The organism is Mesorhizobium sp. M0590 (assembly GCF_040320905.1).
In the GTDB taxonomy this organism is placed as follows: Bacteria; Pseudomonadota; Alphaproteobacteria; order Rhizobiales; family Rhizobiaceae; genus Mesorhizobium.
The window spans coordinates 1-56,906 of the sequence record NZ_JAMYQN010000007.1; the positions used below are offsets into that span (position 1 = coordinate 1).

The 56,906-nt window shown below is 62.7% G+C and carries 56 protein-coding genes (1 of these 56 running past the window's edge); 38 read left to right on the plus strand and 18 right to left on the minus strand.

Features of this window, described 5'->3' with window-relative positions:
* Positions 1-88: 88 nt before the first annotated feature.
* A complete protein-coding gene (locus NKI52_RS13505) occupies positions 89-1,312 on the minus strand; it encodes an MFS transporter (RefSeq protein WP_352698264.1) in 1,224 nt (407 codons plus the stop codon).
* 118 nt (positions 1,313-1,430) lie between these two features.
* On the opposite strand from NKI52_RS13505, the gene NKI52_RS13510 reads away from it, so the two are divergent.
* From NKI52_RS13510 to NKI52_RS13540, 7 genes are all read left to right on the plus strand, one after another.
* Positions 1,431-2,084, plus strand: a complete 654-nt coding sequence (locus tag NKI52_RS13510) for a TetR/AcrR family transcriptional regulator (RefSeq protein WP_352698266.1) — start codon at positions 1,431-1,433, stop codon at positions 2,082-2,084.
* Positions 2,085-2,217: 133 nt separating this feature from the next.
* Positions 2,218-3,144 carry a histone deacetylase family protein gene (locus NKI52_RS13515; protein ID WP_352456880.1) on the plus strand — a complete coding sequence of 309 codons (927 nt, stop codon included), beginning with the start codon at positions 2,218-2,220 and terminating at the stop codon, positions 3,142-3,144.
* 3 nt (positions 3,145-3,147) lie between these two features.
* A complete protein-coding gene (locus NKI52_RS13520) occupies positions 3,148-3,399 on the plus strand; it encodes an exodeoxyribonuclease VII small subunit (RefSeq protein WP_031211056.1) in 252 nt (83 codons plus the stop codon).
* A gap of 109 nt (positions 3,400-3,508) precedes the next feature.
* On the plus strand, positions 3,509-3,775 hold the full coding sequence (locus tag NKI52_RS13525) for a DUF2277 domain-containing protein (protein ID WP_023716908.1): 267 nt from the start codon (positions 3,509-3,511) through the stop codon (positions 3,773-3,775).
* 9 nt (positions 3,776-3,784) lie between these two features.
* Positions 3,785-4,705: a pirin family protein gene (locus NKI52_RS13530; RefSeq protein ID WP_023674119.1), complete on the plus strand. Its 921-nt coding sequence runs from the start codon at positions 3,785-3,787 to the stop codon at positions 4,703-4,705.
* 81 nt (positions 4,706-4,786) lie between these two features.
* Complete coding sequence (gene dxs / locus NKI52_RS13535) at positions 4,787-6,700, plus strand: 1-deoxy-D-xylulose-5-phosphate synthase (RefSeq protein WP_023674120.1); 1,914 nt, start codon at positions 4,787-4,789, stop codon at positions 6,698-6,700.
* A 210-nt stretch (positions 6,701-6,910) separates the two neighbouring features.
* The gene (locus NKI52_RS13540) at positions 6,911-7,204 is read left to right on the plus strand and encodes a hypothetical protein (protein WP_352692188.1); all 294 of its coding nucleotides are present in this window, start codon (positions 6,911-6,913) and stop codon (positions 7,202-7,204) included.
* Between the two features lie 27 nt (positions 7,205-7,231).
* Here the strand turns inward: NKI52_RS13540 and NKI52_RS13545 are convergent, their stop codons facing one another.
* Positions 7,232-7,633: a GFA family protein gene (locus tag NKI52_RS13545; RefSeq protein WP_352593350.1), complete on the minus strand. Its 402-nt coding sequence runs from the start codon at positions 7,631-7,633 to the stop codon at positions 7,232-7,234.
* A gap of 175 nt (positions 7,634-7,808) precedes the next feature.
* Between NKI52_RS13545 and NKI52_RS13550 the strand changes: the two genes are divergently transcribed.
* From NKI52_RS13550 to NKI52_RS13560, 3 genes are all read left to right on the plus strand, one after another.
* Positions 7,809-8,588: a TlyA family RNA methyltransferase gene (locus NKI52_RS13550; RefSeq protein WP_352593353.1), complete on the plus strand. Its 780-nt coding sequence runs from the start codon at positions 7,809-7,811 to the stop codon at positions 8,586-8,588.
* Complete coding sequence (locus tag NKI52_RS13555; protein WP_352578614.1) at positions 8,585-9,826, plus strand: class I SAM-dependent RNA methyltransferase; 1,242 nt, start codon at positions 8,585-8,587, stop codon at positions 9,824-9,826. Before NKI52_RS13550 ends, NKI52_RS13555 begins: the two co-directional genes overlap by 4 nt.
* Before the next feature lie 75 nt (positions 9,827-9,901).
* On the plus strand, positions 9,902-10,273 hold the full coding sequence (locus NKI52_RS13560) for an antitoxin Xre/MbcA/ParS toxin-binding domain-containing protein (protein ID WP_352578613.1): 372 nt from the start codon (positions 9,902-9,904) through the stop codon (positions 10,271-10,273).
* Between the two features lie 54 nt (positions 10,274-10,327).
* On the opposite strand, the gene NKI52_RS13565 is transcribed toward NKI52_RS13560, so the two are convergent.
* The 4 genes from NKI52_RS13565 to NKI52_RS13580 form a co-directional block, all read right to left on the minus strand.
* Entirely contained in the window at positions 10,328-10,717 is a 390-nt protein-coding gene (locus NKI52_RS13565) for a type II toxin-antitoxin system VapC family toxin (RefSeq protein WP_352578612.1), read from the minus strand.
* Positions 10,704-10,979 carry an AbrB/MazE/SpoVT family DNA-binding domain-containing protein gene (locus tag NKI52_RS13570; RefSeq protein ID WP_023674129.1) on the minus strand — a complete coding sequence of 92 codons (276 nt, stop codon included), beginning with the start codon at positions 10,977-10,979 and terminating at the stop codon, positions 10,704-10,706. The genes NKI52_RS13565 and NKI52_RS13570 overlap by 14 nt, the downstream gene beginning before the upstream one ends.
* A gap of 151 nt (positions 10,980-11,130) precedes the next feature.
* Positions 11,131-12,543: a metalloprotease TldD gene (gene tldD, locus NKI52_RS13575; RefSeq protein WP_352593356.1), complete on the minus strand. Its 1,413-nt coding sequence runs from the start codon at positions 12,541-12,543 to the stop codon at positions 11,131-11,133.
* 127 nt (positions 12,544-12,670) lie between these two features.
* Entirely contained in the window at positions 12,671-13,195 is a 525-nt protein-coding gene (locus NKI52_RS13580) for an invasion associated locus B family protein (RefSeq protein ID WP_023674131.1), read from the minus strand.
* 371 nt (positions 13,196-13,566) lie between these two features.
* On the opposite strand from NKI52_RS13580, the gene coxB reads away from it, so the two are divergent.
* The 12 genes from coxB (at position 13,567) to NKI52_RS13640 (ending at position 23,305) form a co-directional block, all read left to right on the plus strand.
* The gene (coxB, locus tag NKI52_RS13585; protein WP_031211057.1) at positions 13,567-14,445 is read left to right on the plus strand and encodes a cytochrome c oxidase subunit II; all 879 of its coding nucleotides are present in this window, start codon (positions 13,567-13,569) and stop codon (positions 14,443-14,445) included.
* Between the two features lie 38 nt (positions 14,446-14,483).
* Positions 14,484-16,136, plus strand: coding sequence for a cytochrome c oxidase subunit I (gene ctaD / locus NKI52_RS13590; protein ID WP_031211058.1), 1,653 nt, complete (start codon positions 14,484-14,486; stop codon positions 16,134-16,136).
* Positions 16,137-16,212: 76 nt separating this feature from the next.
* Positions 16,213-17,157, plus strand: a complete 945-nt coding sequence (locus NKI52_RS13595) for a heme o synthase (RefSeq protein WP_352483710.1) — start codon at positions 16,213-16,215, stop codon at positions 17,155-17,157.
* Complete coding sequence (locus tag NKI52_RS13600; protein WP_502894396.1) at positions 17,154-17,321, plus strand: cytochrome c oxidase system small membrane protein; 168 nt, start codon at positions 17,154-17,156, stop codon at positions 17,319-17,321. Before NKI52_RS13595 ends, NKI52_RS13600 begins: the two co-directional genes overlap by 4 nt.
* Before the next feature lie 7 nt (positions 17,322-17,328).
* The gene (locus NKI52_RS13605) at positions 17,329-17,961 is read left to right on the plus strand and encodes a cytochrome c oxidase assembly protein (protein WP_352593359.1); all 633 of its coding nucleotides are present in this window, start codon (positions 17,329-17,331) and stop codon (positions 17,959-17,961) included.
* Between the two features lies 1 nt (position 17,962).
* The gene (locus NKI52_RS13610) at positions 17,963-18,844 is read left to right on the plus strand and encodes a cytochrome c oxidase subunit 3 (RefSeq protein ID WP_023674137.1); all 882 of its coding nucleotides are present in this window, start codon (positions 17,963-17,965) and stop codon (positions 18,842-18,844) included.
* Positions 18,845-18,926: 82 nt separating this feature from the next.
* A complete protein-coding gene (locus NKI52_RS13615; RefSeq protein WP_352698269.1) occupies positions 18,927-19,313 on the plus strand; it encodes a DUF983 domain-containing protein in 387 nt (128 codons plus the stop codon).
* Entirely contained in the window at positions 19,310-20,065 is a 756-nt protein-coding gene (locus NKI52_RS13620) for an SURF1 family protein (RefSeq protein WP_023674139.1), read from the plus strand. The genes NKI52_RS13615 and NKI52_RS13620 overlap by 4 nt, the downstream gene beginning before the upstream one ends.
* Positions 20,066-20,172: 107 nt before the next feature.
* Positions 20,173-21,177 carry a 4-hydroxy-3-methylbut-2-enyl diphosphate reductase gene (ispH, locus tag NKI52_RS13625; RefSeq protein WP_352698271.1) on the plus strand — a complete coding sequence of 335 codons (1,005 nt, stop codon included), beginning with the start codon at positions 20,173-20,175 and terminating at the stop codon, positions 21,175-21,177.
* A gap of 5 nt (positions 21,178-21,182) precedes the next feature.
* Positions 21,183-22,145, plus strand: a complete 963-nt coding sequence (locus NKI52_RS13630; protein WP_023674141.1) for a homoserine kinase — start codon at positions 21,183-21,185, stop codon at positions 22,143-22,145.
* Positions 22,142-22,669 (plus strand): ribonuclease HI, encoded by a 528-nt coding sequence (gene rnhA / locus NKI52_RS13635; RefSeq protein ID WP_023674142.1) that lies wholly within the window; start codon positions 22,142-22,144, stop codon positions 22,667-22,669. The genes NKI52_RS13630 and rnhA overlap by 4 nt, the downstream gene beginning before the upstream one ends.
* 42 nt (positions 22,670-22,711) lie before the next feature.
* Complete coding sequence (locus tag NKI52_RS13640) at positions 22,712-23,305, plus strand: histidine phosphatase family protein (protein WP_031211060.1); 594 nt, start codon at positions 22,712-22,714, stop codon at positions 23,303-23,305.
* A 4-nt stretch (positions 23,306-23,309) separates the two neighbouring features.
* Here NKI52_RS13640 and NKI52_RS13645 read toward each other — a convergent pair whose 3' ends face one another.
* The 3 genes from NKI52_RS13645 to NKI52_RS13655 all read right to left on the minus strand — a co-directional run bounded on the left by NKI52_RS13645 (position 23,310) and on the right by NKI52_RS13655 (position 25,326).
* On the minus strand, positions 23,310-23,789 hold the full coding sequence (locus NKI52_RS13645) for a DUF2938 domain-containing protein (RefSeq protein ID WP_352678169.1): 480 nt from the start codon (positions 23,787-23,789) through the stop codon (positions 23,310-23,312).
* A gap of 148 nt (positions 23,790-23,937) precedes the next feature.
* Complete coding sequence (locus tag NKI52_RS13650; protein WP_352622961.1) at positions 23,938-24,438, minus strand: peroxiredoxin; 501 nt, start codon at positions 24,436-24,438, stop codon at positions 23,938-23,940.
* A gap of 81 nt (positions 24,439-24,519) precedes the next feature.
* Positions 24,520-25,326, minus strand: a complete 807-nt coding sequence (locus NKI52_RS13655; protein ID WP_023674146.1) for a protein-disulfide reductase DsbD domain-containing protein — start codon at positions 25,324-25,326, stop codon at positions 24,520-24,522.
* A 147-nt stretch (positions 25,327-25,473) separates the two neighbouring features.
* Between NKI52_RS13655 and NKI52_RS13660 the strand changes: the two genes are divergently transcribed.
* Positions 25,474-26,082 carry a YqgE/AlgH family protein gene (locus NKI52_RS13660; RefSeq protein ID WP_031211061.1) on the plus strand — a complete coding sequence of 203 codons (609 nt, stop codon included), beginning with the start codon at positions 25,474-25,476 and terminating at the stop codon, positions 26,080-26,082.
* 24 nt (positions 26,083-26,106) lie between these two features.
* Here NKI52_RS13660 and NKI52_RS13665 read toward each other — a convergent pair whose 3' ends face one another.
* From NKI52_RS13665 to thrC, 4 genes are read right to left on the minus strand one after another with little or no spacing between them, the layout of a single operon-like run.
* On the minus strand, positions 26,107-28,995 hold the full coding sequence (locus tag NKI52_RS13665) for an EAL domain-containing protein (protein WP_023674148.1): 2,889 nt from the start codon (positions 28,993-28,995) through the stop codon (positions 26,107-26,109).
* Between the two features lie 2 nt (positions 28,996-28,997).
* Entirely contained in the window at positions 28,998-29,594 is a 597-nt protein-coding gene (locus NKI52_RS13670; RefSeq protein ID WP_023674149.1) for a GNAT family N-acetyltransferase, read from the minus strand.
* A gap of 15 nt (positions 29,595-29,609) precedes the next feature.
* Entirely contained in the window at positions 29,610-30,902 is a 1,293-nt protein-coding gene (locus tag NKI52_RS13675; protein WP_023674150.1) for a M16 family metallopeptidase, read from the minus strand.
* Between the two features lie 14 nt (positions 30,903-30,916).
* Entirely contained in the window at positions 30,917-32,314 is a 1,398-nt protein-coding gene (gene thrC, locus NKI52_RS13680) for a threonine synthase (protein ID WP_352698273.1), read from the minus strand.
* Positions 32,315-32,442: 128 nt separating this feature from the next.
* On the opposite strand from thrC, the gene NKI52_RS13685 reads away from it, so the two are divergent.
* Positions 32,443-33,141, plus strand: a complete 699-nt coding sequence (locus NKI52_RS13685) for a hypothetical protein (protein ID WP_023674152.1) — start codon at positions 32,443-32,445, stop codon at positions 33,139-33,141.
* A 38-nt stretch (positions 33,142-33,179) separates the two neighbouring features.
* Here NKI52_RS13685 and NKI52_RS13690 read toward each other — a convergent pair whose 3' ends face one another.
* The gene (locus tag NKI52_RS13690) at positions 33,180-33,869 is read right to left on the minus strand and encodes an HAD family hydrolase (RefSeq protein WP_023674153.1); all 690 of its coding nucleotides are present in this window, start codon (positions 33,867-33,869) and stop codon (positions 33,180-33,182) included.
* Between the two features lie 179 nt (positions 33,870-34,048).
* Between NKI52_RS13690 and NKI52_RS13695 the strand changes: the two genes are divergently transcribed.
* Positions 34,049-35,182: a site-specific DNA-methyltransferase gene (locus NKI52_RS13695; RefSeq protein WP_352698275.1), complete on the plus strand. Its 1,134-nt coding sequence runs from the start codon at positions 34,049-34,051 to the stop codon at positions 35,180-35,182.
* Positions 35,183-35,247: 65 nt separating this feature from the next.
* Here NKI52_RS13695 and NKI52_RS13700 read toward each other — a convergent pair whose 3' ends face one another.
* Both NKI52_RS13700 and mutY read right to left on the minus strand, forming a co-directional pair.
* The gene (locus NKI52_RS13700; RefSeq protein ID WP_023674155.1) at positions 35,248-35,859 is read right to left on the minus strand and encodes an HAD family hydrolase; all 612 of its coding nucleotides are present in this window, start codon (positions 35,857-35,859) and stop codon (positions 35,248-35,250) included.
* A gap of 11 nt (positions 35,860-35,870) precedes the next feature.
* On the minus strand, positions 35,871-36,983 hold the full coding sequence (mutY, locus tag NKI52_RS13705; protein ID WP_352698277.1) for an A/G-specific adenine glycosylase: 1,113 nt from the start codon (positions 36,981-36,983) through the stop codon (positions 35,871-35,873).
* Positions 36,984-37,032: 49 nt separating this feature from the next.
* Between mutY and NKI52_RS13710 the strand changes: the two genes are divergently transcribed.
* From NKI52_RS13710 to nadE, 8 genes are all read left to right on the plus strand, one after another.
* Positions 37,033-37,533: a DUF721 domain-containing protein gene (locus NKI52_RS13710; protein ID WP_352593401.1), complete on the plus strand. Its 501-nt coding sequence runs from the start codon at positions 37,033-37,035 to the stop codon at positions 37,531-37,533.
* A 129-nt stretch (positions 37,534-37,662) separates the two neighbouring features.
* Positions 37,663-38,409: a DsbA family protein gene (locus NKI52_RS13715; protein WP_352593404.1), complete on the plus strand. Its 747-nt coding sequence runs from the start codon at positions 37,663-37,665 to the stop codon at positions 38,407-38,409.
* 117 nt (positions 38,410-38,526) lie between these two features.
* Entirely contained in the window at positions 38,527-41,985 is a 3,459-nt protein-coding gene (smc, locus tag NKI52_RS13720) for a chromosome segregation protein SMC (RefSeq protein WP_352698279.1), read from the plus strand.
* A gap of 109 nt (positions 41,986-42,094) precedes the next feature.
* Positions 42,095-43,066, plus strand: coding sequence for an NAD-dependent epimerase/dehydratase family protein (locus NKI52_RS13725; RefSeq protein ID WP_352455763.1), 972 nt, complete (start codon positions 42,095-42,097; stop codon positions 43,064-43,066).
* A 185-nt stretch (positions 43,067-43,251) separates the two neighbouring features.
* A complete protein-coding gene (gene asnB, locus NKI52_RS13730) occupies positions 43,252-45,189 on the plus strand; it encodes an asparagine synthase (glutamine-hydrolyzing) (RefSeq protein ID WP_352698282.1) in 1,938 nt (645 codons plus the stop codon).
* 19 nt (positions 45,190-45,208) lie between these two features.
* Complete coding sequence (locus tag NKI52_RS13735; protein WP_352692202.1) at positions 45,209-45,472, plus strand: acyl carrier protein; 264 nt, start codon at positions 45,209-45,211, stop codon at positions 45,470-45,472.
* 22 nt (positions 45,473-45,494) lie between these two features.
* On the plus strand, positions 45,495-47,042 hold the full coding sequence (locus tag NKI52_RS13740) for a class I adenylate-forming enzyme family protein (protein ID WP_352698284.1): 1,548 nt from the start codon (positions 45,495-45,497) through the stop codon (positions 47,040-47,042).
* Positions 47,039-48,046, plus strand: coding sequence for an NAD(+) synthase (gene nadE / locus NKI52_RS13745; protein ID WP_352571381.1), 1,008 nt, complete (start codon positions 47,039-47,041; stop codon positions 48,044-48,046). Before NKI52_RS13740 ends, nadE begins: the two co-directional genes overlap by 4 nt.
* A gap of 276 nt (positions 48,047-48,322) precedes the next feature.
* Here the strand turns inward: nadE and NKI52_RS13750 are convergent, their stop codons facing one another.
* The gene (locus NKI52_RS13750) at positions 48,323-50,080 is read right to left on the minus strand and encodes an adenylate/guanylate cyclase domain-containing protein (RefSeq protein ID WP_352571380.1); all 1,758 of its coding nucleotides are present in this window, start codon (positions 50,078-50,080) and stop codon (positions 48,323-48,325) included.
* Between the two features lie 293 nt (positions 50,081-50,373).
* Positions 50,374-51,489 (minus strand): hypothetical protein, encoded by a 1,116-nt coding sequence (locus tag NKI52_RS13755; RefSeq protein ID WP_352592441.1) that lies wholly within the window; start codon positions 51,487-51,489, stop codon positions 50,374-50,376.
* Positions 51,490-52,011: 522 nt separating this feature from the next.
* On the opposite strand from NKI52_RS13755, the gene NKI52_RS13760 reads away from it, so the two are divergent.
* The 5 genes in view from NKI52_RS13760 to NKI52_RS13780 are tightly spaced (at most 32 nt apart) and all read left to right on the plus strand, a layout consistent with a single transcriptional unit that may run on beyond the window.
* Positions 52,012-53,139: a transporter substrate-binding protein gene (locus NKI52_RS13760; RefSeq protein ID WP_352692175.1), complete on the plus strand. Its 1,128-nt coding sequence runs from the start codon at positions 52,012-52,014 to the stop codon at positions 53,137-53,139.
* On the plus strand, positions 53,136-53,738 hold the full coding sequence (locus tag NKI52_RS13765; protein ID WP_352455770.1) for an ANTAR domain-containing response regulator: 603 nt from the start codon (positions 53,136-53,138) through the stop codon (positions 53,736-53,738). Before NKI52_RS13760 ends, NKI52_RS13765 begins: the two co-directional genes overlap by 4 nt.
* Positions 53,739-53,757: 19 nt before the next feature.
* Positions 53,758-54,624, plus strand: a complete 867-nt coding sequence (locus NKI52_RS13770) for an ABC transporter permease (protein WP_198023515.1) — start codon at positions 53,758-53,760, stop codon at positions 54,622-54,624.
* On the plus strand, positions 54,621-55,541 hold the full coding sequence (locus tag NKI52_RS13775; protein WP_352592449.1) for an ABC transporter permease: 921 nt from the start codon (positions 54,621-54,623) through the stop codon (positions 55,539-55,541). The genes NKI52_RS13770 and NKI52_RS13775 overlap by 4 nt, the downstream gene beginning before the upstream one ends.
* 32 nt (positions 55,542-55,573) lie before the next feature.
* Positions 55,574-56,906, plus strand: the 5' portion of a protein-coding gene (locus NKI52_RS13780) for an ABC transporter substrate-binding protein (protein WP_352698285.1). 311 nt of this gene lie beyond the right edge of the window; 1,333 of the gene's 1,644 nt are visible here — the first part of the coding sequence; the start codon lies at positions 55,574-55,576; its stop codon lies beyond the right edge, outside the window.

Below are 56,906 nucleotides of genomic sequence, written 5' to 3' on the forward strand. Positions count from 1 at the left end.
TGGGCGTGTGGGGGGGGCCCGTTTTTTTTTAAACCAATCTTTGGGTTTTTGGGCGCCCCCCCCCCGGGGGGGCCGCACGCACCGGAAACTATTCCGCAGCGACCGCCGCTGCGTCGCATGCAGCCATCTCGCAGTTCGGCGCGGCAAGGCTGCGCTGGCCGGCGAGCACGATGACCAGCGCGATTGTGCCCGATGCCACCGATACCCAGAACCCGTTCTGCGCGCCGAAAGCGTCCACCACCCAGCCGGCGGCGAAGGAGCCGAGCGCCATGCCGATGCCGATGCCGGTCATCACCCAGGTCACGCCTTCGGTCAGCACCGCCTCGGGCACGCGCCGTTCGATCAGGCCAAATGCCGTGATGAAGGTCGGCGAAATCGCCACGCCGCTGACGAAGACGGCCAGTGCCAGCAGCGGTACTGTGTCGGCGACGAGCAGCGGCAGCGTGGTAAGCGCAATGATGGCGATTGCGATGGCAAGCTGAATTTGCAGCGGCAGTTTCAGGTTCAGGGCGCCGATGATGATGCCGACGACGAACGATCCGAGCGCGTAGACGCCGATGACGAAGCTGGCGGCCCCTGGCTGGCCAAGCTCCTTGGTGATCGCCACTGTGCTCACCTCCGTGGTGGCGAAGGTCGCGCCGATGAAGATCAGGGCCAAGGTGATGATCTGGACCGGCCGCAGGCGGATTGCCGAGCCGCCTGAATCATGTTCCACCGGTCGGGCTCGCGGTTCGGTCGAGCGCTGCAGGATGAAGGCCGTCGAACCGAAGGCGAGGAACAATGTGCTCGCGAGCACTCCCGCTTCCGGGAAAAGCGCGACGCTCAGCCCTACCGACAGCGATGCGCCGGCTATGTACACCAGTTCGTCCGCCGCCGACTCGAAGGCGAACGCCGTGTTCAGCTCGGGGCGGTTGCGAAAAATCTCGGTCCAGCGTGCGCGCACCATTGCCGGGATGCTGGGCATGACGGCGGCGAGCAGCGCCGAGACGAATAGCGTCCATATCGGCCAATGCTGATTGGCCGCCGCAATCAGGATCGCGAAAGCGAGCGTGGAAATCACAGTGGTCGGCACCACAATCCGCGTCTGGCCGAGGCGGTCCACCAGCCGTGATACCTGCGGGGCGACGAAAGCGTTGGCCAGCGCATATGTCGCTGAGACGGCGCCGGCCAGCCAGTATTCGCCATCGGTCTGCGACAGCATCGCGACGATCCCGATCGGAGCCATGGCCATCGGCAGCCGGGCAGCGAAGCCGGCGGCGGCAAAGCCCTTGGCGCCGGGCGCGCGAAAGATCTGGGAATAGGGATTTTGCATGGTCTGGCTCCTCGACAACGGCCGGTTCGGCGATTACATACGTGGCGTATGAGTTTAAATAGATCATACGCGGCGTATGTCAATTGGCATACGAGACGTATGTTAATAGGGCCGGGGCATGCACAGACCACGCAAGGAGATGATTGCCGAAACCCGCGCCAAACTGATAGCCGCGGCGCGCCAGGCCTTCGGCACGCTCGGCTATGCCGAAGCCTCGATGGACGATTTCACGGCATCGGCCGGGCTGACGCGCGGTGCGCTCTATCATCACTTCGGCGACAAGAAGGGCCTACTCCAGGCGGTTATCGCCGAGATCGACGCCGAAATGGCAGCCCGGCTGAAGGTCGTTTCGGCCAAGCCGGACAATCTCTGGCAGGGCTTTGTCGACGAATGCACCGCCTATATCGAGATGGCGCTGGAACCGGAGATCCAGCGTATCGTGCTTCGTGACGGACCGGCGGTGCTCGGCGATCCATCGCAATGGCCAAGCCAGAGCACATGCATCCGCTCGATGACAGAGAGCCTGCAAAAACTGAGCGACGAAGGGACAATTCTCGCCGTCGATCCCGAAGCCGCGGCAAGGCTGGTCAGCGGCGCCTCGTTGCATGGGGCGCAGTGGATCGCAAATTCGAACGATCCCGAAGCGACGTCGAAGAAGGCAGTGAAGGCGTTCAAGGTTCTTCTGGAAGGGCTGCTCAATCGCACCGGCAAGCTGCCTAAGCCTGATCGATCGTCAGCAAAGCAGCCCCAGATTGACCGATCACCGGCCTGAGGTCATTCTTTTCGCCGATCCCAGGCGGCTCGCGGTGGGCTCAGCCGACGCCGGTTGCCTAAACCCTGTTGAACATCGCCTCACCAGCGCGCGAAAACATGGCCAAAGCGGCGAGGCGCGCCTATATCGGGGCATGGTCACGAGACTTTACACCCACCCGATTTTCCTCGAGCACATAACACCGCCCGGTCATCCGGAGCGGCCGGACCGTTTGCGCGCCATAGAGCGTGTGCTTGACGACGAGGCGTTCGCGGCGCTCGATCGCGTCCAGGCGCCCGAAGGCGACGAGGCAACCATCCTCTACGCGCATCCGCCCGAATTCGTCGAACGTGTCCGCGCAGCGATACCGGACACCGGCATCGCCCGTATCGACGCCGATACCACCGCCAGCCCAAAGAGCTGGCAGGCGGCCGTGACCGCGATCGGCGCAGCCAACGCCGCGGTCGACGACGTCTTCACCGACCGTGCCGAAAACGTCTTCGTCGCCGCACGGCCGCCCGGCCATCATGCCGAAAAGACCACCTCCATGGGTTTTTGCCTGTTCAACACCGCCGCGATCGCGGCACGCTACGCGCAGAAGAACCATGGCGCCGACCGCGTCGCCGTCGTCGACTGGGATGTGCATCACGGCAACGGCACGCAGGACATTTTCTGGGACGATCCATCGGTGCTCTATTGCTCGACACACCAGATGCCGCTTTACCCGGGAACCGGGGCCGTGAGCGAAACCGGCGCCGGCAACATCGTCAACGCGCCGCTGGCGCCGCAGAGCGGCAGCGATAGTTTCCGCGACGCCTTTCTGTCACGCATCCTGCCGGCGCTCGACAATTTTGCGCCCGACCTCATCATCATCTCCGCCGGTTTCGATGCCCACCACCGCGATCCGCTGGCCGAGATCAACCTGACCGAGGATGATTTCGACTGGGCGACCGGCCAGTTGCTCGAACGAGCCGGGCGCCATAGCCGCAACCGGCTCGTCAGCGTGCTCGAGGGCGGCTACGATCTGCAGGGATTGGCATTTTCAGTCGCCGCCCATGTCGGGCGGCTGATGAAGGGATAGACGATGGCTGGTGAGACCAACGAGGATGTCAAGGCGATGAGCTTCGAGCAGGCGCTCGAGGCGCTGGAGAGGATCGTCGACGATCTGGAGCGCGGCGACGTTCCGCTCGACCAGTCGATCCGCATCTACGAGCGCGGCGAGGCGCTGAAGGCGCATTGCGACCGGCTGCTGAAGGCGGCCGAGGACAAGGTCGAGAAAATCAGGCTGTCGCGTGACGGCAAGCCGGTGGGGACAGAGCCGTTGGACGCGGATTGAGGCGCGGCCTCGAACGACAATTTTGCTTACCGGCTTTGGACATCATCACGATTGAGGATAAAACTCATCCCGTTTGAAACGGCTCCAGGACGAGAGGAGATTGCGAACGATGTGCAGAAACATCAAAACCCTGTTCAATTTCGATCCGCCGGCAACCAATGACGAGGTCCGCGATGCCGCGCTTCAGTTTGTCCGCAAGCTGAGCGGAACGACGCGACCGTCGAAACAGAACCAGCATGCGTTCGACCATGCCGTCGAGGCCATTGCCGCCTCGGCGCGCGAATTGCTCGACAGCCTCGAGACGACGCAGCATCCGCGCAATCGCGAAGAGGTGGCGGCCAAGGCGAAGGCCAAATCTGCACTTCGCTTCGCCTGAGGGGACCGCGTGAGCTTCTTTCCCGGAAACGATCCGCAGATGGGCGATGCCTTCGCCAGCGATCAGATCGAGCTGATGGTCATTCCGAACGCCAAGGATATTGGCGGATTTCAGGTTCGCCGCGCCTTGCCGACGGCCAGGCGCCGGCTGGTCGGACCCTTCATCTTCTTCGACCGCATGGGTCCAGCCGTTCTGCGAGCGGGCCAGGCGCTCGACGTGCGTCCGCACCCACATATCGGCCTGTCTACGGTGACTTACCTGTTCGACGGCAAGATCAGGCATCGCGATTCGCTCGGCACCGAGATGGTAATCCAGCCCGGCGACGTGAATTTGATGACCGCCGGCCGTGGCATCGTCCATTCGGAGCGCACGCCGGAAGAACTGCGCGGCGCGCCGATGTCGGTTTCCGGCCTGCAGACATGGCTGGCGCTGCCGGACGGCAAGGAAGAAGTCGCGCCGGTCTTCGAGAACACCGCGGCCCTGCGCCTGCCCGAAATCGATGCGGAGGGCGTTAGCGGCCGTGTGATCATCGGTGCGTTTTCCGGACTGCGCTCCCCGGTCGCCACCGCTTCGGACACGCTTTATGCCGATCTCAGGCTGGCGCCGGGTGCCAGCGTGAAAATCCCGGCCGATGCCGAGGAGCGCGCCATCTATACGCTGGAAGGCGAGGTTTCGATATCCGGTGACCGCTTCCCGGCCGAGCGGCTGCTGGTCTTCCGGCCCGGCGACGAAATCGTTGTCTCATCGGAACGCGGCGCCCATTTCATGCTGTTTGGCGGCGCCTCGCTCGGTTCGAAACGCTATATCTGGTGGAATTTCGTATCGTCCTCAAAGGAACGCATCGAGCAGGCGAAAGAAGAATGGAAGACAGGCCGCTTCGATATCGTTCCTGGAGACGAGCAAGAGTTCATCCCGCTGCCCGAAAGCTGATGCGCGTTACCGCCACATTTACATTCGCCGGCCAGCGGCATATTTCACGATGAACAGAAAATCTGACCAGGCTCGCAAACAGTGAACGCAAAGCCCGATACGCCGCTTCTCGACAAGGTCCGCGTCCCAGCCGATTTGCGCACGCTTGCCGAAGGCGACCTGCCGCAGCTGGCGTCAGAGCTTCGCGCCGAACTGATCGACGTCGTTTCCCACACCGGCGGCCACCTCGGCGCCGGCCTTGGCGTCGTCGAACTGACCGTCGCGCTGCACTACGTCTTCAACACGCCGGACGACCGGCTGATCTGGGACGTCGGCCACCAGGCTTATCCGCACAAGATCCTGACCGGCCGCCGCGACCGCATCCGCACGCTGCGGCAGGAGGGCGGCCTGTCCGGCTTCACGCGTCGCGTCGAGAGCGAATACGATCCGTTCGGCGCAGCCCACTCCTCAACCTCGATTTCAGCCGGCCTCGGCATGGCGATGGCGCGCGATCTGTCCGATGGCCGCAACAATGTCATTGCCGTCATCGGCGACGGCGCCATGTCGGCCGGCATGGCCTATGAGGCGATGAACAATGCCGGCGCACTCGATGCCCGGCTGATCGTCATCTTGAACGACAACGATATGTCGATCGCTCCGCCGACCGGCGCAATGAGCGCCTATCTGGCCCGTCTGGCGTCGGGCAAGACCTATCTGGGCTTGCGCGATTTCGGCAAGAAGCTGACGTCGTATCTCGGCGAGCGCGCCGATCGCGCCATCAAGCGAGCGGTCGAGCATGCGCGCGGTTACGTCACCGGCGGCACGTTGTTCGAGGAAATGGGGTTCTACCACATCGGCCCGATCGACGGTCACAACCTCGAGCACCTGATCCCGGTGCTGAAGAACGTCCGCGACAATGCCGACGGCCCGGTGCTGATCCATGTCGTGACCCAGAAGGGCAAGGGCTACGCCCCGGCCGAGGCGGCGGCCGACAAATATCATGGCGTCAACAAATTCGACGTCATCACTGGCGCCCAGGCCAAGGCGCCCGCCAATGCGCCGAGCTACACCAAGGTGTTTGCCGAAAGCCTGATCCAGGAGGCCCGAGAGGACGACCGCATCGTCGCCATCACCGCCGCCATGCCGAACGGCACCGGGCTTGATCTGTTCGGCGAAGCGTTTCCGGCGAGGACCTTCGATGTCGGCATCGCCGAGCAACATGCGGTGACCTTCGCCGCCGGCCTTGCCACGGAAGGCTTCAAGCCTTTCGCGGCGATCTACTCGACCTTCCTGCAGCGCGCCTACGATCAGGTCGTCCACGACGTGGCGATCCAGAAATTGCCGGTGCGCTTTCCGATCGATCGCGCCGGCTTCGTCGGCGCCGATGGTGCCACCCATTGCGGCGCCTTCGACACGACCTTCCTGGCGACGCTGCCCGGTTTCGTCGTCATGGCCGCGGCCGATGAGGCCGAGCTGCGCCACATGGTACGCACCGCTGCAAGCTACGATGACGGCCCGATCGCCTTCCGCTACCCGCGCGGTAACGGCGTTGGTGTCGAGATGCCGCAACGCGGCTCGGTATTGGAGATCGGCAAGGGCCGGATCGTCAGGGAAGGCACCAAGGTTGCGCTGCTTTCCTTCGGCACCAGGCTGCAGGATTGCCTGGCCGCGGCCGAGGAGCTTGGCGCGGCCGGGCTTTCGACCACGGTCGCCGATGCCCGTTTTGCCAAGCCGCTCGACGAGGACCTGATCCGGCGGCTGGCCCGTTCGCACGAGATATTGGTGACGGTGGAAGAGGGCGCGGTCGGCGGCTTCGCCAGCCATGTGCTGCAGTTCCTGGCCCATGAAGGGCTGCTGGAGAGCGGCCTGAAGGTGCGCCCGCTGGTGCTGCCCGATACATTTGTCGACCATGCCAAGCCGGAAAAGATGTATGCCGATGCCGGGCTGGACAGCGCCGGCATCGTGCGCACCGTGTTCGTGGCGCTGGGGCATACCGCGCAGGCCCAGCGCGCCTAGCTTTTAGACGCATTCCCGCGACGCCGACGCGATTCAACTTGGCTGCAAGATGCCAGTCTGAATCAAATTCTCAACTGCTTGAATCAAATTGCCGGCGAACAGTCGTAACATGCTGTTTACGCTGCCGTTTGGCGATTTGCTTACCGTGTCCTTTGGCCGTTTTTCAACGCCGCCCTGCTAGAAGGCAACCAGGCAGGGGAAAGCAGACCAATGAGATCGCTTTTGGGCGGCATCGCGCTTGCGGCCATCTTCGCCGTGTCGGCCGGGGCCGAAACGCGCTACGACCGCAAACTCGAAGAGGCGGTGATGGGCATCGTCGCCGGCAAGATCGGCGAGATCCGTGGCGGCTTTTCCTACAAGCAGGCGCCGCAATTTGTCGTCATGCCAGATACCTCGCCGAAGGCGTCAATTTCCGTTGACCGGCCGCGCCCGCAGGTGTCCGGCGACAGCAGCGACGATCTGACGCCGGCCGTCGAACGGCGGGTTTCGCGGACCATATTCTAAAGCATGATCCCGAAGAGACTCTAGAAACTAGAACCACATATCCCGCACACAGCGACCATCTCTCGGCAAATCCTCGAATGTATCGAGACCATCGAAATGGTCGATCGGGAGATCGGCGACGGCCTCGGGCGGCGCAAGCCTCACATTGACGGCGATGCGGTAGCGCCCAGCCGCATCGGGATGCAAACCGCGCCAGGCCAGGACGCAAGCGCAGGTTGGGCAGAAGAGAATCTCAAGCGAAGGATGAGCCTTTCCGACGCGCCGATAGGCGCTTACGGGCCCCGCAAGGCGGATGCGTTCGTCGACATAGTCGTAAGCCCAGAGTGTGCCGTAGCGACGGCAAAGTGTGCAATTGCAGGCAGTGATCGAACCGGGATCGCCCTCCAGGGTCCAGTGGGCTGCGCCGCAGTGGCAGGTTCCCGTCAGCATGTACCTCCTCCACGTTTCGACGGCTAAACGGCATCTCTTTCTTAGCATTGCGTCGGGTCTCGTGCGAGGTTCGACAAACAGCGCAGCGGCTGATGAGTTCACTCGATTTTCCAACTATGCCTTCTCTCATCGCCAATAACCTTGCCATCATCGTTGGCTTTCGCCATGAAGGCCGATGACTTCCATTCCGCCAGCCAGCATACGCCAGCGGCTCGACGAATTGCTCGTCCAGCGCGGTCTGTTTGCCAGCCGCTCGCGTGCCCGCGACGCGGTCGAGCGCGGCACCGTGACGGTCGATGGCATCGTCGCCCTCAAGCCGGGCCAGGCCGTTCTGCCTGAGTGCAACATTGTCGTTGACGATCCGGCGCAAGGTTACGTGTCGCGCGCCGCACTGAAGCTGAAGGCTGGTCTCGACCATTTCGCCCTCGACCCCACCGGCAACGAAGCGCTCGATGTCGGCGCCTCGACCGGCGGCTTTACGCAGGTGCTGCTCGAACGCGGCGCGGCGCATGTCACGGCGATCGATGTCGGGCACGGCCAGATGCACTCCGACATTGCCGGCGATCCGCGCGTGACGGTAATTGAAGGCCTGAATGCGCGCGAACTGTCGGCCGCCGATCTCGGCGGCCGTGTGCCGGATTTCATCGTCTCGGATGTCAGCTTCATATCGCTGAAACTGGCGCTGCCGCCGGCGCTTGCCTTGGCCAGGAATGGCGCAAAAGCTGTGTTTCTGGTCAAGCCGCAATTCGAGGCCGGCCGTGAGGCGATCGGCAAGGGCGGCCTGCTTAAGGACCCCTATGATGCGGCGCGCATTGCCGGCCTGATGCAGGACTGGCTCGATGCCATTCCCGGCTGGCGCTCGCTGGGGCTTCATCTGTCACCGATAGAGGGCGGCGACGGCAACCGCGAGTTCCTGCTCGGCGGCATCAAGGACGTCGAGACCCAGAAGCGATGAGCACTCGTTTCACGATCGCAAGGTTGGGGTCGCAGGGCGATGGCATCGCCGAGACGGAAACCGGAGAGGTTTTCATTCCGTTCGCGCTGCCGGGAGAGGTCGTCACCGCCGCGCGGGAGAAAGATCGCGCCACCTTGATGTCGGTCCTTGAGGCTTCGCCGTTGCGGGTCGATCCGCCGTGCCGGCATTTCGGCGCGTGCGGCGGCTGCGCCGTCCAGCATCTCGAGACTGAAGCCTATCACCGGTGGAAGCGCGAAAAGGTCGTGCATGCGCTGAAGAGCAAGGGCATCGCTTGCGATGTCGGGGCGCTGGTGCCGTGCGCGCCGCACACGCGCCGCCGCGTCGTCTTCACCGCCCGGCGGAGCGAGGCGGGAATGCAGTTCGGCTTTGTTCGCGCGCTGTCATCCGAGATCATCTCGATCGAGGAATGCCCGATCTCGCTGCCGCAGATCGTCGCTGCGCTCGACCGTTTGAGGATGCTTGCCGGACTGATCTGCACCACGACCAAATCGTTCCACATGGCGGTGACGGTGACCGGTTCCGGCCTCGATGTCGCGGTTCACGATTCCGGCAAGCTCGGCGAGAACCAGCGCCGCGTCGCTTCCAACTTCGTCATCGCCGAGCGGCTAGCCAGGCTGTCGGTCGACGGCGAGGTCATTATCGAACCAAACAAACCGGTCGTCCTGTTTGGTGGCGTCGCCGTCGCAGTGCCTCCGGGCGCTTTCCTGCAGGCGACCGAGGCTGCCGAACAGGCGATGGCCAACATTGTCGTCCAGCATTTCGCGCGCGCCAAAAAGGTCGCCGATCTCTTCGCCGGCTGCGGCAGCTTCGCGCTGCGCCTAGCCGCAAGATCGGAGGTTCATGCGGTGGAAGGCGATGCGGCAGCACTCGCGGCGCTCGACCGGGCATTCCGTTTCGCCAGCGGCCTGAAGCGGGTGACCGGCGAACGTCGCGACCTGTTCCGGAGGCCGCTGACATTCAAGGAGTTGAATGCCTTTGACGGCGTTGTCTTCGACCCGCCTCGCGCCGGCGCCGAGGACCAGTCGAAGCAGATCGCGCGCTCCGACGTGCCGCTCGTCGCCGCGGTGTCTTGCAATCCGGTAACGCTCGCGCGGGACCTACGCATCCTCATGGACGGCGGCTACGCCCTGAAGAGCGTGACGCCGATCGACCAGTTCCTGTGGTCGCCGCATGTCGAGGTCGTGGCGCTGTTGGAGAAGCCGAGACGAAGGCGCTAGCAGCCAGGGCCTGAAACGCGCACCAAAAAAGCACATTTTGAACGCACGTCGTTCAGACTGTGCTAGGGAATTGCCATGAGCACCGCAGCCTTCGAAATTTCGGCATGGCGCTTCGGCGAGGAGCGGGCGCCGTTTCTCTCGCCAAGGCGGGTCGCTGAACTGCTAGGGGTTAATATGACAGAACTGGCGGGGCTGACCGGTCTCGCGCGCAACACGCTTGCCGCCAAGTCCGGTGCGCGCAAGGTCGACGCCGCATTGAGTCCCATCGTCCGTATCCTGGCGATGGCCGGCGAGATGGCCGGTGATGAACATCGTGCGGCGATCTGGTTCAAGCATCAGCCGATCCCCGGTTGGGCCGGAAAGACCGCCTACGATCTGGTTCGCGAAGGCAAGACGGACAAGGTGCTTGCCTATCTGGAGGCAGTCCGCTCCGGCATCTATGCCTGAAACCAGGCTGACCCTGTGGCGCGCTTTTGTGCCGCGCTGGGCCGCTGTGAGCTGCTATGCTTCTTGCACGCGTTCGTATCCGGCCGCCTTCGCGGCCCTGACGAACTTGCGGTCAAAAGTCGCGAGGCCAGCGCAGTGAGCGGACTTGCCCAGATGCAGCGCGTCAGCGAAATCCAACCCCTGTTCCGAGAGGTCGAGCGCGGACGACACGACCGCCCCGTCTTCCACCTCTACCGTGGGAAGCCCGCTAAACACCCGTAGCGTACGGGCGATTTCAAGCGGCGCAAAACCGTAGGCGCTGCGCAACACCCATTCGACTTCCAGCATCACCGTGACGGCGACAAAGACCGGCTGGCTATCGATCAGCGCCCGGGCGCGGGAAGACTGCGACGGGTGATCGCCCGTCAGGTAGCGGACGATCAGGTTGGTATCAATTGCGAGCATGGCGCCGCCGCGCTTCGGCGAGCACGCCCGCGTCCATTTCTTCCAACGTCTTCGGCCTGCCGCTATAGCGCAGCGATCCAAACACGTCCTCTGGCCGCGTCTCGGCGAAGACTGGCGCAGGCTTCAGTAGCACGCCCTCCGGGGTATCCTCGACCAGAAGGCGTGTGCCGGCATGCCATTCCCTCCGTTTCCGGATCGCGCTGGGCAGGATGACCTGTCCCTTGGTCGAGACCGTAGTTACGAGCTTCTCTGCGGCAGCCATCTCGGCACGTCCTTAGGTGTAAGACGAATGTAAGATAGTCGAAGCTCTCGGCAAATTCAAGGCGCAAGCTACTCCTACTTAAAGCGATGACAAGGCAGTGGGCGGCGGGGATTGGTTGTTCCGGAGCGGCGATAATTCGGCGTCAACTCCATCAAACCCTGGTGCCGCCGACTGTCATCTGGTTCATCCTGAGATGCGGCTGGCCGACGCCGACCGGCACGCCCTGTCCGGCCTTGCCGCACATGCCGATGCCGGTGTCGAGCTTCATATCGTTGCCGACCATCGAAACCCGATGCATGGCATCCGGCCCGTTGCCGATCAGCATGGCGCCCTTGATCGGTTGCGTCACCTTGCCGTTCTCGATCATGTAGGCTTCGGTGCAGCCGAACACGAACTTGCCCGAAGTGATGTCGACCTGGCCGCCACCGAACGACACGGCATAGATGCCGTTCTTGACTGAGGCGATGATCTCGTCCGGCTCCATGTCGCCTCCTGTCATGTAGGTGTTTGTCATGCGCGGCATAGGCTCGTGCGCGTAACCTTGGCGTCGCCCGTTGCCGGTGGCTTTCATGCCCATCAGCCGGGCGTTCTGGCGGTCCTGCATGTAGCCGACCAGCTTGCCATCGTCGATCAGCACGTTATGGGCCGATGGCGTGCCCTCATCGTCGACGGTAAGCGAACCACGCCGCTCGGGCAGGGTGCCGTCGTCAACGACGGTGACGCCTTTCGCCGCCACCTGCTGGCCAAGCAGGCCGGCGAAGGCCGACGTCTTCTTGCGGTTGAAATCGCCTTCCAGCCCGTGGCCGACGGCCTCGTGCAACATGACGCCCGGCCAGCCGCTCGACAGCACGATGTCGAAAGTGCCGGCAGGTGCTGGAACCGCTTCGAGATTGACCAGCGCTTGCCGCAATGCCTCCTTGGCCGCGTGCCGCCAGCTGTCCTCGATCAGGAATTCACCAAAATCCTTGCGGCCTCCCATGCCGTAGGAGCCGCTCTCCTGGCGGTCGCCGTCGCCGACCACCACCGACACGTTGATCCTGACCAGCGGACGGATGTCGCGCACCATCTGGCCGTCGGCGCGCACGATCTCGACATGCTGCCAGGAGGCGGCGAGCGACGCCGTCACCTGCCTGACGCGCGGATCCTCGGCCCGCAGCCATGCATCGATTTCCTGAAGCAGCTTGGCCTTGGCCTCGAAGGAAGGCGAGGGGATAGGGTTTCCGTCGCTGTAGAGATGGCGGTTGGTGCGGGCAGGCGCTGCGGCAAGCGTGCCGGAATAGCCGCTCTTCACCGTCGAAACGGCATCGGCGGCGCGCAGCAGCGAGGCTTCGGAGAGATCGCTGGAATGGGCGTAGCCGCTGGCTTCGCCGGCGACGGCGCGCAGGCCGAAACCCTGGTCGGTGTTGAAATTCGCGGTCTTCAGCTTGCCATTGTCGAACATCAGCGATTCGCTTTCGCTATATTCGAGAAACAGTTCGCCGTCGTCGGCGCCGTTAATAGTCTCGGCAACGATTTGCTTGATGCGATCGTCGGAAATGTCAAATTGGCCGATCAGGCTGTTCATGGCAGGTCCATTCGCAGGAGGATTGTTTCCCACGATGTAGGCGCGAAGGCCAGCACAGACAATCTGAAATGAGATTTGCCGTGACCCGGCCGGTCAACATCACTGGATCGTGCTACAAGACCCGGTCTCAAGGCAGGGCGGCGAAGCCGTCGGCGAAACCCTTGAGGTCGACGGGAATGCCGATCCCCTCTTCCGGCGTCTGGAAGACGATGAAGGTGGCGGACGTACCGGTCTTCAGCGTGTCGAGCAGCGGCTTTTCCAGGATGACCTCGGCATAGCAGCCGTCCTGGAAACAGCGCACGAAATACGCGCGGCCGATATCCTTGCCGTCGACATTGAGGCCGAGGCCGTTGGGCAACAGCACGCCGAGCGGCGCCAGCACACGCAGGATTTCGGCCTTGTTGTCGGCTGTGCGCAGCACGACAACGGAAAGACCCATTTCCGGACGGTCCTCGGCGACGACGTTCTGCATCATCACGCATTGTTCGGATGTAGCACCGGCGGGCGTATCGCAGATGATCGACCACGCCCCATGCGTTGACTTCACCGTGCCGCTTGGCTGCGCGGCATTGGCCAGGCCGGCGCCGGACAAGGCTATTGCGGCGGCAACAAAGATGACCTTCGCCAAGGTTCTCGAAAGCCAAGGGTTCATGACGGCTCCATTGCGAATCACGGCACTTTAAGCCGCACTAAACCCAAGTAAAGGACGAGACCCCGGCGATCCGCCCCGACACAGGCAACAATGCGCTTTTCCGTGCCAATTTCGCCCTAATTGCGACGGTTCCGCGCGCCGCGCAGCTCATTCTACCCGGATGCCGCTCTGGTGATTCGCGGCGAGCCGTCACCGCACGAAGCCAGCGCCGCGCTTGCGCGCAAAAATGCCGCACGGGTTCCGGCGCTCCTTTCTTGCGGAGGCAAATAGAGTATGGTTTGAACCAGCCTTGAATTGTCCGGGATTCCCGTCCCGGCATTGTTCGACATTCTTGCGGTCCGATCGCGAGGAACTGGGAGATGACGAGGGCGATGAGAAAATTCCTGGCAACCGCCAAAATCGTAGCTAGTGCCGCCGCCACGTTGTTTGCCGCTGCATCCGCTCATGCAGCCCAGCCCCAACCTTGGGAAACCAGTTTTCAGCCTCCGGCGACCGACATTATGAGGCAGATCGAGTGGTTCGGGAACTACTCGTTCGCGTTCATCATTGTGATCACCGCCTTGGTGCTTTTCCTGATTGCCTATTGCATTTTGCGGTTCCGGGCGAGCGTCAACCCGACGCCGTCGCGCACCAGCCACAACACGCTGATCGAGGTCATCTGGACTGTCGGTCCCGTGGTCATCCTGCTCTGTCTCGCCATTCCCTCGTTCCAGCTGCTGACCGCGCAATACACGCCGCCGGAAGAAGCCAAGCTGACCGTCAAGGCGACCGGCAATCAGTGGAACTGGGACTACGAATACCAGGTCGACAACACGCTTTCCTTTAATTCCGCGATCCTTCAGGATGCCGACAGGGCTGCTGCCGGCAAGGAAGATCGCGCCGCGTATCCGCGCCTGCTCGCCGTCGACAATGAGATGGTGGTGCCGGTCAGCACCATGACCCGGGTGCTGGTGACGGCGACCGACGTCATTCACGCCTTTGCCATGCCGTCCTTCGGCATCAAGACCGATGCGGTGCCGGGCCGCATCAACGAGGTCTGGTTCAAGGCGGACAAGGAAGGCCTCTATTACGGCCAGTGCTCGGAACTCTGCGGCAAGGACCACGCCTTCATGCCGATCGCCATTCGCGTCGTCTCCGATGCACAATACAAGACCTGGCTGGCGGCAGCCAAGACCGACCTTCCCGGCGCCAACAAGGCGCTGATGGCCGAGGTCGATGGCACGAACAAGGTAGCGGCCGCCGGCAATTGATGCCGCGACCAGAAAAGATTCAGGGAACGGAGCCGACCATGGCGCACGCTGCAGCTCACGACGACCACGACCACAAGCCGTATCATGGCTGGGTCCGGTGGGTGTATTCGACCAACCACAAGGACATTGGCACGCTTTATCTGATCTTCGCGATCATGGCGGGCTGCATCGGTGGCGCCTTGTCGGTCGTCATGCGCATGGAATTGCAGGAGCCGGGCATCCAGATCTTCACTGGCCTGGCGCAGATGGTCTACGGCATGAACGGCGACGCCGCCATCGACGGGGGCAAGAGCATGTACAATGCTTTCACCACCGCGCATGCGCTGATCATGATCTTCTTCATGGTGATGCCGGCGCTGATCGGCGGCTTTGCCAACTGGATGGTGCCGATCATGATCGGCGCGCCGGATATGGCCTTCCCGCGCATGAACAACGTCTCGTTCTGGCTGCTGCCGCCGGCTTTCATCCTGCTGATTTTCTCGGCCTTCGTTCCGAGTGCGCCCGGCGCTTACGGCGTCGGCGGCGGCTGGACGCTTTATCCGCCGCTGTCGACATCCGGCCAGCCCGGACCAGCCATGGATCTGGCGATCCTGTCAATCCACATCGCCGGCGCCTCCTCGATTCTTGGCGCCATCAACTTCATCACCACCATCTTCAACATGCGCGCGCCCGGCATGACAATGCACAAGATGCCGCTGTTCGCCTGGTCGGTGCTGATTACCGCCTTCCTGCTGCTGCTGTCGTTGCCGGTGCTGGCCGGCGGCATCACGATGCTGTTGACCGACCGCAATTTCGGCACCACCTTCTTCGCCCCGGACGGCGGCGGCGATCCGATCCTGTTCCAGCACCTGTTCTGGTTCTTCGGCCATCCGGAGGTCTACATTCTGATCCTGCCGGGTTTCGGTATCATCAGCCATATCATCTCGACCTTTTCGAGGAAGCCGGTGTTTGGCTATCTCGGCATGGCCTATGCGATGGTTGCCATCGGCGCGGTGGGCTTCATCGTCTGGGCCCACCACATGTACACGACGGGCCTGTCGCTCGACACCCAGCGCTATTTCGTCTTTGCCACCATGGTCATCGCGGTGCCGACGGGTGTGAAGATCTTCTCGTGGATCGCCACTATGTGGGGCGGGTCGATTTCGCTCAAGACCCCAATGCTGTGGGCGATCGGCTTCATCTTCCTGTTCACTGTTGGCGGCGTCACCGGCGTGCAGCTGGCCAATGCCGGCCTCGACCGCCCGCTGCACGACACCTATTTCGTGGTCGCGCACTTCCACTACGTGCTGTCGCTGGGCGCGGTCTTCGCGATCTTCGCCGGCTGGTACTACTGGTTCCCGAAAATGACCGGCTACATGTACTCGCCCGTGATCGCGAACACTCACTTCTGGGTCACTTTCGTCGGCGTCAACCTGGTCTTTTTCCCGCAGCACTTCCTCGGGCTTTCCGGTATGCCGCGTCGTTATATCGACTATCCCGATGCCTTCGCCGGCTGGAATATGGTGTCGTCCTACGGCTCGTACATCTCGGCTGTCGGCGTCGTCATCTTCCTGTTCGGCGTCTTCGAGGCGTTCCAGAAGAAGCGGGTCGCCGGCGCCAATCCTTGGGGCGAGGGTGCGACCACGCTGGAATGGCAGCTGCCTTCGCCGCCGCCGTTCCATCAGTGGGAACAGTTGCCGAAGATCAAGTAGGCGGTTGCCTCCTTTAATACGGAACCGCCGGCCGGCCGGCGGTTTTGGCCAACGGAATGATGGACTTTAAGTACGCATGGCCCTTGCCGAAGACAGACTGATTGACGAGCCAGGCTTCCGCATGTCGGAAGCGACGGCGGGCGATTTCTTCGCCCTGCTGAAGCCGCGCGTCATGTCGCTGGTGGTGTTCACTGCGTTTGTCGGCATGGTCGCCGCCCCGGTGACCATCAATCCGCTGCTGGCGGTGATCGCGATCCTGGCTATTGCCATCGGCGCCGGCGCCTCCGGTGCGCTCAACATGTGGTATGACGCAGACATCGATGCGGTGATGACGCGCACCGCCGGCCGTCCCGTGCCGGCCGGCCGCATCCGGCCAGGCGAGGCATTGAGTTTCGGGCTGGTGCTGTCGGTTCTGTCGGTGATGACGCTCGGCGTGCTGGTCAACTGGTTGGCAGCATCGCTTCTGGCCTTCACGATCTTTTTCTATGCCGTCATCTATACGATGTGGCTGAAGCGCTGGACGCCGCAGAACATCGTCATCGGCGGGGCTGCCGGTGCCATTCCGCCGGTCATAGGCTGGGCGGCGGTAACCGGATCGGTGAGCCTCGAAAGCTTGGTGCTGTTCCTGATCATTTTCCTGTGGACGCCACCGCATTTCTGGGCGCTCGCGCTCTTCAAGTCGGAGGACTACGCCAAGGCAGGCATTCCGATGATGCCGAATGTCGCCGGCCAGGCCTCGACCAGACGCCAGATCTTTGCCTATGCGCTGGTCCTCGCGCCGGTTGGCGTGCTGCCCTGGGTTCTCGGCTTCACCACGCCAGCCTATGGCGTCGTTGCATTGCTGCTCGGCGCCGGCTTCGTCTGGTATGCGTGGAAGGTGCTGCAAATGGCCGATGACGATCGGGCGATGAAGCCGGCCAAGGCCTTGTTCGGCTATTCGCTGCTCTATCTCTTCGCCATCTTCGCCGCCTACCTTGGCGATTGCGTCGTCGCGCGCGCGCTGACCATTGGTGGAGCATGAGCATGGCCGAAAAGAAGCTTGAACTGGTCACGCTGACCGAACGTCAGCAGAAGGCCCGCCGCAATCGCTCGGCCGCAATCGGTTTCGCGCTGGCGGCGCTGGTCGTCATATTCTACGTCGCGACCATCGTGAAATTTGGTCACAGCCTCACCGGCTCGATGTGAGCTGAACATGACCAGGCAAACAGTCACCGATCCTAAGAAGAAGAATACGAACCGCGTCGTCGCCGGCGTCTGCATCGCGTTCTTCGGCGGCATGATCGGCATGGCCTACGCCGCGGTGCCGCTCTACGCGATGTTCTGCCAGGCGACAGGCTACGGCGGCACCGTCAAACGGGCGACCCAGCAATATGCCGATCGGGTGCTCGATCGCGACATCACCATCCGCTTCGACGCCAACACCGCCGGCGTTCCCTGGCAATTCCAGCCGGTCGCCCGCTCGATCACCATCAAGATCGGCGAGACCGCCGAGGCGCATTTCAGCGCGACGAACAAATTCAGCCGGCCTATCACCGGACGCGCCACCTTCAACGTGCAGCCTGAACTGGCCGGACCTTACTTCAACAAGGTCGAGTGTTTCTGCTTCACCGACACGACACTGAAGCCGGGGGAGACACTGGACATGCCGGTCGTCTTCTATGTCGATCCCGACATCGTCAACGCGCCGGAATTGAAGGATCTGACGACGATTACCCTGTCCTACACGATGTTCCCGGTCGACAAGACCAAGCCGGTCGCATCATCGGTGCCGGCCGACGGCCGCCGCAACAAGATTTCAGATACCGAAGCAAGCCTCGGGGGTTGATATGGCAGACGCACACGCAAAACCACAACATGACTACCACCTTGTCGACCCGAGCCCGTGGCCTTTCCTGGGCTCCGTCGGGGCGCTGGTGACCGCGTTCGGCGGCGTCTGTTACATGCAATACCTCAAGGGCGGCGATTTCCCGATCTTCGGTTTCAATGTCGCCAATCCATGGCTGTTCTTCATCGGCCTGCTGATCGTCATCTACACGATGTTCGCCTGGTGGTCGGATACGATCAAGGAGGCGCATGAGGGACACCACACCCGTGTCGTGTCGCTGCATCTGCGCTACGGCATGATCATGTTCATCGCCTCCGAGGTGATGTTCTTCGTCGCCTGGTTCTGGGCCTTCTTCGACGCCAGCCTGTTTCCGGGCGAGGTCCATCAATACGCCCGTACCGCCTTCACCGGCGGCGTCTGGCCGCCCAAGGGCCTCGAGGTTCTCGACCCCTTCCATCTGCCGCTCTACAACACTGTCATCCTGCTTCTGTCGGGGACCACGGTGACCTGGGCGCACCACTCGCTCATCCACGGCGACCGCAAGGGCCTGATCAATGGCTTGGTGCTGACCGTCGGCCTCGGCATGCTGTTCACCATGGTGCAGGCCTACGAGTACATGCACGCGCCGTTCGGCTTCAGGGATTCGATCTACGGCGCCACCTTCTTCATGGCGACCGGCTTCCATGGTTTCCACGTCATCATCGGCACGATCTTCCTGTTGGTCTGCCTGATCCGCGCCATGAAGGGCGACTTCACGCCCAAGCAGCATTTCGGCTTCGAGGCCGCCGCCTGGTATTGGCACTTCGTCGACGTGGTGTGGCTGTTCCTGTTTGCCTCGATCTACGTCTGGGCATCGAACGGCGCGATGATCGAACCGCACTGAGATCGAGCTGAGGAAATCGACAAGGCGGCTGCGGCGACGTGGCCGCCTTATCTTTTGCGGCAAATGCTCCTAGGATGACCTCATGAGCGACGACAAGGCGATCTGGCCACCAATCGATCCGATCTCGGCCGGCTTGCATGGCCGCTGCCCCCGCTGTGGCGAGGGCAAGCTGTTCTCCGGGTTCCTCACGGTCGCTGATCGCTGCTCCAATTGCGGCCTCGATTATTCCTTCGCCGATGCCGGCGACGGGCCGGCGGTGTTCGTTATCCTGATCATCGGCTTTATCGTCGTCGGCCTGGCGTTGTGGATGGAGGTGACGCTCAATCCGCCGCTCTGGCTGCATCTGCTGCTGTGGATTCCGCTGACGCTGGTGCTTTGCCTGGCGGCGCTCCGGCTGATCAAGGGCGTGCTGCTGACGCTGCAATACCGCAACAAGGCGGCCGAGGGCCGGCTGGACCGCGGCGAATGAGCGAGGCATCCGGTTCGGTGGCCGGCCGGTCGCGGCCGAAGCGCGCATTGGCACTCGGCCTGGGTATCGTCGTGTTTTTGATCCTGCTGGCGCTCGGCACCTGGCAGGTTCAGCGCCTGCACTGGAAAGAGGGCCTTCTCCAGACGATAGACCAGCGCACGCATTCGGCGCCTGTGCCATTGGCCGAGCTCGAAAAGCGGTTTGCTGCCGCCGGCGACGTGGACTACACGCCGGTGACAGTGACCGGCACTTTCCTGCATCAAGACGAGCGGCATTTCCTCGCCACCTGGGAAGGCCAGTCCGGTTTCAACGTCTTCACGCCGCTACAGCTCGACGATGGCCGTTTCGTGCTGATCAACCGCGGCTTCGTGCCTTACGATTTCAAGGATCCAGCCAAGCGGCCGCAGGGGCAGGTAACGGGCAAAGTGACGGTGACGGGGCTCGCCCGCAACCCGCTGCCGGCCAAGCCCTCGATGATGCTTCCCGACAATGATCCGCAGAAGAATATCTTCTACTGGAAAGATCGTGACGCGATGGCCTCGAGCGCCGGCCTGCCGACAGGTGCGGCGCTGGTGCCGATCTTCATCGATGCGAACGCCACGCCCAACCCCGGCGGGCTGCCAGTTGGAGGTGTCACCGTCATCGACCTGCCGAACAGCCATCTGCAATATGCGATAACCTGGTACGGCCTTGCCGCCGCCCTTGCCGGCGTCCTGATCTCCTGGCTCCGCCGCCCGGCGAAAGACCAATGATCGCCGCCACTACCCTTGACAGGGCAGGGCCGCGCACCTCATTTCGCGCCTTGAGCTCAGAAGTCATAGTCCGATCAACCGGCCTACAATCAGCGTAAGATGCAATCATGCTTTATACAAAGCCGCCGCTGACCATCCGGCTCTGCCAGCCCCGCGGTTTCTGTGCGGGCGTTGACCGTGCCATCCAGATCGTCGTGCTGGCGCTGAAGAAATACGGCGCGCCGGTCTATGTCCGCCACGAGATCGTGCACAACCGCTACGTCGTCGAAGGGCTGCAAAGCCTTGGCGCGGTGTTCATCGAGGAGCTCTCCGAGATCCCGCCCGAGCATCGCCAGAGCCCGGTCGTCTTTTCGGCGCATGGCGTGCCGAAATCTGTGCCGGCCGACGCCCAGTCCCGCAACCTGTTCTATCTCGACGCGACTTGCCCGCTGGTCTCGAAAGTCCATAAGCAGGCGATGCGCCATCAGCGGCTTGGCCGCCACGTGCTCTTGATCGGCCATGCCGGGCACCCGGAGGTGATCGGCACAATGGGCCAGTTGCCGGACGGCGCGGTCACTCTGATCGAGACCGAGGCCGACGCCGCAAGCTTCGTGCCCGCAGACCCGCAAGCGCTCGGCTTCGTCACCCAGACGACGCTGTCGGTCGAGGACACCGCCGGTATTATCCGCGCCCTGCGGCAGCGTTTTCCCGAGCTGCACGCGCCGGCGGCGGAATCGATCTGTTATGCCACCACCAATCGCCAGGAAGCGGTCAAGGAAACAGCGGCCGGCGCCGATCTCTTCCTGGTTGTCGGCGCACCTAACTCCTCCAACTCGCGGCGCCTGGTCGAAGTGGCCGAGCGCGCCGGCGCCTCGATGTCGCTTCTTGTGCAGCGCGCCTCCGAAATTCCGTGGAATGAGATTGCCGGCATTTCGACGCTCGGCCTGTCGGCGGGCGCCTCGGCGCCGGAGATCATCGTCGACGAGATCGTCGATGCGTTCAGGCAGCGCTTCGACGTGACCATCGAGCTGGCCGTGACGGCGACGGAGACGGAGGACTTTCCGGTGATGCGGGTGTTGCGCGATGTCGAACTGACGGCTGCCGACATGGCCTTCGTCAACGGGGCCGCGTAGCAACGATGGCGGTTTACACCGACGTCAACGAGGGCGAGCTCGGCGCATTCCTCAGGAACTATCCGGTCGGCGACCTCTTGTCCTACAAGGGCATCGCCGAAGGTACCGAAAACTCGAATTTTCTGCTGCACACCAGCAGCGGCTCCTACATCCTGACGCTTTACGAGAAGCGCGTCGACAAGGCTGACCTGCCGTTCTTTCTCGGCCTCATGGCCCACCTCGCCAGAAAGGGCATTTCGTGCCCGCTCCCGGTCACCGCACATGATGGCGGTGTGATCGGAACACTTGCCGGCCGGCCGGCGGTCATCATCACCTTTCTCGAAGGCCTGTCGCTGCGGCGGCCGACGGCTGCGCATTGCGGCGAGGTCGGCAAGGCGCTGGCGGCACTGCATCTCGCCGGCGCGGATTTTCCGATGACCCGCCCCAACGCCCTTGCCATCGATGGCTGGCGCAAGCTGTGGAATGCCGCCCGCGCCCGCGCCGACGAGGTCGAGCCGGGACTGGCTGCCGAGGTCGATGCCGATTTCGCCGATTTCGAGCGGAACTGGCCGAACGGTCTGCCGCGAGGCATCATCCATGCCGATCTTTTCCCGGACAATGTGTTCTTCCTCGGCGAGAAACTGTCCGGGCTGATCGACTTCTATTTCGCCTGCAACGACCTCTACGCCTATGACGTTGCCACGTGCCTGAACGCCTGGTGCTTCGAGAAGGATTTTTCCTTCAATCTGACCAAGGGCACGGCGCTGCTTGCCGGCTACCAAAGCGTGCGGCCGTTGAGCAGTGACGAGAAAGCTGCGCTGCCGATGCTGGCGCGCGGCTCGGCGCTGCGCTTCATGCTGACCCGGCTCTACGACTGGCTGACGGTCCCGGACGGCGGGCTGGTGATGAAACGCGACCCGACCGAGTATATCCGCCGGATGCGCTTCCACCGGGCGATCAACTCTCCTTCCGAATATGGACTGACATGACCAAGCGCGTTGAAATCTTCACCGATGGTGCCTGTTCGGGCAATCCCGGGCCTGGCGGCTGGGGCGCAATCCTGCGCTTCAACGGCGCAATTAAGGAGCTCCATGGCGGCGAGGCTGCCACCACCAACAACCGTATGGAACTGTTGGCGGCCATCTCGGCGCTTAATGCGCTCAAGGAGCCCTGCGCCGTCGATCTTTATACCGACAGCAACTATGTCAAGGACGGTATTTTCAGCTGGATCGACGGCTGGAAGCGCAACGGCTGGAAGACGGCCGCCAGGCAGCCGGTGAAGAATGCCGAGCTGTGGCAGCAGCTCGACGCGGCGCGTAACCGCCATCAGGTCACCTGGCATTGGGTCAAGGGCCATGCCGGCCATCCCGAGAACGAGCGCGCCGACGAATTGGCGCGGCTCGGCATGGCGCCATTCAAGAAAGGCCTCGTCAAGACTGCGGCGCCAGAACCAGGTTCGCAGTCAAAGCAGCCGGCCGCCACAAAGGCGCGGCGCTCGACGCAAAGCTATTGAATTCCGGCTGCGGGTCCGCTCTCTGGCAGGAAAGCTCTTATCATGCCGATTGCATACTACATCACGCATCCCCAGGTTCAGGTCGATGCCAACGTTCCAGTGCCGGAGTGGGGACTGTCCGACATCGGGCGAGCGAGAACATCTGCAATGCTCGATCAGCCGTGGGTTGGGTCGATCCGGCGGATCGTGTCGTCGGGTGAACGCAAGGCGATAGAAACCGCCGAGATACTCGGAAGGCATCTCCGCCTTGCAGTCGAGGTGAGGGAACGGATGCATGAGAATGACCGATCGGCAACCGGTTTCCTGCCGCCATCGGAGTTCGAAGCGGTCGCCGACCAATTCTTCGCCAATCCAAACAGCAGCATTCGTGGATGGGAGCCAGCTATCGAAGCCCAGCGTCGTATTCTAAGCGAGGTAGACACTGTGCTACGCACCGACGCCGCCGTCGACGTTGCTTTCATAGGTCACGGAGGTGTCGGAACGCTCCTGCTGCTCTCTTTGAGCGGTCGGGAAATCAGCCGCGAGGCGGATCAGCCAGCGGGCGGTGGGAACTACTTCGCATACGATATCAGCGCGCGTCGCGTTATCCATGGATGGCAGCCGATCGACAGGCCGACGCAGCGCCGCGACAGTTAATTACCTATCGGATCAGCAGGGCGGTGCCGAACAGTCCGATTGCGAACACCGTGTGCGACACAAGATTGAGGGCGCGGACCTGCATCGGATTGGGCCGCTTCGAAGCGGCCCAGCCGGCGCCCATGCCGGGCGCCAGCAGAAACCAGCCGGCGCCGACGGTGACCATGCTGATGATAAAGGCCGGCAGGAAGGTCGGCGCGGTGAGCCAGGCCGTTCCGGCCAGCACGACCAGTATGAAGCCGTAGACGATGCCGACAGCATAATGAAAGGCCCAGCCAAGTACTGATTCATGCGGGTAGGGCGAGGCCTTGCCAATGTCGTCATGGAAGACCTTGCCTTCCCTGAGATGCCAGACCCAGCGGCCGACCAGCCCCCAGTTCGGCCGCGGTTGAGCAAACACCTTGCTCAGGAAAATCGCCCAGACATCCATAAGCGCGGTTGCGCCGATGCCGATCGCGACGCTGCGCCAGACGATGTCAGACATAATCGAGGTCCCCAAAAGCAAACAGTCCCGAAGGGCCGACGCATGGTCCCGAAAACCGGGTCGGCTTTCGGAAGGATCATACGCCGATGCAAAAGTCAGCGTCCTTTGGACGTTGAGCGCTCGAAGGCGCCCCTTTGCCGTGCCTGGCCTAGGCTGTCGCCAGGACGGAAAGCTGCCCGAGAATGTGAGCAGCGCCGGATTCGTCGACGCCGGGCTTTGTCTCGACATTGAGTGCAGTGACCTTGCCGTCATCGACGATCATCGAAAAACGCCTCGAGCGCAGCCCCATGCCGCCGCCGGAGAGGTCGGCGTCGAGGCCGACCGATTTGGCGAAATCGCCATTGCCATCGGCAAGATAAAGGATTTTGCCTTCACCGCCGCTGAAGCGGGCCCAAGCCCCCATGACGTGAACATCGTTGACCGAGACAACGGCGATAGTGTCGACGCCGCGCGCCAGGATGGCGTCGTAATTGTCCAGGTAGCCGGGCAGATGATTGTTGCTGCAGGTCGGCGTGAAGGCGCCTGGAACGCCAAACAGCACGACCTTCTTTCCTGAGAATATCTCGCCCGTCGTGATCGGCCTTGCACCGTCGGCGGTCATTGTCTTGAAGGTCGCATCGGGCAGTTTGTCGCCAACGGAGATCGTCATGATGGTCCTCGCTTGGAAATGGAAGGGAGCTCCTTGCGATAGCGAATTAAGGCGCGCCCGGCAACCGTCCAGACGTTGGCATCACGGGAATGGCAACAGGCCTTCGACCGCGCCTGCGGCACTTGTCAGTGTGTAGTGCAGGCCGCCATCGGTTGGCGTTGTCGACGGCCTGTCGAGGATCGGTACAGTAAAGATCAGCTTGCCATCCTTTTCGCTGCGTGCCGGGGCACCGAACATGTAGTCGCGTTCGCCGGCAACGAAGAAGTCGGCGCCCTCGGGGCTGCCCGGAAAGCTCGCTTCGACAATCAGCGTTTCGTGGTCGCCCGGCAGTACGTTTATGCCGAAATCGGGCGTTGCCGTGGCGGGCAGGGTTGCAAGGCCCGCCTTGACCAGTGCCGCATCCTCGGCGTTGTCGGGATCGGCGCCGGGATCGACGGTCAGCCTTGTCTGCACCGGGATGCAGATGGTTTCGCAAATGCCGAGGAAGATGTCCGCATCGATGACGGCCGGTTGGCCGGGCGCGGCAAGCGTGAACGTCACCGGCAACGAAACCGGGTGGTCGTAGCCGGCCCATTTGCCATAGCCGTCATCGTGGCGCTGCGGCGGCGGAAACGAAAGCGTCGCGTCGGCAATGTTGGTGCTGGCCGAGACGTCGATCTGTGGCGGCACGCCCGCATCGCCCGGATCGCGCCAATAGGTTTTCCAGCCGGGCTTCAGCGCAATGTCGAGGACGCCCTGGAGACGTCCGGCCTCGTCGGCTTTGCCGCTTGTTACCAGCCGCACCCTGCCGCCTTCGCTGTTGTACCAGGCCGACGAGGAGGCTGAGGCGGGGAAGCCGGTCGCCGATCCAATGGCCACACCAAGCAGCAGGATTTTCAAGCTTTGCATGGCGATGATTTGATCGTCCGTTGATGGCCGCGCAATGATTTCATGACGCCGCCGGCATCATATTTGCGTGACCTTCGGCTTTTGAGCCTGATCAAATCGGGCGCCGCCCATCTTTTCGACGCCCCGGAAACGCGTTACGCTGTGGCCATGGATTTGTTGCGCCATAAAAGGACGGCCGCAGGACCCGGCTTTCTCGACGATCAGTTCCTGATTGCCATGCCCGGCATGAAGGACGACCGCTTCACGCGCTCCGTCATCTACATTTGCGCGCACAGCGACGAAGGCGCGATGGGGCTGATCATCAACCAGACGCAGCAGATGCTGTTTCCGGACCTGCTCGTGCAACTTGGCATCATGAACGAGCTGGAGGCAATTCGCCTGCCGCCGCCGGCGCGCGACTTCGTCGTGCGCAATGGCGGACCGGTGGATCGCAGCCGCGGCTTCGTTCTGCATTCGGGCGACTACCGGGTGGAATCCTCGCTCGCCGTGTCCGATGATGTCTGTCTCACCGCGACCGTCGACATATTGCGCGCCATCTCCTCCGGCCGCGGACCCCGGCGGGCTCTGATGGCGCTCGGCTATGCCGGCTGGGGTGCAGGCCAGCTTGAAAACGAGATCGTCGAGAATGGCTGGCTGACTTGCCCGGCAAGTGCCGAGCTTCTGTTCGACGCCGACATCGATCGCAAATATGACCGGATCCTCGCCTCGATCGGCATCGATCTCGCGCATCTCAGCCTGGCTGCCGGTCACGCCTGAGCCTCATCACGTCCCCGAAACTTGTCACGCTTGAGTGAGCGGATACTGTTCCTTCAGCGTCTTCAGCACCTGGTCGCCCGGCATCGGCGCGCCGAACATGAAGCTCTGCACGTATTCGCAGCCCATCTGCCGCAACTCCAGCGCATCGCTCTCGTCCGAAATGCCTTCGGCGACAACCGACAGGCCGAGTTCATGCGCCATGTTGACCATGGATTTGAGCAGCACCGCACGTTTCGGCGTCGCGTCGTCGACGAAGCTCTTGTCGATCTTGATAGTGTCGAACGGAAAGCGCGTCAGATAGGCCAGCGATGAATAGCCGGTGCCGAAATCATCCAGCGACAGGCCGATGCCAAGCTGCTTCAACTTGGTCAGCACATGGGCGGTCTGCTCGGGATTGTCCATCACCAGCGATTCGGTGAGTTCGAGCCGGAAGCAGCGCGGTTTCAGGTTGGCTCGCGCGATCACCGAGCGGACGTCGCTGACCAGGTCGCGGCGGATGAGCTGGCGGCTGGACAGATTGACCGAGACCGACAGCGGCGCATCGCCGATCTGCTTTTGCCATCCCGCCAGGTCTTCGGCAGCCTGCTGCATGGCAAACAGCCCAAGCTGCACGATCAGGCCGCAGTTTTCGGCAACCGGAATGAAATCCGCCGGCGGGATCATGCCGCGCCGCGGATGGTCCCAGCGCAGCAGCGCTTCGAAGCCTGCGACGCTGCCGTCCTCCAGCCGCACGATCGGCTGGTAGGCAAGCGTGAATTCGCGTCGTTCGATGGCGCGGCGCAGATCGGACTCGAACTGCAGCCGGTCGGTGCCGACGGTGCGGAAGGCGGGACGGAACGGCTCGATCCGGTCGCCGCCGAAGCGCTTGGCCTGATGCATGGCAAGCTCGGCATCCTTGACCATGTCCTCGGCCGAGGTCTGCGTGGCGGTCCAGGTGATCAGCCCGATCGAGGCCGTCAGCACGATCTCGCGCTTGGCGAAGGTGATCGGGTTGTTGATGGCGTGCTTGATGGCATCGGCAATGGCCGCGATGCGGGCCGGATCCTGCTCCGACAAAAGCATCAGCGCGAACTGGTCGCCGGCAAAGCGCGACAGCGAATCCTTCGGCTTGAGCAGTCGGTGCAGCCGCCGCGCGATAGTCAAAAGGATGGTATCGCCGGCCGAGATGCCGAGCCCGTCATTGACCTGCTTGAACCGGTCTATGTCGATGACGAAGACGGTCGGGCGCACCTTCTCTTCGGTGCGGGCAATCGAAATGATCGCCTCCAGCCGGTTCATGAACAGCTCGCGGTTGGGCAGGCCGGTCAGATTGTCGTGCACGGCGTCATGCAGCAGCCGTTCCTCGGATTTCTTCTGCTCCGTCACGTCGACCATGGTGCCGACGCAGCGGATGACCTCGCCGTCCGAGCCGATCACCGGCCGGGCGCGCAACGAAAACCAGTGATAGTGCCCGTCGGCGCCGCGCAGGCGAAAGTTTTGCGACACCCGGCCGCGCCGGTGCTCGAGCACCACGTCGAGTGTCGTGCGAAACGTGTCGCGGTCGTCGGCATGCAGCACCGGCAGCCAGTTGCGGGCAGGGCCGCCGAGGCTGTTGGGGGCAAGACCGAGCTGAATGCTGACGTCGGGACGAGTGACGACGCGGTCGCGCAGCACGTCCCAGTCCCACACAGTATCGCCCGATCCGGCAACCGCCAGCGCCTGCCGCTCAAGGTCGGAGAACAGGCCCTGATGCAGCGCGCCGCCGGCAAAAGCGTGCTGCATCACGGTGAAGCCGATCAGCAGGATGATGAGGATCAGCCCACCGCCCAGCGCCGGCTGAGCGATATCGTTGTCCAGCATGCCGGTGATTGCCATCCACGATCCGCATAGCCACAGCAGAACCATCACCCAACTGGGCACCAGCATGATGGCGCGGTCGTAACCGCGGATACCGAGGAAGATGATCAGGCCGAGCCCGGTCAGCGCGGTGGCGGCGAAGGACAGCCTGGCAATGCCGGCGGCAACCGCCGGATCGATGATGGCGACACCGGCGATCAGCACCAGCCCGAGAATCCAGACCAGTGCGCCGTAGCTGAAATGGCCGTGCCACCGGTTGAGGTTGAGATAGGCAAACAGGAACACCACGAAGGTCGCCGCGAGCGCCACCTCCGTTCCGGCGCGCCACATCTGCTCATTGCCCGGTGAGATCTCTATGATCTTGTTGAGAAAGCCGAAATCGACGCAGATATAGGCAAGCACCGCCCAGGCTAGGGCCGCCGTTGCCGGGAACATCGAGGTCCCCTTGACGACGAAAAGAATGGTCAGGAACAGCGCCAGCAGGCCGGCGATGCCGATGACGATGCCACGAAACAGCGTGTAGGAATTGACCGAGTCCTTGTAGGATTCAGGATCCCACAGATAGACCTGCGGCAGCTTGGGCGAGGCGAGCTCGGCGATGAAGGTAATCACCGTTCCGGGGTTCAACGTCACCCGGAACACGTCGGCGTCGGGGCTGGTCTGACGGTCGAGCGCAAAGCCTTCGCTGGGCGTGATCGCAGCGATACGGGTCGAGCCGAGATCCGGCCAGAACAGGCCGGAATTCACCAGCCGGAAATGCGGTGCGACAATCAGCCTGTCGAGCTGCTGGTCGGTGGTATTAGCGAGCGCGAACACCGCCCAGTCACCGGTCGAGCGCGCATCATTTGCCTCGACCTCGATGCGCCGCACGATGCCGTCCGGGCCTGGCGCGGTCGACACCTGAAAATTCTCGCCCTGGTTCCGGTAGATCGAGACGGCCCCCGAAAGATCGAGCGCAACGTCGTCGCGGGCGATCTTGATCGGTTCTACGGCAAACGCCGAGGATGCCGCGCAGAGCGTGACGATTGCCGCCAGCATAAAGGCAAGCAGCGACCCCTTGCGCAGAAAATTCGTCAAAATCAGTCCTTTGTTCCAACGCCCGGCGGATCGTCCGCGATTCGGGCGTATAGGTAATGGTCCTGCCAGATGCCGTTGATCCTGAGATAGGATCGTAGCAGTCCTTCGCGCCGGAATCCGGCTTTTTCAAGCACGCGGATCGACCGGGCGTTGTCGGGAATACAGGCAGCTTCGATCCGGTGCAATCGCAGCGTTTCGAAGGCGAAACGCGTCACCACCTTGACGGCATCGGTCATCAGGCCGCGTCCGCTGAAGCGCTCGCCGATCCAGTAGCCGATATGGCCGCTTTGGGCGACCCCGTGGCGGATATTGCCGAGGGTGATACCGCCGGCCAGCCTGCCGCTGCTTTTCTCGAAGATGAAGAAGGCGATCGCCGTCCCCTGCGCGTAGTCCTCGCGGTAGCGCCCGATACGATGCCGCCACGCCGTGCGGTCGAGTTCGTCAGGGGTCCATCGCGGCTCCCACGGCTCAAGAAAAGCGCGGCTTTCACTGCGCAGCACCGACCACTCGCGATAGTCGTTGGTCAGCGGTACGCGCAGCGTGACAAGCTCGCCCTTCAGTGCCGGCAGGTCGCGGCGAAAGAAAGGGAGCGCGAACACGACGCTCGAATAGGCTTAGACGGCAAGCTTACGGGCAGTGGTCTGCGTGCCCGAAAGCGAATCGAGGATTGCCTCATAGGGCGCGAGCGTACCCACCGGCCCGACGGCTGTAAGCGTCGGCTTGGTCGAAAAAAGCCGGGACGACAGATCCGTCAGCCGCTCGACAGTCAACGCCGCCAGCCGCTCCATCAGCTCTTCCTTGGCGATCGGCCTGCCGAACAGAAGCAACTGCCTGGCGATCTGGGAGGCGCGGCTGGCCGGGCTCTCGGCCGACATGATCAGCCCGGCGCGGTATTGGGCACGCGCCCGGTCAAGCTCCTCCTGCAGGATGTTTTCACCGGCCTTTTGCAGCTCGTCGATGATCACAGGCACCAGCTCGGCAATATCGCTTTGTCCGGTCGCCGCATGGACCCCGAAGACGCCGGTGTCGGAAAAACCCCAATGGAAGGCATAGACCGAATAGCACAGGCCGCGTTTTTCGCGGACTTCCTGGAAAAGTCGCGACGACATGCCGCCGCCCAGGATCATCGACAGGACCTGGGAGGCATAGAAATCGCGGACGTGATAGGCGCGGCCCTCGAAACCCAGCACGATCTGGGCGTCCATCAGGTCGCGGTCCTCGCGAAAATCGCCGCCGACATACTGCGCATATTGCGGGATGGTGCCGTCGGCCTTGCCGCGGAAGCTGCCGAGACGCTTTTCGACTTCCCGCACGAAATCGTCGTGCTTGATATCGCCGGCCGCCACCATCACCATGTTCTCGGCACCGTACTGTCGTTCGATGAAGTCGTGCAGCTGCTTCGAAGTGAAGGATTTGACGGTTTCCGGCGTGCCAAGAATCGAGCGGCCGATAGTCTGGTGGCGGAAGGCGGTCTCGGTAAAGTGATCGAAAACGACGTCGTCGGGCGTATCGTGCGCGGCGCCGATCTCCTGCAGAATCACATGCTGCTCTCGTTCCAACTCCTGCGGATCGAATTCGGATTCCTGCAGGATGTCGGAAAGGATATCGACGGCCAGCGGCACGTCGTCGCTCAGAACCCTTGCATAATAGGAGGTCGTCTCGACGCTGGTGGCGGCATTGATCTCGCCGCCGACGTCCTCGATCTCCGAGGCAATCTCGAAGGCGCTTCGCCGCCTGGTGCCCTTGAAAGCCATGTGCTCGAGCAAGTGCGCCATTCCGTGCTCTTCGTCACGCTCGTTGCGTGCGCCCGACTTGACCCAGGCGCCAAGGGCAACAGATTCGAGGCTTGGAAGGGTTTCGGTGGCGACTGTCAGGCCGTTCGACAGACGGCTTACCTCAACACCCATATGGCAATTACTCCCTAACGCGCCGCCCGCGTGTGGCGGCCGAGATAATCTTCCACCATTTTCAGGTCGGATGGAAGTACCGTGTATTTTTCCTCGGCGCTCATCAACCCGCCTAGCCATGCAGGCAGGGCAGGCGACACGCCGCTGGCGGCTTCGACGGCGGCGGGAAACTTTGCCGGGTGCGCAGTGCCCAGCACCACCATCGGCACCTCACCCGCAGCCTTGCCGGCGGCCACATGCACGGCCGCGGCCGTATGCGGGTCGAGCAGATAGCCGCTCGCCGCAAGTGTGGTGCGGATGGTGGCGGCGACCTCGTCCATGGTGGCGCGGCCGGCGTCGAATTCGGAGCGGATCCTGGCGATTTCCCCGGCCTCGATGGTGAAGGCGCCGGACTGCTTGAGCCCGTCCATGTAGCGCCGCACGGTCGAGGCATCGCGGCCGGACGCCTCGAACAGCAAGCGTTCGAAGTTCGAAGACACTTGGATGTCCATCGAGGGCGACGTGGTCGAAAAGACCCCCTTCATGCGGTATTCGCCGGTCGCCAGCGTGCGCGCCAGAATATCGTTGTCGTTGGTGGCGATGATCAGCCGTTCGATCGGCAGCCCCATCTTCTTGGCGGCATAGCCGGCGAAGATGTCGCCGAAATTGCCGGTCGGCACGGTGAAGGAAACCGGCCTGTCGGGCGCGCCGAGCGACAGGCCGGACGAGAAATAATAGACGATCTGGGCCATGATGCGGGCCCAGTTGATCGAGTTGACGCCGGACAGCGATACCCGGTCGCGAAAACCGTGGTCGTTGAACATGGCCTTTACCAGGCCCTGGCAGTCGTCGAAATTGCCTTCGATCGCCAACGCATGGACGTTTGCGGCGGTCGAGGTCGTCATCTGCCGCTGCTGTACCGGCGAGACGCGGCCGTGCGGGAAAAGCACGAAGATGTCGGTGCGGTTGCGCCCGGCAAAGGCATCGATGGCGGCCCCTCCGGTGTCGCCGGAGGTGGCACCGACAATGGTGGCGCGCTGGTCGCGCTCGGCCAGCACATGGTCCATCAGCCGCGCAAGAAGCTGCATCGCCACGTCCTTGAACGCGAGCGTCGGGCCGTGGAACAGCTCGAGCACGAAGCTGTTCGGCCCGGTCTGCACGAGCGGGCAGACGGCCTCATGGCGGAAGGTCGCATAGGCTTCGCGCACCAGCCGTTCGAACACCGGCGCCGCGATCTCGCCGCCGAGGAACGGCGACAGCACACGGATGGCAAGATCGGGATAGCCAAGGCCGCGCATGGCGCGGATCTCGGCTGCGGAAAAATGCGGCCAGGCGCTCGGCAGGTAGAGCCCGCCGTCGCGCGCCAGTCCGGCCAGCACCGCGTCGGAAAATCCAAGCGCGGGCGCTTCCCCGCGGGTACTCACATATTGCATCGTCACGTTTCCATTGCTGCCGGGAATTTTCGCCCGCCGCGAGGTGGTGGATTTCTGCGCAGGCTCAGTCGCATTTTTGCCGCGCGGTTGATATACGTCACCGGCTTTGCGAGAGGGAAGTGCAGTTCATGGCGTTTCATTCATTCAACGGTCGTTTTGTCGCGGGTCTGGCGCTCGCCGGCTTTATGCTTGCCGCCGCAGGTTGCCAATCGAGCGACAATGGAATTCTCGGCTTCGGCAAAAAGGATACGACACCGCCACCGCCACCCGATCCCAAGGTGCTTTCCAGCCAGCTGCAGGCCTATTGCCCGAAAGTGACGTTGCGTGACGGCACTGCCTTCTTCAATACCTACGCCAAGAGCGGTCCGAAGCCGAAGAAAAAAACCGATGTTGCCGCCGAGGAAGCCGCCCAGCCGGCAGCGGACGCGGCTGGCGCCGATCAGCCGGACGATTCCGCCAAGATCATCTATCAGGCTTCGATCACCGATGTGACCCGCGACTGCAGCCGCGCCAACGGCTCCTTGTCGATGAAGATAGCCGTCGCCGGCAAGGTCGTGCCTGGCCCGATGTTCACCCCCGGCACCATCACCATGCCGATCCGCATCGCGGTGATGCACGGCACCGAAGTTCTCTATTCGCAGCTTCACTCCTATCAGGTCCAGGTTACCGATCCTTCGAGTGCCACGCAGTTCGTCTTCACCGATTCCAACGTCGTCGTTCCGGAGCCGACGGCGAAGGACTACCAGGCATATGCCGGGTATGACGAGGGCGCTCCGAAAGTAGCGACAGACAAGCCGAGGAAGAAGAAAGCCGCCGCGACCAACTGAGCCGCTGCATTCGCGCCACGGCGGTTGGAGGCGGCCTCTCAGGCGTCCGCCGACCATTCCGACAGCGCGGCGATCACGCTTTTCAGTTCCGCCCAGCGGCGGATGACCGTTTCCGCGCCGGCCTCGGTCAGCGCATCGGCGTGGCCGGGATAGCTGTGCGCCGCGCCGGTGAAGCCGATGACGCGCATTCCCGCCGTCTTGGCGCCGGTGACGCCATGCACCGAATCCTCGATGACAAAGGTGTTCGCAGGATCGGCCTTGAGCTTTTCCGCGGCGAACCGAAACACGTCCGGCGCCGGCTTGGATTTCCCGGTCGGGGTTTCCAGCGAGGAAAAGATACGGCCGGCAAAGAACGGCAAAAGCTGCACCTTCTCCAGCATGAATTCGATTCGCTCCGAACGCGAATTCGAACAGACGCAGCGCGGCACTGCTACCGCGGCGACAGCCTCGTGCGCCCCGTCGATGGCACGCACGTCGCTGCGCAGCCGACGATCGACCAGCTGTTCCTCCTTGTCGATCAGCGAGGCCTGGAACGGGATCCGGGACTTTTCCTCGACCCGCATCATGATGTCCTTGAAAGTCAACCCGGCATAGACCTCGGAAATCTCCTCGGCCGATATCTCGTAGCCGGCCGAGGTCAACAGCTCGGCATCGATCCGCGCGGCGATGATTTCGGAATCGACGAGCACGCCGTCGCAATCGAAGATGACAAGGTCTGGCTGAGGCATGGTGATCCGGAAAGCGGGATGAGGGGAATGCCGAGGCCCTTTGGTCCAAACGGCTCAGGCGGCGCGGCATACACCAACAGGCCGTGCTTCGCAAATTCGGCGGGCTGCTTCACTGAATATTTACGCTGATCGGTAACCATAACGGACAGTAAACAGTAACGCGTGCCTTGGGTGTCACAATGTCTGCCGTGCGTCTTCTCGACGAGCTTTCCGATGCTCCCCAGCAATCCGAGTGGCTGGATACGATCCTGAAGGGCGACTGCGTCGCCGCGCTCGAACGGCTGCCGGAAAAGTCGATCGATGTGATCTTCGCCGATCCGCCCTATAATTTGCAGCTCGATGGCGATCTGCACCGGCCCGACCAATCCAAGGTCGATGCCGTCGACGACCATTGGGACCAGTTCGACAGTTTTGAGGCCTACGACGCCTTCACCCGCGCCTGGCTGCTGGCGGCGCGCCGTGTGTTGAAGCCCAACGGCACGATCTGGGTTATCGGCTCCTACCACAATATTTTCAGGGTCGGGGCAAAGATGCAGGACCTGGGCTTCTGGATCCTCAACGACGTCGTCTGGCGCAAGACCAATCCAATGCCCAATTTCCGTGGCCGCCGTTTCCAGAACGCGCATGAGACGATGATCTGGGCATCGCGCGACCAGAAGGGCAAGGGCTACACTTTCAACTACGAGGCGCTGAAGGCATCGAACGACGACGTCCAGATGCGCTCGGACTGGCTGTTTCCGATCTGCACCGGCGGCGAGCGCCTGAAGAACGACAATGGTGACAAATTGCATCCGACGCAGAAGCCGGAAGCGTTGCTTGCCCGCATCATGACGGCATCGACCAGGCCGGGCGACATCGTGCTCGACCCGTTCTTCGGTTCAGGAACCACCGGGGCTGTGGCCAAGCGGCTTGGCCGCCACTTCGTCGGCATCGAGCGCGAACAAACCTATATCGATGCCGCCATGGAACGTATCGATGCGGTCCGGCCGCTGGAAGGCGCCAATTTGACGGTACTGACCGGCAAGCGGGCTGAGCCGCGCGTCGCATTCGTCACCCTTCTCGACAATGGCTTGGTGGCGCCAGGCGCCACGCTCTACGACGCCAAGAAGCGCTGGGCGGCAAAAGTGCGCGCCGACGGCACGCTGGCGATCGGCAACAGTGCCGGGTCGATCCACAAGATCGGCGCCGAGGTGCAGGGGCTGGACGCCTGCAACGGATGGACCTTCTGGCATTATGAGCGCAGCGGCGGCCTGACCCCGATCGACGAGCTTCGCCGCATCGCCCGCCTGGGCATGGAGCGGGCGGGCGCCTGATGGCTTCCGAGTTGCGACAGATCGGTTAATGCGAAGGCTCAACCAACTCCTGGAACCGATTCAAATCACACTTTGATCCCAAGACGCTCAAGGTCCGCCCTGAGCGTCTTTGCATCGGTGAACAGCACCGACTGCCAGCCCGCCGCCTTGGCGCCGTCGACGTTCTTCTGGCTGTCGTCGATGAACAGCGTCGCTGACGGTTCGAGGCTGAACGCGGCGACGTGGTGGTCATAGATGGCGCGATCCGGCTTGATCTGGCGGATGTCGCCGGAAACGGTGACGCCGCGCGGCCGATTGAGGAAATCGAAGCGCTCGCGGGCCTCGGCGAGCGTATCCGCAGCGAAATTGGTGAGCATCGTCACGTCATGGCCGCTGTCGATCAGGCCGATCATGATGGCGACGCTGTCCTCGTAGGCGTGAGGCACCATCTCGTGCCAGTGCCGGCGGAAATTGCGGATATTTTCGGCGTGCTCGGGATATTGCGCGATCGCCAGCGCTTCGGCCTCTTCCCAACTGCGGCCGCGATCCTGCTCGATGTTCCAATCATGCGTGCAGACATTGTCGAAGAACCATTTCCGTTCGTCGGGATCGGGGATCAAGCGACTGAAGGGCAGGTCCGGATCATAGTGGATCAGCACTTTGCCGATGTCGAAAACGATGTGGCGGATTTCAGTCATTCTTCTCTCTTTCAACGCGGCCGCTGCTTTTTCGTCGCGCCCGGTATCGCCGCTTCGATTACCTTTTTCATGACGCTCGGCAGCGCTTCCCCGGAAATTTCGTGCGCCAGCGACCAGAAATGCCCTGCCGGGGCGGCGCTGTCGGTCTCCGCCTTGAACACGTCGAGTTCGAGCGCGAAGTGGGTGAAGACATGGCCAATGCGTCCGGCCCGCCGCCAGTCGCCGGAGAACGGGGCTGCCGCATCGGTGGTGGCGCCGTCGATCCGCGCGGTCCAGCTGGTCGTGGGCACTTCGGTCATGCCGCCGAGCAGGCCTTTATCCGCGCGCTTGCGCAAAAGGATGGCGCCGTCGCCCCTGACGGCAACGAAAGCGGCGCCGCGGCGCAAGGGTTTTTCGGCCTTGGGCAGGCGGACCGGAAAGCGTTCGGGGTCGCCTGAGGTGGTCGCGCTGCAATCCTGCCGTACCGGGCAAAGCATGCAGCCGGGCCGGCGCGGCGTGCAGATCGTCGCGCCCAGGTCCATCATCGCCTGGGCGAAGTCACCCGGCCTTGTCCGGGGAACCATGCGCTCGACATGGCCGCGTATCTCGCCCTTGGCCTCGCCCAGCGGCGTGGCGATCGAAAACAGCCGTGAGACGACCCGCTCGACATTGCCGTCGACGACGGCGGCGGGCCGGTCGAAAGCGATCGCCGCGACTGCCGCCGCCGTGTAGGCGCCGATCCCGGGCAGTTCCTTCAAACCGGTCTCGCTGTCCGGAAAGCGACCGCCTTGCCGCGCGACGAGATCGGCACAGGCTTTGAGGTTGCGGGCGCGAGAATAATAGCCGAGCCCGGCCCAGGCCTTCATGATGTCTTCGGTCGGTGCCGCCGCCAGTGCTTCGACCGTCGGCCATTTCTGCGCGAAAGCCCGGAAATAGGATTTTACCGCCTCGACCGTGGTTTGCTGCAGCATTACCTCGGAAAGCCAGACCAGATAGGGATCGGGCCGCGCGCCGCCTGCCAGCGCGCGCGGCGGAACGCGCCAGGGCAGGTCGCGGTGATGCGCGTCGTACCAGCCAAGCAGCCGGAACGCGATCTCGCCATCGTCTCCGGATACGGCCTTGCGGGTCTGGTCGTGCAGTGCCATTGATCGAGGATCGGCCCTAATCCACTGGTGCTGAAGCTGGAGAACGCACATGGCAGGGAAAAGGCCCTTCGGCAATCCCGTTCCGGTGAGCGATCTCGCAACCGAGATACTCGACCCGGTGCTGCGCAAGCGGGCCGGCATGTCGATCGGGCTGGTCCAGTCGTGGGAAGAGATTGCCGGGCCGCGGCTTGCCGGCCGCTCGCGCCCGGAAAAGATCCAGTGGCCGCGCCGCATGCATGAGGACGATCCGTTCGAGCCGGCGGTGCTGGTCATTGCCTGCGAGGGTGTGGCGGCACTGCATCTGCAGCACGAGACCGGCGAGATCATCAACCGGGTCAATGCGTTTCTCGGTTTCAATGCGATCGGCCGGATCAGGATCGTGCAGAAGCCGGTAATGACGGGCCGGGAAAAGCCGAAACCCAGTTTGCGGCCGCTGACCGTGGCCGAGAAGGCGAAGCTGTCAGGCGCGGTCGGTTTGATCGAGGACGACGGGCTGCGCGCCTCGCTGGAGCGGCTTGGCGCCACCATTCTCGGCCAAAAGAAGCCGTGATCTCGCGCTATCGTGATGGCATGCTCGAACTTGGCGATTGGAATAGGGACGGCAATGCCTTAATTCGCGCCAACTCTCGCTTTTTGTAGCCTTTGCATTGCAAAATCCAACTATTGCCAGGTGATTCGTATGATCCGCTCCTTGTCCCGCAGAAACCTCTTGTCTTCGCTGGCCGCCATACCAGCGGTGGCTCTGCTTGCCGCATGCAGCGACTCGGGCGAGAAAGCCGAGGCGCAGGATGTGACGCCTGCGGCCCCCGCCGATTCGACGAAACCCGCCGACCCTGCGAAGCCGGCCGCTCCAGCCGCCGCCAAGGCGCCGGAAGCTCAGGGTACGGTGGACATGGCGGCCTTGTTGAAGCCGGGCGCGCTGCCCGACATGCAGCTCGGCAAGGACGACGCAAAGGTCACCATCGTCGAATATGCCTCGATGACCTGCCCGCACTGCGCGCATTTCGCCGAAACCACTTTTCCGGAGCTGAAGACGAAATATATCGACACCGGCAAGGCCCGCTACATCCTGCGCGAATTTCCGTTCGATCCCAGCGCCGAAGCCGGTTTCATGCTGGCGCGCTGCTCCAAGGACAATTATTTCCCGATGGTCGACGTGCTGTTCAGGCAGCAGGCGAACTGGGTTGGTGTGAACAATACCAAGGACGCACTGCTGCAAATCGCCAAGCTTGCCGGTTTTACACAGGAGTCCTTCGAGGCCTGCTTGACGGATCAGAAACTTCTGGACGATGTGAGATCCGTCCAGAAGCGCGGCGCCGACGAATTCAAGGTCGATTCCACACCGACCTTTTTCATCAACGGAAAGACCTACAAAGGGGCGATGTCGATTGCGGAAATGTCGGCCATCATCGACCCTCTGCTCTGACGTTTCGGCGACGCCGAAGCCGCTGCGCTTCGGCGTGCGCGGCTTTTTGTTGTGCCGCGGGTTCTTGTCGCAAAGCCGCGGAAGACTTTTGCGGAACTTGGCTATGGGCCGGCGCGAATGAAGTTCTCGCGCCTTCGCCTCCTCGGCTTCAAATCCTTCGTCGAACCCGGCGAGTTCGTCATCGAACGCGGCCTGACCGGCATCGTTGGGCCGAACGGCTGCGGCAAATCGAACCTGGTCGAGGCGCTGCGCTGGGTTATGGGCGAAAGCTCCTACAAGAACATGCGTGCGTCCGGTATGGACGACGTGATCTTTTCCGGTTCGGGAACGCGTCCGGCCCGCAACACCGCCGAAGTCACGCTCTTCCTCGACAATAGCGACCGCACCGCGCCGTCCGCTTTCAACGACGCCGATGAATTGCAGGTCTCGCGCCGCATCGAGCGCGAGGCCGGCTCGCTCTACCGCATCAACGGCAAGGAAGCCCGCGCCAAGGACGTGCAGCTGCTGTTCGCTGACCAGTCGACCGGCGCCCGCTCGCCCTCGATGGTCGGCCAGGGCCGCATCGGCGAGCTGATCCAGGCAAAGCCGCAGGCGCGCCGCGCGCTGCTGGAAGAGGCGGCCGGAATTTCCGGCCTGCATACGCGCCGCCACGAAGCCGAGCTGCGGCTGAAGGCGGCGGAACAGAACCTCGAAAGGCTGGACGACGTCGTCGGCGAGCTGGAAAGCCAGATCGAAAGCCTGAAACGCCAGGCCCGCCAGGCCTCGCGCTTCAAGAACCTGTCGGCCGACATCCGCAAGGCCGAAGCGACGCTGCTGCATCTGCGCTGGACGCTGGCCAAGACGCAGGAAGGCGAAGCGCGTTCGGCGCTGGCGATTGCCACCGCGCTGGTCGGCGACCGTGCCGCCGCCCAGATGGCTGCCGCCAGGGAACAAGGCATCAACGCCCACCGGCTGCCGGACCTGCGCGATGCGGAAGCCGCTGCCGCCGCCGCCTTCCAGCGTCTATCGATCGCCAAGGCGCAGATCGAGGAAGAGGCAGGCCGCATCCGCGCCCGCCAGGCTGAGCTCGACCGCCGACTGCAACAGCTCGATGGCGACCTTGCCCGCGAGGAGCGCATGGTCCGCGACAATGCGGATATCCTCGAACGCCTCGCCGCCGAAGAAGCCGCGCTCAACGCCGAAAACGCCGGCGCCGCCGAGCGCGAGGCCAGCACCCGCGCGGCTTTCGAGCAGGCGGCATCGACACTTGCCTCGAGCGAGGCCAGGCTCGCCGCGCTGACCGCCGAACGGGCGGAGGTTGCCGCCTCGCGCAACCAGATCGAACGGACGCTGCGCGACACCGCTGAGCGCCGCGACCGCTTTGCCCGCCAGCTTGCCGATGTCGACCGCGAACTGTCGGAGATCGTCTCCAGGGTCGCCGGCCTGCCCGATCCCGCCGAGAAGCGGCTGCTGGTCGATCAGGCGCTGGCGCTGCTCGAAGAGGCTGAGGCAGCCGCCATTGCCGCCGAACAGGCGGTCGCCGAGGCGCGTGCAGGCGAAAGTGCTGCCCGCCCACCGGTTCAGGACGCAAAGGCCGAGCTGGCGCGGATCGAAACCGAGGCCCGCACGCTGGCCAAGATCCTCAACGCCGCCAGCGGCGATCTATTTCCCTCGGTGCTGGAGCAGATCAGCGTCGAGCGTGGCTACGAGACGGCGCTGGGTGCCGCGCTTGGCGAAGATCTCGACGTGCCGCTCGACCGCAGTGCGCCGGTACATTGGGGCCAGAGCGAAATCCAGCCTGCCGACGCCGCATTGCCCGAAGGCATAAGGAGCCTCGCCAGCGTTGTGCGTGCGCCGGCACAGCTGGCCCGCAGGCTGGCCCAGATCGGCATTGTCGAAGCCGCCGACGGAAGACGGCTGCAGACGCTGCTTGCTCCCGGTCAACGGCTGGTCAGCCGCGAAGGCGCGCTCTGGCGTTGGGACGGCTTCACCGCCAGCGCCGATGCCCCGACCGCCGCCGCGCAGCGGCTGGCGCAGAAAAACCGGCTGGCCGAGCTCGATGCCGAAGCAGTCCATGCCACGCGCACCCTGCGCGAAGCTGAACAAGCCCTTGCCCAGGCCGAACAGGCGCTTGCCCAGGCGAGCGAGGCCGAACGCAACGCCCGACAGGCCGGGCGCGACGCCCAGCACGGGCTCGACGCTGCCCGCAATACGCTGGCCGAGGCCGAAAAAGCCGGCGGCGAGCTGTCGAGCCGGCGTGCAGCACTTGACGAGGCGCGCGCACGCATTGTCGACAGCCATGAGGAAACGGCGGCGGCATTCGTCGAGGCGGAAATGCTGCTGCAGGACGCGCCCGATCTCGGCGATCTGCAATTGCAGCTCGAGCAGTCGGCCGCCAACGTCGCCCGCGACCGCGCCGCCCTTGCCGATGCGCGTGCCGTTCACGAGGGCCTGAGGCGGGAAGCCGAGGCACGTGCGCGCCGGCTCGACGCCATCGGCTTTGAACGGCGCAACTGGGTCGAGCGCGCCGAAAACGCCTCGACGCAGATCGCGGCGCTCGGCGAACGCAAAGCAGAGGCCGAGGCCGAGCGCGAGCAACTGGCCGACGCCCCCGACGAGATCGACGCCAAGCGGCGCGCCCTGCTGTCGCAGCTCGCCGAGGCCGAAAGCCTGCGCAAGGCAGCGGGCGACCGCTTGCAGGAAGCGGAGAACCGGCAGTCCGAGCTGGACAAGGCTGCGACTGCTGCCATCCAGTCGCTGGCCGAGGCGCGCGAATCCCGCGTTCGCGCCGAAGAGCGGCTGACCGCCGCCGACGAGCGTCGGCTGGAAGTCGAGGCGCGCATCCAGGAAACGCTGAACACGCCGCCGCATCTGGTGATCCGCCACACCGGCCTCGAATCCGACAGCCCGATGCCCGAAATGGCCGAGATCGAGCGTCAGCTCGACCGGCTGAAGGTCGAACGCGAACGGCTCGGTGCCGTCAATCTGCGCGCCGAGGAGGAGCAGAAGGAACTGTCGGACCGGCTGGAGACCATCGTCTCCGAGCGCGACGACATCATCGAGGCGATCCGCAAGCTGCGGCAGGCGATCCATAGCCTGAACCGCGAAGGCCGCGAGCGGCTGCTCGCCGCCTTCGAGGTGGTCAACGGCCATTTTCAACGGTTGTTTTCGCATCTGTTCGGCGGCGGCACCGCCGAGCTGCAACTGATCGAGTCCGACGATCCGCTCGAAGCGGGGCTCGAGATCCTGGCGCGCCCGCCCGGCAAGAAGCCGCAGACGATGACGCTGCTGTCCGGCGGCGAGCAGGCGTTGACGGCGATGTCGCTGATCTTCGCCGTGTTCCTGACCAACCCGGCGCCGATCTGCGTGCTCGACGAAGTCGACGCGCCGCTCGACGACCACAATGTCGAGCGTTTCTGCAATCTGATGGACGAAATGGCCGCAACGACCGAAACGCGCTTCGTCATCATCACACACAACCCGATCACCATGGCGCGCATGGACCGGCTGTTTGGGGTGACCATGGCCGAACAAGGCGTCAGCCAACTGGTGTCGGTTGACCTGCAGGCGGCCGAAGCCATGCGCGAGGCAAGCTGACGCATCAGCTTAATGGTGGTCTCCACCTCGGCTTTCGACTATAGCACGACAAAATGGGCCGGATCTGCCGCTCCAGATACCGGCCCGGCTATGCGCGTGGAGAAGCTTGTTGCCTATACTTGTCACCGGAGCCGCGGGATTCATTGGCAGCCACGTTTGCCACCATCTGCTCGACCGGGGAGAAGCGGTCGTCGGCGTCGACAACATGAACGACTATTACGACCTGGCGCTCAAAAAGGGGCGGCTTGCCCGCCTTCTGCCCCATAAGGATTTTTCGTTCCACCAGATCGATATTGCCGAACAGGGCGCGCTTGCAGCCGCTTTGGCCGGGCAAGGCATCGTTAGGATCGTGCACCTTGCCGCGCAGGCGGGCGTGCGCCACTCACTCGACAATCCGCGGCTCTATATCCGCTCCAATGTCATGGGCCACCTCGAAGTGCTCGAATTCTGTCGCGCCGAACCGGCATTCGAGCATCTGGTCTATGCCTCGTCGAGCTCGGTGTATGGCGGCAACCGCAGCGTGCCGTTCAGCGAAGCCGATCAGGTCGACAAGCCCGTTTCGCTTTACGCTGCCACCAAGAAAACCGATGAGTTGATGAGCCACACCTACGCCCATCTGTTCGGCATACCGCAGACCGGCCTGCGGTTTTTCACGGTCTACGGTCCCTGGGGCCGTCCCGACATGGCCTATTGGATGTTCACCCAGGCGATGCTCGAGGGCAAACCGATCCGGGTCTTCAACAATGGCGAAATGTGGCGCGATTTCACCTACATAGACGATGTTGTGAAGGCGGTTGTCGCCGTGCTCGACAAGCCGCCGGCGGCTGACGTTCCGCCGAACAGGCTCTACAATGTCGGCAACAACCGGCCGGTGCGTCTGGGCGACTTCATCGACATTCTGGAAAGGCTGCTCGAGGTCAAGGCAATCCGCCACAACGAGCCGATGCAGGCGAGCGACGTCGAGAAGACTTACGCCGACATGACCGCGCTGGAGCGGAATTTCGGCTTCAGGCCTAGCGTTTCGATAGAGGACGGGCTGAAGAAGTTTGTTGACTGGTACCGGCCGTACTCGAAGCAGTGATTTGCATCGCTCGCCGTGACGCCTTCAAGCGTGACACCTGGAGTGGGGCGCAAGTCGGTCCGCAAAAGCATCGTTTTGTCCTAACATCCTGTTAACCACATGCTTGCTGAAAAGTATCCGATTAACCTTTGAGGCGCTTATGACCGCTATGTTTCGTGGCTTGCTGTTCAGTATGAGCTGTGTGGATGTGCGGATTCGGGGGCTATTTCGGTTCAGTCCGGGATGCGGAAGCTTTGCTTGCGCGCCTGACGTCTGCGATCGCCCATCGCGGGCCGGATGAACAAGGGAAATTCGTAGCGCCCGAGGCTGGACTTGGGCATGCGCGGCTGTCGGTGATTGGAATTGGTGATGGCCAGCAGCCGATGTCCGACGAAACCGGCAATTTGACGATTGCGTTCAACGGCGAGATCTTCAACTACGTGGAATTGCGCGAAGGGCTGCTGGCCAAGGGCCGACGCTTCCGCACATCGAGCGATACCGAAGTTCTCCTGCAGCTGTATGACGAGATGGGCGAAGACTGCCTGTCGCTCCTGAACGGTGATTTCGCCTTCGCGATTTGGGATAACCGGCGGCGGCGGATGGTGCTTGCAAGAGACCGCATGGGTGTTCGGCCGCTGTTCTACACCAGCAAGGACGGGGTGCTCTACTTTGCGTCGGAGATAAAGGCCCTGCTGAAGGTACGCGGCGTCTCGGCCGAAATCGATCCGATTGCACTCGACCAGATCTTTACGCTGTGGGCGCCGATCGCTCCACGCACGGCTTTCCGCAACATCCACGAGCTGGAGCCGGCAAGCGTGATGATCGCGACACAGGGGCAAGTCACGGTCAAACCATATTGGCACCTAGACTATCCGTATCCGGATACGCCATCGAAGATCACCAATGAGGACGACGCGGCCGAGGAACTGCAGGCCCTGTTGACCGACGCGGTGAGGCTTCGCATGCGCGCCGACGTGCCGGTCGGTTCTTACCTTTCGGGCGGGCTCGATTCATCCCTCGTTTCGGCACTCGCGGCCGGCATGACTCCTCTTAAGCTGCAGACATTTTCCGTGACGTTCGACAGCGCCGAGCATGACGAAAGCGCCTTCCAGACCGAAATGGCGTCAGCACTTGGCACGCGCCATCGAACCGTTGCGTGTCGTGCCGGCGATATCGCCGGTGTGTTTCCCGAAGTCATCCGCTTTACCGAGCGGCCGATCATCCGCACCGCCCCGGCCCCCCTCTATCAATTGTCTGGCCTCGTTCGCCAGGCCGGTTTGAAAGTGGTGCTGACAGGCGAAGGCGCCGACGAGGTCTTTGCCGGTTATGATGTCTTCAAGGAAGCGCGGGTTCGCCGTTTCTGCGCGCGACAGCCGGCATCGCGCATAAGGCCACAACTGTTCCGCAAGCTTTATCCCTATCTGCCGGGCCTGCAACAGCAGTCCGTGGAGTACCTGGCTGCGTTCTTCGGAACCGGCAGCGCTGCGCTGGACGATCCGCTGTTCTCGCATCGGCCGCGTTTCAAGACCACATCAGCGGCGAAGATGTTCTTTTCCGGTGACCTGCGCGCGACATTGAAGGGGTATGACGCAGCCGAGGACCTGGCCAGCCGGTTGCCTGAGGCATTTTCCCGGTGGCATCCGCTGCATCAGGCGCAATATCTCGAAACCCGCTTTCTCCTGCCAGGCTACATCCTCTCCAGCCAGGGCGATCGCATGGCCATGGCGCACGGTATCGAAGGGCGTTTCCCCTTCCTTGACCATCGCTTGGTAGAGTTTGCGGCCAGACTTCCGCCGGAGATGAAGCTGAAGGGACTGGTGGAAAAACACATATTGCGCCAAGCTGCCAAGCACCTGCTTCCGACGGCCATCCGCGAGCGCACCAAACAGCCTTACCGGGCACCGGAAGCCCGCTCCTTCGTTGGAGCGGGAGAACTGGACTACGTACGCGACTCACTGAGCGAGGCGAGCATCGCCGCCGGAGGACTATTCAACGCCAAGGCGGTGGCGAACCTGCACGAGAAATGCCGCTTGCAGCCAGCGTCCGGATTCCGCGACAATGCGGCTTTCGTCGGCATTTTGTCGACGCAACTGTGGCAGAAGATTTTCACTGGCGAAAAGGTCGGTGCAGCACGAGCGGCCTGAGAAATCGAGGGAATGAAAAATCATGATAGCAATCAAGGACAAGGTCAAAACCTTTATCGTCGACAACTTCCTGTTCGGGGACACGTCCTACGAGCTTGCAGACTCCGCATCACTGATCGAGAACGGCATCATCGACTCGACGGCCGTGTTGGAGCTCGTGGCATTCATAGAGGATGATTTCGGCATAGCGATGGTCGATGCCGACATCGTACCGGCCAATCTGGATTCGATTGACCGCATCTCAGCCTTCATCAAGGCAAAGGCAGAAGCGCTGGCAGCGTAGGCGCCATCGGCGAGGAGCGTCCGTGCGGATCGAACATTTTCTGACGGCGAAGGCCGCTGCCCATCCAGCCAAAACGGCATTGATCACCGAGCACAAAAGGCTGTGCTATGAAGAGCTGGACGATCTTTCGAGCCGTCTGGCCGCCGCCCTTTTCATGAATGGCGTCAGTCGCGACGACCGGGTCCTGATCTTCATGGACAATTGCTGGGAGGCTGCGGTTTCGATTTTCGCAGTTCTTAAAGCAGGCGCGACTTTCAGTCCGATCAATGCATCCACCAAGGCCGAAAAGCTGGCCTACATCATCGCCGATTGCGACGCAGCTGCGATCCTCACGCAAGCAAAACTGATGCCCGTGGTCGCCGAGGCGTGCGGATCGTCCGGCAGGACCGGCATCTTCGTGGCCTCCACCGTTGGTGCCGATAACCAATGCCCGGCAGGGGCCACATCCCTGGCGGATTGCTTGACGCTCCAAGCCAGGGAGATTGACCACCGCGGCATTGACGTGGATCTTGCTATGTTGATCTACACCTCGGGCTCGACCGGCCGGCCCAAGGGCGTGATGATGACGCACCGCAATTGCGACGCGGCGGCCGACTCCATCACCAACTACCTGCGCAACTCGCCCGACGACATCATCTTGAATGTTCTGCCCCTCGCTTTCGATTACGGCCTCTATCAATTGCTGATGACCGTCAGGCTCGGCGCCACGCTCGTGCTCGAGAAGTCCTTCGCTTTTCCCCAGGCGGTCTTTGAACGCATCCGCCAGGAAGGCGTCACCGGGCTTCCGCTCGTGCCCACGATGGCAGCGATGATCCTGCAGATGCGTGATCTGGCGCCGGGCTTCCTGCCCAGCCTTCGCTATATTTCCAACACGGCGGCTGCCTTGCCGCCGGCTCACATAGAACGCTTGCGGTTCCTTTTTCCCGGTGTCAGGCTCTATTCGATGTATGGCCTGACGGAATGCAAGCGCTGCACCTATCTGCCGCCCGAGGAGCTTGACCGCCGGCCGGGGTCGGTCGGAATAGCCATTCCGAACACCGAAGCCTTTATCGTCGACGACCACGGGCAACGAGTGCCGCCGGGCATAGCAGGTGAATTGGTCATTCGCGGGCCGCACGTCATGCAGGGTTATTGGCGAAACGAAGCTGCGACGGCACGAGCCTTGCGCCCGGGTCCGAACCCTTGGGAGAAGGTTCTCTACACCGGCGATCTGTTCAGGGCCGATGAGGAAGGCTTTCTTTATTTCGTCGGCCGCAAGGACGACATCATAAAGTCGCGGGGAGAGAAGGTGGCGCCCAAGGAATTGGAAGCCGTGCTTCATGCTCATCCGGGCATCGCGGAAGCGGTGGTTGTCGGTGTGCCGGATCCCGTGCTCGGGCATGCGATCGGCGCAGTTATCGTACGGTCCGACCCAGCGCTTAGCGAAAAGGATATCATACGCCACTGTGCACGCCACCTTGAGGACTTCATGGTCCCCAAGGTCATCGAGTTCCGCCGCGAGCTGCCGAAGACCGATACCGGCAAGGTCAGCCGTCGGCTTGCGGCAGAAACCATGGAGGCCGCGCAATGAATGTTCGCCCGACCGAGGATGCGCGGACCTTTCTGGCGCAGGCTCTGGCAATCGACCTGATCACCGAAACGGACCGTATCGTAACGGCCTTGCGCCAGCAGTTGCGCGGGCTTCGCAAGCGGGGCCTTGTGCTCGGTCTTTCGGGCGGGATCGATTCGAGCGTGTCGGTCGCGTTGGCGGCACGAGCCGTCGGCCCCAAGAATGTGCTTTGCCTGTTCATGCCGGAAAGCGATTCCGATCCTGAAAGTCTGCGGCTCGGCCGCCTCGTCGCCGAAACTTTCGGTGTCGAGGCTGTGACGGAGGATATCGGGCCGGCCTTGCGCGCGATGGGCTGCTACCAGCGCCGCGACGCCTTCATCCGCGAATTGGTCCCGGAATACGGCGAAGGCTGGGCCTCGAAGATCGTGATCGCGAACGCGCTCGAGGGCCAAGGCTATAATATCTCGTCGCTGGTGGTGCAGGATCCCGAAGGCAAGCAGACGAAACTGAGAATGCCGTTGCCTGTCTATCTCGGCGTCGTCGCCGCTACCAATATGAAGCAGCGCACCCGCAAGCAGATCGAATACTATCATGCTGATCGTCTGAACTTCGCCGTTCTTGGAACACCGAACCGGCTGGAATATGATCAGGGATTCTTCGTGAAGAACGGTGACGGCGCCGCGGACGTCAAGCCGATCGCCCACCTCTATAAAACGCAGGTCTATGCGCTGGCGGCCCATCTCGGTGTTCCGGAGGAAATCCTGAACCGGCCTCCGACCACCGATACCTACTCGCTGGCGCAGACCCAGGAGGAGTTCTACTTCTCGCTTCCTTATGACCGTATGGATCTTTGCCTTTACGCTCTCAACAACGGCGTGGCGGCTGAGGTAGTGGGGCAGGCCGCGGGGTTGGCCGCCACACAAGTGGAACGCGTCTGGGCCGATATCATCGCCAAACGCAAGGCGACGCGCTATCTGCACCAGCGTCCGCAACTCGTCGAGGAAGTCGAAGAACTCGGTACCTGACCTGCTTCGAGACCGGCCACGTCCCAAAAAGCGCCTTAGGGTCAAAACTCAATCAGCAGGCTGCCGCCAATGGCCGAGAGGGGCGGGAGGTTGCCGTTCGTCTCATCTGCCAGACGAGCACGTTGCGCCAGGAGCGGAAGCTTAGCAGGGGTCACGCCAGCGCCCAGTTAGCGCTACGAAGCAGACCTTCAGCCTGTGCCGGAAGCGGGGCCTGGCTTACCAAGCGGCATATCCAGGAAGCGCGTCCCCCTCCTCAGCTAGGCACCGTTTTCGGCTCTACGCTATACCTGCGCGACGAGCCCCTTCCTTAATCGCAGCGAGGGCCAGAGGATTGGTGACGGGATAGGTTCGGATGAAGTTCTCGACGGTGAACCTTGGAAACTCGACGGCAATCCGCCTGGCGATCGACTGCGCCTGCGCCGGCTCTTCGAGCAGCGCGTGACACAGGGCACGGAACATCAGAGTGACGGGAATATCCGGCGGACTTTGGCACAGCGACGACAGACTGTCGGCATAGCGACCGGCGACGAACCGCGCCCGGGCGAGCTGCGCGTAGTACCAACTCGGAGCCTGCGGATTGAGGCGAAGCGCCCGTTCGGCAAGAGCACAGCCTTCTTCCGGATTTCCACACACGAGAGCTCGGCTTGAGGCAAGCATCGACAGCACATCGGCGTCATTGGGTGCCAGGGCCAGCGCCCGGTCGTATTCCTCTGCGGCCCCGCTGATATCGCCGTCAATGGCGCGGAGAGCGCCCATGTAAAGGCGCGTCATCGGATCGGTAGGGTCGAGCGCCAGAGCCTTTTCCACGCATTTTCGCCAGCGCTCGACCGAAGCGGCTGAATCTGGCGTGAAGGCATTGAAGGCGTCGACCGCATGTGCCAATCCCAACGTCATCCAGGCCCGCGCGAAGCCGGGGTCGAGTTCCACGGCGCGGGACAGCATGCGTATAGCTTCTGCCCTCGCATCGGTCGTGAATCTGTCGTGCAGTTCCACCCCGAGTAGATAGCAGTCGTAAGCACCCAGGCTCGAGGGAGGCTTCCGCCGAGCCACCTCACGCCCGAGATTGGCGAGCTTGCCGAAAGTGCCTGCCAGGGCATTGATGACGTTCTGTGTGATGCTGTCCTGCATGAGAAAAAAATCATCGGTCGACTCGTCGAACCGCGCCGACCAAAGGTTGGCTCCGGTCCGGGTGTCGACCAGCTGCACCGCGACGCGGACACGCTGTCCGATCGCCTGGAGGGTCCCTTCCAGCAGGTAATCGGCGTTCAGTTCCCGTCCAACCGAGCGTGTGTCGCTCGCCCGTCCCCGATAGGACTGCATGGTCTGGCGCGAAATGACCGCAAGGTCGGGATAGCGCGCTAGGTCGCCGATCATGTCGGCCGACAGGCCGTCTGCCAGCCGCGTCCAGCCGTCGTCGGCGCTCAGGTTTTCGAACGGCAAAACCGCAATTACCGGCGGCTTACTGTCGTCGACGGAAGAAAGGCCTGGTTTGGCACCGACGATCTTGCCCGCAGTAGCGGGGTCGATCAAGACACGGTACACGCGAACCGGCTCGGCGATACTTTTCATTTTCTGCTCGCCGAGTGAGGCAAAGCCGATCGGCACCTTTCCCCTCACATGGTCGCAGGCCGTGGCGGAAATCGCGATTCCTCCAGGTTCCGCCAGCCCTTGCAGCCGATCGGCGATGTTCACCGCATCGCCGTGGATGTCGTCACCCTCAACGATAACATCGCCCAGATTGATGCCGATGCGGAAATCAAGCCGCCGTTCTGGCTGCGTGAGAACGTTCACCTCCGCCTTCTGTTGCTGGATTTCGACCGCGCAGCGTAGGGCGTCGACCACACTGTGGAACTCGACCAGCATCCCATCTCCCATGGTTTTCACCAGTCGACCATGGTGCGCAGCGATCCTTGGCTCGAATACTTCGTTCAGGTCGGTTCGGAAAAGCGCACGCGTACCCTCGTCGTCGATCTGGCTCAAGCGGCCATAGCCGACGACATCGGCAATCAGGACGGCTGCGAGATGACGTTCCATCCCCCAATCCTTCGCGGATTGTTACCCGCTTTCCAAGCTTACAGCAGGTCGCAGGTTGATGCCATTGCCGCCGCCCCTGAAAGACAGCTTTTCGGGTCTGTGTACCTGTTGCATGAGAGCCCGAATGTCGGACAAGGGTCAGATCGCGTCATGCGACGCTCCCAACTGGATGACGGCAAAGGGTCGAACTCGGTCGTTCAGAGTGATTGGGTTTTGACCCAAGCATTTCGCAGCCAAGTGGAACGCGGCTAAAACAAATAGATAGAGCGGGATTGAACTTGAACGCATCCGCCTCAGCTGAAGCGGCTACCGATCAGCCGGCTCCACTGCTCGCCCGCAAGCCCGTTCAGGAAGACTTGCGAGTTCTTCATCGCGTCCAGAAGCTCTGGATCACGTGAATGCACCACCGTTGAGGCAACGGTCAGGAAAGCAATGCGTCGTCCAAGCATCGCCTCCAGAAGTGCAGGTTGAATGCGTCCGCGCAGGCCGCTGACGCCGCGCGTGGCGGCGTGATCGATCAGGCAGTCAATCACCGGGCCCGCCTGGCCGGGGAGGGCGAAGATCTGCAGCACGCGACCAATTTCATACTTTCGTGCGTAATAGGCGAAAGCGCCGACATTGGTGCCGACTGGCGACGTCACACAAACGTAGACAAGCTCGCCCAGATCCGGTTTTTGTGCCGCATCGGTCAGGATGTGGTCGAGTTGGTCTTCCGTCCATTCCGGGCGCAGGGCGAATTGAGCGGTAAACGGTTCGATGAGCCTGGCAAATGCGTGGCTGTCGATTTCGGATGTACGAAATGCTCCGTGGCCTGCCCCGTCCACCGCCACACCCGACCAGCGTCGTTCGCTGGACGTCATCCTTCTGCAGTAAAATCGGTCGACTGTACGCGCCAGCGGATTGAGCATTCGCGCAAGCGCCATGCGATTGGCGGAAAGGCTGAGCATGAAGGCCGCGGGGCGCATCACGCGGACCCAGTCAAGGCTGTATTGCGGCAGGACCACGCCGCGCAGCCGGGTCCACAATTTCACGGAAATATCGTTGGCCGTCTCGCTGAAGGAGATGTCCTGCGGACCATCCAGGTAAGCTTTCAGCAAGCGGGCGCCGGCCAGCGGGTCGTGCTCATGGTCCTCGACCATGAGCGAGCTACAGATGGCCGCGCGTAGTTGTCGGCCGTTGAACGTCATCGGCAGGACGTGGACGCCGACAAATCCGGAGACGCGACCGGCGTCGTTGACATGGACAAGCGACCGGAGGTTGTCTGCGCAACCGGGCGCATCCAGATAAAACCGTTTCATGTATTCCACGAGAGAGGCCGGCGCTTCGGTCCTCTCCTTCAACAGCACGCGCTGAAACATGTTCGCAACTGCCGGGAGGTCGGCGCCTTGCAAGGCGCGAATGACGCTCAAGCCCGGCTCCCGCCACCAAAGTCCCATCCACCGAGCTTCCGGGCCAAGGCGACGCGAGGCACGAGAACATCGGGCGCGCGTTCCAACTCGACGCCCATGAAGCCGTGCAACCTCGGCCAGTTGCGATCGCCCCGGTGACCGAACGGAGTGCTGAATTGCTGCGGCAAGGTGGAACCCTTTGCTTGACCGACGAAAAACCGGCGTCATTGCTGCTAGCAGATTCAGGTAAACCGATATTAAAGTCGTTGCTTTGAATGGTAGCGAACCGGGTTTGTCCGGCCCCATACCTGGACATCAGCAATTTTGGTTCCTGGCGGACTCTACACGACCAGCGGCATGAGTTGCGTGCTCCGCGCCGAACCGTTTCGGCTGGCCAAAGTTTCGCGTGGCGGCTCTTGACTGGGAGCGCGGGCGTAATACGGTGAGGACAAATACCGGCTCTGACCGCCGGGCGGCAAGAATGCCTCGTATGCTCTCGCCTGGCGGCGGTGGCTGCGGGGCATTGTCATTTTGAGGCATTGCTTGAAACGGCATATCGAGATCGGCATTCTCTATTCGCGGTCCGGCAACTACCGGCTGGTGTCCGAATCCTGCCGTGCGGGTGCGATGAACGCCATCGCCGACGTCAACGCCGATCCCGCTATCCCATTCGAATTCATCCCGATCGAGCGCGACCCGCAGGGCAACATCGATCGCTATGCAAGCGGCTGCGCGGACATCCTCGCCAACAGCGGCGCGCGTCACATCGTTGGCTGCGTCACCTCGTGGAGCCGCAAGGAGGTCATTCCAATCCTGGAGAGGGCAGGCAGCACGCTGTGGTACGCCTGCCCGTACGAGGGCTTCGAAGCCAACGAGCATGTCGTCTACACACACGCCTGCCCCAATCAGCATCTCGTACCGCTGCTTGCCTATGTCGTGCCTCGTTTCGGCGCCGACGGCTTCCTGCTCGGTTCCAACTACATCTGGGGTTGGGAGACCAACCGCGTGGCGCGCGACCTGATTGCGGACGCTGGCGGCAAGGTGCTGGGCGAACGTTATCTGCCGCTCGGCGAGGTCGATGTTGCGCGGCTGATCGCGGAGATACAGGCGACGAGACCTGATTTCATTCTGAACAATCTCATCGGCCCTTCTTCTTATGCCTTCATCGCTGCCTATGCGGAGCTTGGCCGGCGCGACCCGCATTTCAGGCCGGAGCGTTGCCCGATCCTGTCCTGCAATCTCACGGAATGCGAATTGCCGGCACTCAACGGGGCAGGCGATGGCCACCTTTCCGTTGGGCCCTATTTTCACGACATCTCGGGGGCGGATCGCGGTGCGGCTCCAGTGCCGTCCGTCATGCCGGCCTCATCCTTCGAGGCGGCGGCTTATGCCTCGGTGCGCATGCTCGCCGAGATCCTCACCCGCAACCCCGGTGCACAATGGACGGACCTTCCCAAGTTCTTTACCGAAACATCATTTCGAACGCCACTGGGCGACATCGCCATCGACCCGCAAACCCAGCATGCTACCTTGCCGGTGCTAATCGGACGTATCGATGGAACATCGTTCAAAACGGTCACGCTGACGAAGGGCGTGGCACCCGATCCCTACCTTTCCCGCTATGACCGGACGGAGACGTTCGGGCGGCCACGCCTGCGGGTGGTGTCGTGAGCAAGATGGCGCGTATCCCGAACCTTGGAGGCGCCAGGGCTTTTGTCCTGCATCGTCCACATCCGACCGTGCAGGCGATCACAAGGCAATTGTCGGCCATCGGCCTTGAGGCGATTGGCTTCTGGCCGGAACTGCCGGCCGAAGCCTTGGCGGCGGACTTCGTCTTCTTCGACGTCGATCTCGGCTTTGACGAGCAATTTCCGTGGAAGCCGGGCGAGGCACCGATGCCGCTGATAGCACTGATCGGCTCCGAGGCGCCGGGGCGCGTCGAATGGGCATTGTCGCACAAGGCCGATGCGCAGTTGCTGAAACCGGTCGGCAATGCCGGCGTCTATAGCGCGCTTTTGATCGCAAGGCAGAGTTTCGAGGCGCGCAAGCTTCTGGCCAGCGAGATTGCCTCGCTTCGTCAGCGGGTCGCGGAGCGCCAGACCATCGTACGCGCGGTGGAGGTCTTGTCGAAGGGCGCCGAGGACGGCCGTGCCTATGCGCAGCTCCGCTCGCTGGCGATGAGCTGGCAAATCAGTGTCGAGGAAGCCGCGCGCAGGATCGTGGCGATGACACAAGAAGAAGGCGACGATGACCAATCCGATCGCGCCTGAGCTTTCGGCCGCCGGGCGTATGCCAGCCAAGCCTCGCGCCGGCGTCTGGCGACGTCTGCTAAAACGGCCTCTCGCTTTGCTCGGCCTCGGGATTATTGCCGTTGTCTTGGCCGGCGCCATTCTTGCACCGTGGCTGACAGGCTACGATCCAAACGAGCAGATGTTCGACGGGCTCACGCTTGAAGGCGCGCCACTGCCGCCGGGGGCCCAATTCTGGCTGGGCACCGACCTGCTTGGCCGCGACCTGCTGACCCGTCTCCTTTTCGGCGCGCGCACGTCGCTGATCATCGGCATCGTCGCCAATGGCGTGGCGCTTCTGATCGGCACGTTGGTCGGCATCACGGCCGGCTATTTCCGCGGCTGGATCGGCAGCGCGCTTATGCGTTTCACCGATTTGATGATGGCCTTCCCGGCGCTGCTGCTCGCCATCTGCCTGGCGGCGGTGCTCCAGCCGAGCCTATGGATCGTCGCCATGGTGATCGCATTGGTGAACTGGGTGCAGACCGCCCGCGTCATCTACACCGAGACAAGTTCGCTCTCCGAGCGCGAGTTCATCGATGCCGAGCGCACCATCGGCGCAAGCGCCCCGCGCATCCTGTTTCGTCATATCCTGCCGCACCTTTTGCCGACGATCATCGTCTGGGGCACGCTCGGCATCTCGACGACGGTGCTTCTTGAAGCGACGCTCAGCTATCTCGGCATCGGCGTGCAACCGCCGACTGCTTCCTGGGGCAACATCATCTTCGAAAACCAAACCTATTTTCAGGCAGCGCCCTGGCTGGTTTTCTTTCCGGGTGCGGCGATCCTGGCGCTGGCGCTAGCCTTTAACCTGGTCGGCGATGCGCTGCGCGACATCCTCGATCCGACGCAAAGGGGGCGGGCATGATCGCCTATCTCGGCCGCCGCGTTGTCCAGTCCGTGCTCATCTTGCTCGGCGTCTCCCTGATCACCTTTGCGTTGCTCTATCTGCTGCCCGCCGATCCCGTCCGCCAGATCGCCGGCCGCAGCGCCACGCCCGAGACGGTCGAAAACATCCGCCGGCAGCTCGGCCTCGATCAGCCCTTCGTCGTCCAGTATTGGCACTATCTGATCAGTCTGCTCAGCGGCGATCTGGGGCGCTCCTACATCCAGCGCTCGGAGGTCACGGAGCTTATCGTCTCGCGGCTGCCGGCAAGCCTGCTGCTGATGCTCGGCGCAATTGCCTGCGAAGTCGTGATCGGGCTGACGATGGGCCTCATCGCCGCCGTCAAGCGTGGCACCGCCACCGACCAGTCGCTGATGGTCGCCTCCTTCGTCGGCGTCTCGGCGCCGCAATTCGTCGTCGGCCTGCTGCTGCTTTATGTGTTCGCGGTGCGGCTCGGCTGGTTCCCGATCGGCGGTTACGGCACCTGGCGTCATCTGGTGCTGCCATCGCTGACCATGGGAATTCTCGGTGCCGGCTGGTACGCCCGCATGATGCGCTCGTCGATGATCGACGTGCTGCGCCAGGATTACGTGCGTACCGCGCGTGCCAAGGGTCTTACACGCAGCGCCATTATCTTCCGGCACGCGCTGCCCAACGCCATCCTGCCGGTCATCGCCATGATCGGCATCGACATCGGCATCTTCATGGGCGGCATCGTGGTTGTCGAAAGCGTGTTCGGCTGGCCAGGCATCGGCCAGCTAGCCTGGCAGGCCATTCAGCGCATCGATATTCCGATCATCATGGGGGTCACCCTGGTTTCGGCCTTTGCCATCGTGCTCGGCAATCTCCTGGCCGACACTGTCGCACCGTTCATCGATCCACGCATCAAGCTCAGATGAAAACCAAGAAAACCAGAGAAAGGGAACATGACATGAGAAAATATCTGATATCGACCGTGGCGGCATCGGCGCTTGCGCTGGTGCTTGGCATGACAAGCGTACGTGCCGAAGACGCCGTCGATCCGAATGCCAAGCAGGGCGGCGCGATCACCATCACCTACAAGGACGACGTCGCCACGCTCGATCCGGCCATCGGCTATGACTGGCAGAACTGGTCGATGATCAAGAGCCTGTTCGACGGGCTGATGGACTACGAGCCGGGCACCACCAACCTGCGGCCCGACCTTGCCGAGAGCTACGAGATTGCGCCCGACGGCAAGACCTTCACCTTCAAGCTGCGCCACGGCGTGAAGTTCCACAATGGCCGCGAGATGACCGCCGACGACGTGAAATATTCGCTCGACCGGGTCACCAATCCAAAGACACAGAGCCCGGGTGCCGGCTTCTTCGGCTCGATCAAAGGCTATGACAACGTCGCTGCCGGCAAGGCGGAAAGCCTGGCGGGCATAACCGTCGTCGATCCCTACACGATCAAGTTCGAGCTGACCCGGCCCGACGCCACCTTCCTGCATGTCATGGCGATCAACTTCTCGCATGTCGTGCCGAAGGAAGAAGTCGAAAAATACGGCGCGGACTTCGGCAAACATCCGGTCGGAACCGGCGCCTTCAAGCTCGCCGAATGGACGCTCGGCCAGCGCGTGGTCTTCGAGCGCAACCCGGATTACTGGCACAAGGGTCTGCCGCATCTCGACAAGATCACCTTTGAGATCGGCCAGGAGCCGATCGTGGCGCTGCTGCGGCTCCAGAAAGGCGAGATCGACGTTCCCGGCGACGGCATTCCGCCGGCGAAATTCCAGGAGGTGATGGCCGATCCCGAGCAGAAGGCCCGTGTCGTCGAGGGCGGCCAGTTGCACACCGGCTATATCACCATGAATACCACCATGGCGCCCTTCGACAACGTGAAGGTGCGGCAGGCGGTCAACATGGCGATCAACAAGGACCGCATCGTCCAGCTGATCAACAACCGTGCGGTGCCGGCCAATCAGCCGTTGCCGCCGTCGATGCCCGGCTATGACAAGGAATTCAAGGGCTATCCCTATGACGTGGCCAAGGCCAAGGCCTCGCTTGCCGAGGCCGGGCATCCCGACGGATTTGACACGCAGCTGTTTGCCATGAACACCGATCCCAACCCGCGCATCGCGCAGGCCATTCAGCAGGATCTGGCGGCGGTCGGCATCAAGGCCAGCATCCAGTCGCTCGCGCAGGCCAACGTCATCGCCGCCGGCGGCGACAAGGCCGGTGCGCCGATGATCTGGTCCGGCGGCATGGCCTGGATCGCCGACTTCCCCGATCCGTCGAACTTCT

Coding starts and splice junctions, on each gene's coding strand:
- NKI52_RS13505 (WP_352698264.1), bottom strand. CDS start 1,312: ATGCAAAATCCCTATTCCCAGATCTTTCGCGCGCCCGGCGCCAAGGGC.
- NKI52_RS13510 (WP_352698266.1), top strand. CDS start 1,431: ATGCACAGACCACGCAAGGAGATGATTGCCGAAACCCGCGCCAAACTG.
- NKI52_RS13515 (WP_352456880.1), top strand. CDS start 2,218: ATGGTCACGAGACTTTACACCCACCCGATTTTCCTCGAGCACATAACA.
- NKI52_RS13520 (WP_031211056.1), top strand. CDS start 3,148: ATGGCTGGTGAGACCAACGAGGATGTCAAGGCGATGAGCTTCGAGCAG.
- NKI52_RS13525 (WP_023716908.1), top strand. CDS start 3,509: ATGTGCAGAAACATCAAAACCCTGTTCAATTTCGATCCGCCGGCAACC.
- NKI52_RS13540 (WP_352692188.1), top strand. CDS start 6,911: ATGAGATCGCTTTTGGGCGGCATCGCGCTTGCGGCCATCTTCGCCGTG.
- NKI52_RS13545 (WP_352593350.1), bottom strand. CDS start 7,633: ATGCTGACGGGAACCTGCCACTGCGGCGCAGCCCACTGGACCCTGGAG.
- NKI52_RS13550 (WP_352593353.1), top strand. CDS start 7,809: ATGACTTCCATTCCGCCAGCCAGCATACGCCAGCGGCTCGACGAATTG.
- NKI52_RS13555 (WP_352578614.1), top strand. CDS start 8,585: ATGAGCACTCGTTTCACGATCGCAAGGTTGGGGTCGCAGGGCGATGGC.
- NKI52_RS13560 (WP_352578613.1), top strand. CDS start 9,902: ATGAGCACCGCAGCCTTCGAAATTTCGGCATGGCGCTTCGGCGAGGAG.
- NKI52_RS13565 (WP_352578612.1), bottom strand. CDS start 10,717: ATGCTCGCAATTGATACCAACCTGATCGTCCGCTACCTGACGGGCGAT.
- NKI52_RS13570 (WP_023674129.1), bottom strand. CDS start 10,979: ATGGCTGCCGCAGAGAAGCTCGTAACTACGGTCTCGACCAAGGGACAG.
- tldD (WP_352593356.1), bottom strand. CDS start 12,543: ATGAACAGCCTGATCGGCCAATTTGACATTTCCGACGATCGCATCAAG.
- NKI52_RS13580 (WP_023674131.1), bottom strand. CDS start 13,195: ATGAACCCTTGGCTTTCGAGAACCTTGGCGAAGGTCATCTTTGTTGCC.
- coxB (WP_031211057.1), top strand. CDS start 13,567: ATGAGAAAATTCCTGGCAACCGCCAAAATCGTAGCTAGTGCCGCCGCC.
- ctaD (WP_031211058.1), top strand. CDS start 14,484: ATGGCGCACGCTGCAGCTCACGACGACCACGACCACAAGCCGTATCAT.
- NKI52_RS13595 (WP_352483710.1), top strand. CDS start 16,213: ATGGCCCTTGCCGAAGACAGACTGATTGACGAGCCAGGCTTCCGCATG.
- NKI52_RS13600 (WP_502894396.1), top strand. CDS start 17,154: ATGAGCATGGCCGAAAAGAAGCTTGAACTGGTCACGCTGACCGAACGT.
- NKI52_RS13605 (WP_352593359.1), top strand. CDS start 17,329: ATGACCAGGCAAACAGTCACCGATCCTAAGAAGAAGAATACGAACCGC.
- NKI52_RS13610 (WP_023674137.1), top strand. CDS start 17,963: ATGGCAGACGCACACGCAAAACCACAACATGACTACCACCTTGTCGAC.
- NKI52_RS13615 (WP_352698269.1), top strand. CDS start 18,927: ATGAGCGACGACAAGGCGATCTGGCCACCAATCGATCCGATCTCGGCC.
- NKI52_RS13620 (WP_023674139.1), top strand. CDS start 19,310: ATGAGCGAGGCATCCGGTTCGGTGGCCGGCCGGTCGCGGCCGAAGCGC.
- ispH (WP_352698271.1), top strand. CDS start 20,173: ATGCTTTATACAAAGCCGCCGCTGACCATCCGGCTCTGCCAGCCCCGC.
- NKI52_RS13630 (WP_023674141.1), top strand. CDS start 21,183: ATGGCGGTTTACACCGACGTCAACGAGGGCGAGCTCGGCGCATTCCTC.
- rnhA (WP_023674142.1), top strand. CDS start 22,142: ATGACCAAGCGCGTTGAAATCTTCACCGATGGTGCCTGTTCGGGCAAT.
- NKI52_RS13640 (WP_031211060.1), top strand. CDS start 22,712: ATGCCGATTGCATACTACATCACGCATCCCCAGGTTCAGGTCGATGCC.
- NKI52_RS13645 (WP_352678169.1), bottom strand. CDS start 23,789: ATGTCTGACATCGTCTGGCGCAGCGTCGCGATCGGCATCGGCGCAACC.
- NKI52_RS13650 (WP_352622961.1), bottom strand. CDS start 24,438: ATGACGATCTCCGTTGGCGACAAACTGCCCGATGCGACCTTCAAGACA.
- NKI52_RS13655 (WP_023674146.1), bottom strand. CDS start 25,326: ATGCAAAGCTTGAAAATCCTGCTGCTTGGTGTGGCCATTGGATCGGCG.
- NKI52_RS13660 (WP_031211061.1), top strand. CDS start 25,474: ATGGATTTGTTGCGCCATAAAAGGACGGCCGCAGGACCCGGCTTTCTC.
- NKI52_RS13675 (WP_023674150.1), bottom strand. CDS start 30,902: ATGGGTGTTGAGGTAAGCCGTCTGTCGAACGGCCTGACAGTCGCCACC.
- thrC (WP_352698273.1), bottom strand. CDS start 32,314: ATGCAATATGTGAGTACCCGCGGGGAAGCGCCCGCGCTTGGATTTTCC.
- NKI52_RS13685 (WP_023674152.1), top strand. CDS start 32,443: ATGGCGTTTCATTCATTCAACGGTCGTTTTGTCGCGGGTCTGGCGCTC.
- NKI52_RS13690 (WP_023674153.1), bottom strand. CDS start 33,869: ATGCCTCAGCCAGACCTTGTCATCTTCGATTGCGACGGCGTGCTCGTC.
- NKI52_RS13695 (WP_352698275.1), top strand. CDS start 34,049: ATGTCTGCCGTGCGTCTTCTCGACGAGCTTTCCGATGCTCCCCAGCAA.
- NKI52_RS13700 (WP_023674155.1), bottom strand. CDS start 35,859: ATGACTGAAATCCGCCACATCGTTTTCGACATCGGCAAAGTGCTGATC.
- mutY (WP_352698277.1), bottom strand. CDS start 36,983: ATGGCACTGCACGACCAGACCCGCAAGGCCGTATCCGGAGACGATGGC.
- NKI52_RS13710 (WP_352593401.1), top strand. CDS start 37,033: ATGGCAGGGAAAAGGCCCTTCGGCAATCCCGTTCCGGTGAGCGATCTC.
- NKI52_RS13715 (WP_352593404.1), top strand. CDS start 37,663: ATGATCCGCTCCTTGTCCCGCAGAAACCTCTTGTCTTCGCTGGCCGCC.
- smc (WP_352698279.1), top strand. CDS start 38,527: ATGAAGTTCTCGCGCCTTCGCCTCCTCGGCTTCAAATCCTTCGTCGAA.
- asnB (WP_352698282.1), top strand. CDS start 43,252: ATGTGCGGATTCGGGGGCTATTTCGGTTCAGTCCGGGATGCGGAAGCT.
- nadE (WP_352571381.1), top strand. CDS start 47,039: ATGAATGTTCGCCCGACCGAGGATGCGCGGACCTTTCTGGCGCAGGCT.
- NKI52_RS13750 (WP_352571380.1), bottom strand. CDS start 50,080: ATGGAACGTCATCTCGCAGCCGTCCTGATTGCCGATGTCGTCGGCTAT.
- NKI52_RS13770 (WP_198023515.1), top strand. CDS start 53,758: ATGCCAGCCAAGCCTCGCGCCGGCGTCTGGCGACGTCTGCTAAAACGG.
- NKI52_RS13775 (WP_352592449.1), top strand. CDS start 54,621: ATGATCGCCTATCTCGGCCGCCGCGTTGTCCAGTCCGTGCTCATCTTG.